46 protein-coding genes and 1 tRNA gene (2 of these 47 cut by a window edge) are annotated in these 57,671 nt (G+C 58.4%); 29 read left to right on the forward strand and 18 right to left on the reverse strand.

Annotated features, from left to right (window positions below):
* A protein-coding gene (locus ASF77_RS20840) for a bifunctional diguanylate cyclase/phosphodiesterase (RefSeq protein ID WP_229445521.1) crosses the window boundary here: on the forward strand, positions 1–345 show its 3' portion. It extends 1,809 nt beyond the left edge of the window; the window shows 345 of its 2,154 coding nt (coding positions 1,810–2,154); the start codon falls outside the window, past its left edge; it ends in the stop codon at positions 343–345.
* Here ASF77_RS20840 and ASF77_RS20845 read toward each other — a convergent pair.
* On the reverse strand, positions 326–1,300 hold the full coding sequence (locus tag ASF77_RS20845; protein WP_056343931.1) for an endonuclease/exonuclease/phosphatase family protein: 975 nt from the start codon (positions 1,298–1,300) through the stop codon (positions 326–328). The genes ASF77_RS20840 and ASF77_RS20845 overlap by 20 nt on opposite strands.
* Positions 1,301–1,338: 38 nt before the next feature.
* On the opposite strand from ASF77_RS20845, the gene ybaK reads away from it, so the two are divergent.
* The 3 genes from ybaK (at position 1,339) to ASF77_RS20860 (ending at position 3,366) form a co-directional block, all read left to right on the forward strand.
* The gene (gene ybaK, locus ASF77_RS20850) at positions 1,339–1,830 is read left to right on the forward strand and encodes a Cys-tRNA(Pro) deacylase (RefSeq protein ID WP_056343934.1); all 492 of its coding nucleotides are present in this window, start codon (positions 1,339–1,341) and stop codon (positions 1,828–1,830) included.
* 84 nt (positions 1,831–1,914) lie between these two features.
* Positions 1,915–2,535 carry a glycerol-3-phosphate 1-O-acyltransferase PlsY gene (gene plsY, locus ASF77_RS20855; protein ID WP_056343937.1) on the forward strand — a complete coding sequence of 207 codons (621 nt, stop codon included), beginning with the start codon at positions 1,915–1,917 and terminating at the stop codon, positions 2,533–2,535.
* A gap of 168 nt (positions 2,536–2,703) precedes the next feature.
* The gene (locus ASF77_RS20860) at positions 2,704–3,366 is read left to right on the forward strand and encodes a DsbA family oxidoreductase (RefSeq protein ID WP_056343940.1); all 663 of its coding nucleotides are present in this window, start codon (positions 2,704–2,706) and stop codon (positions 3,364–3,366) included.
* Positions 3,367–3,552: 186 nt separating this feature from the next.
* Here ASF77_RS20860 and ASF77_RS20865 read toward each other — a convergent pair whose 3' ends face one another.
* From ASF77_RS20865 to ASF77_RS20875, 3 genes are all read right to left on the reverse strand, one after another.
* Positions 3,553–4,407: an endonuclease/exonuclease/phosphatase family protein gene (locus tag ASF77_RS20865; RefSeq protein ID WP_056343943.1), complete on the reverse strand. Its 855-nt coding sequence runs from the start codon at positions 4,405–4,407 to the stop codon at positions 3,553–3,555.
* Positions 4,408–4,515: 108 nt separating this feature from the next.
* Positions 4,516–5,556 (reverse strand): tRNA (adenosine(37)-N6)-threonylcarbamoyltransferase complex transferase subunit TsaD, encoded by a 1,041-nt coding sequence (gene tsaD / locus ASF77_RS20870; RefSeq protein ID WP_056343945.1) that lies wholly within the window; start codon positions 5,554–5,556, stop codon positions 4,516–4,518.
* Between the two features lie 136 nt (positions 5,557–5,692).
* Positions 5,693–6,751, reverse strand: a complete 1,059-nt coding sequence (locus tag ASF77_RS20875; protein ID WP_056344247.1) for a 3-deoxy-7-phosphoheptulonate synthase — start codon at positions 6,749–6,751, stop codon at positions 5,693–5,695.
* A gap of 124 nt (positions 6,752–6,875) precedes the next feature.
* On the opposite strand from ASF77_RS20875, the gene ybiB reads away from it, so the two are divergent.
* The 7 genes from ybiB (at position 6,876) to ASF77_RS20910 (ending at position 14,792) form a co-directional block, all read left to right on the forward strand.
* The gene (gene ybiB, locus ASF77_RS20880; RefSeq protein ID WP_229445522.1) at positions 6,876–7,847 is read left to right on the forward strand and encodes a DNA-binding protein YbiB; all 972 of its coding nucleotides are present in this window, start codon (positions 6,876–6,878) and stop codon (positions 7,845–7,847) included.
* 130 nt (positions 7,848–7,977) lie between these two features.
* Positions 7,978–9,186 (forward strand): NAD(P)/FAD-dependent oxidoreductase, encoded by a 1,209-nt coding sequence (locus tag ASF77_RS20885; protein WP_056343951.1) that lies wholly within the window; start codon positions 7,978–7,980, stop codon positions 9,184–9,186.
* Between the two features lie 203 nt (positions 9,187–9,389).
* The gene (gene rpsU / locus ASF77_RS20890; RefSeq protein ID WP_005665410.1) at positions 9,390–9,602 is read left to right on the forward strand and encodes a 30S ribosomal protein S21; all 213 of its coding nucleotides are present in this window, start codon (positions 9,390–9,392) and stop codon (positions 9,600–9,602) included.
* A gap of 130 nt (positions 9,603–9,732) precedes the next feature.
* On the forward strand, positions 9,733–10,182 hold the full coding sequence (locus ASF77_RS20895; protein WP_056343955.1) for a GatB/YqeY domain-containing protein: 450 nt from the start codon (positions 9,733–9,735) through the stop codon (positions 10,180–10,182).
* Between the two features lie 115 nt (positions 10,183–10,297).
* Positions 10,298–12,094: a DNA primase gene (gene dnaG / locus ASF77_RS20900; RefSeq protein WP_056343958.1), complete on the forward strand. Its 1,797-nt coding sequence runs from the start codon at positions 10,298–10,300 to the stop codon at positions 12,092–12,094.
* A gap of 256 nt (positions 12,095–12,350) precedes the next feature.
* Positions 12,351–14,582, forward strand: a complete 2,232-nt coding sequence (gene rpoD, locus ASF77_RS20905; RefSeq protein WP_229445523.1) for an RNA polymerase sigma factor RpoD — start codon at positions 12,351–12,353, stop codon at positions 14,580–14,582.
* 131 nt (positions 14,583–14,713) lie between these two features.
* A tRNA-Ile gene (locus ASF77_RS20910) sits at positions 14,714–14,792 on the forward strand.
* Between the two features lie 163 nt (positions 14,793–14,955).
* On the opposite strand, the gene ASF77_RS20915 is transcribed toward ASF77_RS20910, so the two are convergent.
* Positions 14,956–15,645: a hypothetical protein gene (locus ASF77_RS20915; RefSeq protein ID WP_056343964.1), complete on the reverse strand. Its 690-nt coding sequence runs from the start codon at positions 15,643–15,645 to the stop codon at positions 14,956–14,958.
* Positions 15,646–15,999: 354 nt separating this feature from the next.
* On the opposite strand from ASF77_RS20915, the gene ASF77_RS20920 reads away from it, so the two are divergent.
* On the forward strand, positions 16,000–17,187 hold the full coding sequence (locus tag ASF77_RS20920; RefSeq protein WP_082493936.1) for an HNH endonuclease: 1,188 nt from the start codon (positions 16,000–16,002) through the stop codon (positions 17,185–17,187).
* 3,185 nt (positions 17,188–20,372) lie between these two features.
* On the forward strand, positions 20,373–21,146 hold the full coding sequence (locus ASF77_RS20930) for a hypothetical protein (RefSeq protein WP_056343971.1): 774 nt from the start codon (positions 20,373–20,375) through the stop codon (positions 21,144–21,146).
* 77 nt (positions 21,147–21,223) lie between these two features.
* On the opposite strand, the gene ASF77_RS24445 is transcribed toward ASF77_RS20930, so the two are convergent.
* Positions 21,224–21,436: a hypothetical protein gene (locus ASF77_RS24445; protein ID WP_156648958.1), complete on the reverse strand. Its 213-nt coding sequence runs from the start codon at positions 21,434–21,436 to the stop codon at positions 21,224–21,226.
* 352 nt (positions 21,437–21,788) lie between these two features.
* On the opposite strand from ASF77_RS24445, the gene ASF77_RS20935 reads away from it, so the two are divergent.
* The gene (locus ASF77_RS20935) at positions 21,789–22,655 is read left to right on the forward strand and encodes a hypothetical protein (RefSeq protein WP_156648959.1); all 867 of its coding nucleotides are present in this window, start codon (positions 21,789–21,791) and stop codon (positions 22,653–22,655) included.
* Between the two features lie 231 nt (positions 22,656–22,886).
* On the opposite strand, the gene ASF77_RS23830 is transcribed toward ASF77_RS20935, so the two are convergent.
* The 5 genes from ASF77_RS23830 to ASF77_RS20955 all read right to left on the reverse strand — a co-directional run bounded on the left by ASF77_RS23830 (position 22,887) and on the right by ASF77_RS20955 (position 30,028).
* Positions 22,887–23,270 (reverse strand): response regulator, encoded by a 384-nt coding sequence (locus ASF77_RS23830; RefSeq protein WP_082493937.1) that lies wholly within the window; start codon positions 23,268–23,270, stop codon positions 22,887–22,889.
* Positions 23,271–23,591: 321 nt separating this feature from the next.
* A complete protein-coding gene (locus ASF77_RS20940) occupies positions 23,592–26,726 on the reverse strand; it encodes an efflux RND transporter permease subunit (protein WP_056343977.1) in 3,135 nt (1,044 codons plus the stop codon).
* A complete protein-coding gene (locus ASF77_RS20945; RefSeq protein WP_056343980.1) occupies positions 26,723–28,342 on the reverse strand; it encodes an efflux RND transporter periplasmic adaptor subunit in 1,620 nt (539 codons plus the stop codon). Before ASF77_RS20945 ends, ASF77_RS20940 begins: the two co-directional genes overlap by 4 nt.
* A complete protein-coding gene (locus ASF77_RS20950; RefSeq protein WP_056343983.1) occupies positions 28,339–29,655 on the reverse strand; it encodes a TolC family protein in 1,317 nt (438 codons plus the stop codon). Before ASF77_RS20950 ends, ASF77_RS20945 begins: the two co-directional genes overlap by 4 nt.
* Positions 29,656–29,725: 70 nt before the next feature.
* Positions 29,726–30,028: a hypothetical protein gene (locus tag ASF77_RS20955; protein ID WP_229445524.1), complete on the reverse strand. Its 303-nt coding sequence runs from the start codon at positions 30,026–30,028 to the stop codon at positions 29,726–29,728.
* 242 nt (positions 30,029–30,270) lie between these two features.
* Between ASF77_RS20955 and ASF77_RS20960 the strand changes: the two genes are divergently transcribed.
* Together ASF77_RS20960 and cueR are read left to right on the forward strand one after the other, a co-directional pair.
* Complete coding sequence (locus tag ASF77_RS20960) at positions 30,271–32,694, forward strand: heavy metal translocating P-type ATPase (RefSeq protein WP_056343991.1); 2,424 nt, start codon at positions 30,271–30,273, stop codon at positions 32,692–32,694.
* Positions 32,694–33,095, forward strand: a complete 402-nt coding sequence (gene cueR, locus ASF77_RS20965; protein ID WP_056343996.1) for a Cu(I)-responsive transcriptional regulator — start codon at positions 32,694–32,696, stop codon at positions 33,093–33,095. The genes ASF77_RS20960 and cueR overlap by 1 nt, the downstream gene beginning before the upstream one ends.
* Before the next feature lie 143 nt (positions 33,096–33,238).
* On the opposite strand, the gene ASF77_RS23835 is transcribed toward cueR, so the two are convergent.
* The gene (locus ASF77_RS23835; RefSeq protein WP_082493938.1) at positions 33,239–33,445 is read right to left on the reverse strand and encodes a heavy-metal-associated domain-containing protein; all 207 of its coding nucleotides are present in this window, start codon (positions 33,443–33,445) and stop codon (positions 33,239–33,241) included.
* Between the two features lie 1,378 nt (positions 33,446–34,823).
* Here ASF77_RS23835 and ASF77_RS24450 point away from each other — a divergent pair.
* From ASF77_RS24450 to ASF77_RS21010, 11 genes are all read left to right on the forward strand, one after another.
* Complete coding sequence (locus ASF77_RS24450; protein ID WP_156648960.1) at positions 34,824–35,261, forward strand: hypothetical protein; 438 nt, start codon at positions 34,824–34,826, stop codon at positions 35,259–35,261.
* An 828-nt stretch (positions 35,262–36,089) separates the two neighbouring features.
* Positions 36,090–37,508: a TolC family protein gene (locus tag ASF77_RS20970; RefSeq protein ID WP_056343999.1), complete on the forward strand. Its 1,419-nt coding sequence runs from the start codon at positions 36,090–36,092 to the stop codon at positions 37,506–37,508.
* Between the two features lie 13 nt (positions 37,509–37,521).
* Positions 37,522–38,913, forward strand: a complete 1,392-nt coding sequence (locus ASF77_RS20975; RefSeq protein WP_056344003.1) for a multicopper oxidase family protein — start codon at positions 37,522–37,524, stop codon at positions 38,911–38,913.
* A gap of 87 nt (positions 38,914–39,000) precedes the next feature.
* Complete coding sequence (locus ASF77_RS20980) at positions 39,001–39,351, forward strand: copper-binding protein (RefSeq protein WP_056344013.1); 351 nt, start codon at positions 39,001–39,003, stop codon at positions 39,349–39,351.
* A gap of 93 nt (positions 39,352–39,444) precedes the next feature.
* On the forward strand, positions 39,445–40,065 hold the full coding sequence (locus ASF77_RS20985) for a DUF305 domain-containing protein (RefSeq protein WP_056344016.1): 621 nt from the start codon (positions 39,445–39,447) through the stop codon (positions 40,063–40,065).
* A gap of 92 nt (positions 40,066–40,157) precedes the next feature.
* Complete coding sequence (locus tag ASF77_RS20990; protein WP_056344019.1) at positions 40,158–40,586, forward strand: DUF4440 domain-containing protein; 429 nt, start codon at positions 40,158–40,160, stop codon at positions 40,584–40,586.
* A 24-nt stretch (positions 40,587–40,610) separates the two neighbouring features.
* The gene (gene copC, locus ASF77_RS20995) at positions 40,611–40,979 is read left to right on the forward strand and encodes a copper homeostasis periplasmic binding protein CopC (RefSeq protein ID WP_056344022.1); all 369 of its coding nucleotides are present in this window, start codon (positions 40,611–40,613) and stop codon (positions 40,977–40,979) included.
* Entirely contained in the window at positions 40,980–41,879 is a 900-nt protein-coding gene (locus ASF77_RS23840; protein ID WP_082493940.1) for a CopD family protein, read from the forward strand.
* Positions 41,880–42,570: 691 nt separating this feature from the next.
* The gene (locus ASF77_RS23845; protein ID WP_082493941.1) at positions 42,571–43,287 is read left to right on the forward strand and encodes a DUF305 domain-containing protein; all 717 of its coding nucleotides are present in this window, start codon (positions 42,571–42,573) and stop codon (positions 43,285–43,287) included.
* A gap of 651 nt (positions 43,288–43,938) precedes the next feature.
* Complete coding sequence (locus ASF77_RS21005; RefSeq protein WP_082493943.1) at positions 43,939–46,284, forward strand: heavy metal translocating P-type ATPase; 2,346 nt, start codon at positions 43,939–43,941, stop codon at positions 46,282–46,284.
* Between the two features lie 7 nt (positions 46,285–46,291).
* Positions 46,292–47,686 carry a hypothetical protein gene (locus ASF77_RS21010; protein ID WP_082493944.1) on the forward strand — a complete coding sequence of 465 codons (1,395 nt, stop codon included), beginning with the start codon at positions 46,292–46,294 and terminating at the stop codon, positions 47,684–47,686.
* Positions 47,687–47,744: 58 nt separating this feature from the next.
* Here ASF77_RS21010 and ASF77_RS23855 read toward each other — a convergent pair whose 3' ends face one another.
* The 6 genes from ASF77_RS23855 to ASF77_RS21030 all read right to left on the reverse strand — a co-directional run bounded on the left by ASF77_RS23855 (position 47,745) and on the right by ASF77_RS21030 (position 56,643).
* Positions 47,745–48,038 carry an H-NS family nucleoid-associated regulatory protein gene (locus ASF77_RS23855; RefSeq protein ID WP_082493945.1) on the reverse strand — a complete coding sequence of 98 codons (294 nt, stop codon included), beginning with the start codon at positions 48,036–48,038 and terminating at the stop codon, positions 47,745–47,747.
* A 276-nt stretch (positions 48,039–48,314) separates the two neighbouring features.
* Positions 48,315–51,485: an efflux RND transporter permease subunit gene (locus tag ASF77_RS21015; protein ID WP_056344032.1), complete on the reverse strand. Its 3,171-nt coding sequence runs from the start codon at positions 51,483–51,485 to the stop codon at positions 48,315–48,317.
* 14 nt (positions 51,486–51,499) lie between these two features.
* A complete protein-coding gene (locus tag ASF77_RS21020; protein ID WP_056344035.1) occupies positions 51,500–52,741 on the reverse strand; it encodes an efflux RND transporter periplasmic adaptor subunit in 1,242 nt (413 codons plus the stop codon).
* A gap of 9 nt (positions 52,742–52,750) precedes the next feature.
* Positions 52,751–54,046, reverse strand: a complete 1,296-nt coding sequence (locus tag ASF77_RS21025) for a TolC family protein (protein ID WP_056344038.1) — start codon at positions 54,044–54,046, stop codon at positions 52,751–52,753.
* A 73-nt stretch (positions 54,047–54,119) separates the two neighbouring features.
* Positions 54,120–54,464: a cation efflux protein, CzcI family gene (gene czcI, locus ASF77_RS23860; RefSeq protein ID WP_082493946.1), complete on the reverse strand. Its 345-nt coding sequence runs from the start codon at positions 54,462–54,464 to the stop codon at positions 54,120–54,122.
* A gap of 61 nt (positions 54,465–54,525) precedes the next feature.
* A complete protein-coding gene (locus tag ASF77_RS21030) occupies positions 54,526–56,643 on the reverse strand; it encodes a cation-translocating P-type ATPase (RefSeq protein ID WP_229445525.1) in 2,118 nt (705 codons plus the stop codon).
* A 383-nt stretch (positions 56,644–57,026) separates the two neighbouring features.
* Between ASF77_RS21030 and cadR the strand changes: the two genes are divergently transcribed.
* Both cadR and ASF77_RS21040 read left to right on the forward strand, forming a co-directional pair.
* Positions 57,027–57,467 carry a Cd(II)/Pb(II)-responsive transcriptional regulator gene (gene cadR / locus ASF77_RS21035; RefSeq protein ID WP_056344043.1) on the forward strand — a complete coding sequence of 147 codons (441 nt, stop codon included), beginning with the start codon at positions 57,027–57,029 and terminating at the stop codon, positions 57,465–57,467.
* A gap of 11 nt (positions 57,468–57,478) precedes the next feature.
* Positions 57,479–57,671, forward strand: the 5' end (the start) of a protein-coding gene (locus ASF77_RS21040) for a toll/interleukin-1 receptor domain-containing protein (RefSeq protein WP_056344046.1). The gene runs 833 nt beyond the window's last position; the window shows 193 of its 1,026 coding nt (coding positions 1–193); it begins with the start codon at positions 57,479–57,481; the stop codon falls past the right edge of the window.

Raw genomic sequence — 57,671 nt, forward strand, 5'->3', positions numbered from 1 at the left:
TTCGGCACCGGCTTTTCCAGCCTCGCCAGCCTGCGCCGCTTCCCGCTGTCGAAACTCAAAATCGACCGCAGCTTCATCGAGGACATCGTCGGCGAGCCCGATGGCGCGGCCATGATACCCGCCATCATCGCCCTGGCGCGCAGCCTCCGGCTGAAGGTGATCGCGGAAGGGGTGGAAACCGCCGAGCAGCTGCACTACCTGCGCCAGCACGGCTGCGACGAATACCAGGGGTTTTATGCGGGCGACGGCGCCGGCGCCGGCGACGCCACGGGCACGCCGCCCGGCCTGGCGCCGTCCGACCCGGTACCGCCCGCGTTGCCGCCCCCTATACGCCCGCCTCCATGAGGCCGTGACTCAGGTCGTAGAGGCGGATGCGCGCCAGCACCTGGCCATGGTCGGAGGCTTCTGGCAGTTCGAGATCGAGGTGATCGTTCAGGTAGAGCACGTCGACCACCTCGCCGATCGCATTGGGCAGGGCGCCGTTGAATTCCTCCGACACCAGGATGTGGTCGATGGTCGAATAGTGGCCCTCGTGCACGCTCGAAAAGCCGAGGTGGCGCGCATGATCGGCGCGGCGTTGCACCTGGCTGGCGTCATACAGGCGGTCGCCCAGCGGCGTGCCGGCGCCCAGCACGATGCTGGTCGTGACCGAATCGGCCACGTCGTTGAAGTCGCCCAGCACCACGCGCGGGCGGCGGTTGGCGCGGCCCATTTCGGTCAACAGCACGCGCAGCGCCGCCGCCTCGGTGCCGCGCCGGATCAGCGAGCGCAGGCAGGCCAGCGCGTACAGGGCCGGGTCTTCGCCGGTGTCGCCGGTACGGTAGTCGGGCCGGCGCGACTTCAAATGCACCACCACCACGTCCACCAGCACGTCGGGCGAGACCGTGACCACCGCGTGCAGCGGCGCGCGGGTGAAGCGGGCGGCATCGCGGCTGCCTACCGGCAGTTCGATCCCGCGCGGGAAGTCGACCATTGGCTGGGCGGCGCCGCTCAGGGGCAGGCGCGACACCAGGGCCACGCTCGGCGTCAGGCGCAGCGCGGCCGGATCGGGGTCGAAGCCGAGGTGATAGGCTTCGCGGTAACGCTTCGTCCGCGCCAGCACTTCCTTCAGCGTCGCCTGCGAAAAAATTTCCTGGAAGCCGATGACGTCGGCATCGAGCAGGTCGAGCTGATGGGCCGTCCAGTTCAGCTTGGCCTCGTATTCCTGGGGCGTGGTGGGCAGCAAGTTGTCGTAGAGCTTCACACTTGGCGGCGCCAGGTTGCATACGTTAAACGTGGCAAAGCGTATTTCTTGCTGCATAATAGAAACCCTTTATTCCAGTGTTTAGCGTATCACGCATGGCCAAGAAAGAGCACGTGTCCGAGACACCCGCCACCGGGTTCCTGCGCAAGCATGCGGTGAGTTTTACCGAGCATCCCTATGCCTATGAAGAACACGGCGGCACCGCGGTGTCCGCGCGCGCCCTCGGCGTCCCCGAGCACGACGTCGTCAAGACCCTGGTGATGCAGGATGAGGCGGCGCGCCCGCTGATCGTGCTGATGCACGGCGACTGCAAGGTCTCGACCAAGAACCTGGCGCGCGCGATCGGCTGCAAGTCGGTCGAGCCATGCAAACCTGAGGTGGCCCAGCGCCATTCGGGCTACCTGGTCGGCGGCACCTCTCCCTTCGGCACGCGCAAGGCGATGCCGGTCTACGTCGAGGAATCGATCCTCGGGCTGGAAAAGATTTATATCAACGGCGGCCGCCGCGGCTACCTGGTCGGCATCGCCCCCGGCGTGCTGACCGACGTGCTCGGCGCCAAACCGGTGCAGTGCGCACTGGCCGACTGACCCGCCGACTGACTACCGCCGCCCGCCCGGCTGGTGTATATTCACGAGCCCGCCGGAGGGACATAACAGAGAGACAACATCATCATGAATACCCTGATTGCCACCATTGCCGCCTACCTGATCGGTTCGATTTCGTTTGCCGTCGTGATGAGCCGCGTCTTCGGCCTGTCCGACCCGCGCACCTACGGCTCGAAAAACCCCGGCGCGACCAATGTGCTGCGCAGCGGCAGCAAGAAAGCGGCGATCGCCACCCTGATCGGCGACGGCGCCAAGGGCTGGCTGGCCGTCTTCCTGGCGGTCAAGCTCGGCCCTGACTACGGCATCGACGACGCCGGCATCGCGCTGGTCGCCATCGCCGTCTTCCTTGGCCACCTGTTCCCGGTCTTCTTCCGCTTCGTCGGCGGCAAGGGCGTCGCCACTGCGCTGGGCGTGCTGCTCGGCCTGAACGTCTGGCTGGGCCTGGCCACCCTGGTGACCTGGCTGGTGGTCGCCTACACCTTCCGCTATTCCTCGCTGGCCGCCCTGATCGCCGCCGTCTTCGCGCCGTTCTACTACGGCCTGCTGTTCGGCGTGAACGAGATCCTGTTCGCCGTTGTGGCCATGAGCTCGCTGCTGCTGTGGCGCCACAGCACCAACATCGGCAACCTTATCGCCGGCAAGGAATCGCGCATCGGCAGCAAGGCCGCCGGCGCGAAGAAGAGGTAAGCTGTAGGGTGGGCGGGGGAGATCAGTCCAGTGGACTGATTTCCCGCTCACGCGTTCAACCGGCGTACGAATAGCCGTTCACCCCCGTTGATTCCTTCATAAGCATCCCCACATACCGCCAAAGCTGGCGCACTCTGCGCCGGCACCTAATCAGGAAGGCGGTGCAGCGTGAGCAAGCAATTGAGGATTGATTTCGTGTCGGACGTGTCGTGCCCCTGGTGCGCGATCGGCCTCAAGTCACTCGAACAGGCCCTGGAAAAAGTCGCCCCCGAGGTCACCGCCGAGCTGCACTTCCAGCCCTTCGAACTCAATCCCGACATGGGCCCCGAAGGCCAGGACATCGTCGAGCACATCACCGAAAAATACGGCGCTCCGCTCGAGCAGCAGATCCAGTCCCGCGAACAGATCCGCCAGCGCGGCGAAGCCGTCGGCTTCACCTTCGACATGGCGCGCCGCGGCCGCATCTACAACACCTTCGACGCGCACCGCCTGCTGCACTGGGCCGAAGAGCAGGGCCGTCAGCATGCCTTGAAACTGGCGCTGTTCGAAGCCTATTTCACCCACTGCGAGGACCCGAGTTCGCGCGAGCTGCTGGTGCGCGTGGCCGGCCAGGTCGGCCTCGACACGACCGAGGCGGCGCGCATCCTCGAGACCGGCGAATACGCCGACGAAGTGCGCGAGACCGAGTTGTTCTTCCAGCGCGCGGGTATCCGCTCGGTGCCGGCCATCGTCATCAACCAGCGCCACCTGATCTCGGGCGGGCAGCCGCCGGAAGTGTTCGAGCGGGCGTTGCGGGAGATTGCGGCGCAGGCGGATGCGCCGCTGGTTTAAGCTGCCGCCCTGCTGCGCCGAATTCGTAGGCGGTAGGGTGGGCGCTCCGTGCCCACCAGGAAGGCGAGTCAACGCGGCGCGGGTGCTCGGTGGGCACGGGGCGCCCACCCTACGGAAATGTAGGGTGGCCGGCTCCACCCGGATGCGTATAAAGCGTTTGCGCGTGCGCCGTCCACGCCTTCAAACTCAACCCCCCGGAATCAGCTCCAGCACCACCGGCTGGTGATCCGACGCCGCCGTCTCCGACTGCACCTCCACACTGGCCACGCGCCGCGCCAGATCCTCGGTCACGAAGAAATAATCGTAGCAATCCGGCTTGTCCGGCCACGGATAGCCGTGCAGGCCCGTGGTCGGCGCGCGCGCGTGATCCGAATGGCGCGCGGCCCAGGCGTCGACCAGGCTGGACGCGCCGTCGAGGCGGGGCGCGAGCAGGGCCTGGTAGTCGGCGTCGCCGGGCGCCATGTTGAAGTCGCCGCAGTAGATGGCCGCGGCCGGGCGTTCGCCCAACTGATACGGCGCGTCCATTTCCGGATGCGCTGCGAAGATGCGGGCGCGGGCGCAGGCCTCGGCGTGCAGTTCGCGCAGGCGGTGTACCTGGGCCATGCGCTGCAGCGGCGAATGGTATTCGAGGTGGGTCGTGACCAGGCGCAGCTTCGAACCCGGCGTGTCGAGCACGACTTCGGTAGCGCCGCGCGGCATGCCGGGCGCATGCCCGGGATCGGCGGGCCAGGGCAGCAGGTGGCGCTGGGCCTGGGTAATGCGGTATTTGGAGAGGATCAGGTTGCCGAACAGGCGGGGGACGTTGTTGCGGTAGATTTCACTGGGCGCATGCTCGATTGCATGGAAGCCGCCGAAGGCGCCGGCCAGCTGCTTGAACTGGTTGGCGGTGGCGCTGCCTTCGAGCTCGGGGTGGTTGGCGGCGACTTCCTGGAGGCAGATGATGTCGGGATTGAGTTTGCGCAGCACATCGATGATCGCGTGGATACGGATGCGCCCGTCCTTCCCGCAACCCCAGTGAATGTTCCAGCTTACAACGCGCATGTAGTACCTCCCAAAACTGAACCGCCAGAGTTTGCCACCGTTCGGTGCAGGGCGGTCACACGGTAGGATCGTTGTCAGCGTTGCAAGTTCACTCGCGCAAGCCTAGGATCAGGCGGCTTCCAGCTCGTCTAAGGGCCAGCGTGGGCGCACGTTGAAAGCGTACTCGCGCGTGGCCAGCGCCGGGTTGCGCTCCAGGCGCAGGGCCCCGGCAAAGGCGATCATCGCGCCGTTATCGGTGCAGAATTCGAGCTCCGGATAGTACACGCGGAACTTGCGCTTCTCGGCGGCGGCATTCAGGGAGGCGCGCAGCTGCGCGTTCGCGCCGACGCCGCCGGCGATCACCAGGCGCTTGAGGCCCGTGTGGCGCAGCGCGTTCACACATTTCGCGGTCAGCACGTCGACGATCGCATCGACGAAGCCACGCGCGATGTTGGCCTTGTCCTGCTCGCAGATATTCGCGACGAGCTTCTCTTCATGGTTCTTCACCACGGTCAGCACGGCGGTCTTCAGGCCCGAGAAGCTGAAATTGAAATCCTTCGAGTGCAGCATCGGGCGCGGCAGCGTGTAGGCGGCCGGGTCGCCGAATTCGGCCAGGCGCGAGATCGCGGGGCCGCCCGGATAACCGAGGCCGAGCAGCTTGGCCGATTTGTCGAAGGCTTCGCCGGCCGCGTCGTCCAGGGTCTCGCCGAGCAGCGTATAGCGCCCGACGCCGTCGACCCGCATCAGCTGCGTGTGCCCGCCCGAGACCAGCAGGGCGATGAAGGGAAATGCCGGCCGGTCGCTCGCCAGCAGCGGCGACAGCAGGTGGCCCTCGAGGTGGTGCACGCCGAGCACGGGCTTGTCCAGCGCCAGCGCCAGGCTGCAGGCGACCGAGGAGCCGACCAGCAGCGCGCCGGCCAGGCCCGGGCCCTGGGTGTAGGCGATGGCGTCGATATCGCCCTTGGCGATGCCGGCCTTGTCGAGCGTCTGTTCGAGCAGGGGCAGGGCGCGCCGGATATGGTCGCGCGAAGCCAGTTCCGGCACCACGCCACCGTACTCCTCGTGCATGGCGACCTGCGAATGCAGGGCATGGGACAGCAGCCCGCGCTCGGTATCGTACAGAGCCAGGCCGGTTTCATCGCAGGAGGATTCGACGCCGAGAACAATCATGGGAAAAGCCGGAAGGGGAAAGCGGAAGGCAGCATTGTAAATCACATGGGCGATAGACGCCGGACAGCGGCAGATGCGCACCGTAGGGTGGGCACCCCGTGCCCACGCGTACGTGCCTGCGCATACCACCACCGCATCACGGACGCTGCATCAACTCCTTGTGCGCATTCCTCAGCATCGTCACCGTATCGTCCCAGCCGATGCAGCCATCCGTCACCGAGCAGCCATACTTCAACTGGCTCAAGTCCGACGGAATCGGCTGGTTTCCCGCCACGATATTCGATTCGATCATCACGCCCACCAGCGACCGATTACCGTGCCTGATCTGCTGGATCACGTCCGACATCACCAGCGGCTGCAGTTCCGGCTTCTTGTAGCTGTTCGCGTGCGAGCAGTCGACCACGAGATTGGCCGGCAGTCCCGCCTTTTTCAGGGCCTGCTCGGCAATCGTGACCGACACCGAATCGTAGTTCGGGCGGTCGCCGCCGCCGCGCAGCACGACGTGGCCGTACGCGTTGCCGCGGGTGCGCACGATCGAGACCGCGCCCTTGTCGTTGATACCCAGGAAGGCATGCGGATTGGCCGAGGACAGCACCGCGTTGATGGCGATGCCCACGTCGCCGTCGGTGCCGTTCTTGAAGCCGACCGGGGTGGAAAGGCCCGAGGACATCTCGCGGTGGGTCTGCGATTCGGTGGTGCGCGCGCCGATTGCCGTCCAGGCGATCAGGTCGCCCAGGTACTGCGGCGAAATCGGATCGAGCGCCTCGGTGGCCGTCGGCAGGCCCAGTTCGCAGACGTCGATCAGGAACTGGCGTGCGCGTTCCATGCCGACGTCGACCTGGAACGAGTCGTCCATGAACGGATCGTTGATATAGCCCTTCCAGCCGGTGGTCGTGCGCGGCTTCTCGAAGTAGACGCGCATCACCAGCAGCATGGTCTCGCTGACCTCGTCCTGCAAGGCTTTCAGGCGGCGCGCATAGTCCAGGCCCGCTTCCGGATCGTGGATCGAGCAGGGGCCGACCACGACGAACAGGCGCCTGTCCTTGCGGTCGAGGATGTCGCGCAGCGCGGCGCGGCCGTTCATGACGGTGGTAAAGGCGCGCTCGGACAGCGGCAGCTTGGCATGCAGCTCGGTCGGGGTCGGCATGCGTCCGAACGAGGTAACGTTGGTATTTTCGATATCTGGAGTGATCAGCATGATGCGGCCCATTGGACAAAGTCGGATCGACGAGTGTAGCGCCAAAAATGCTTGTGTGCAGCAGACAAGTCAAATGCAGGGCAAACCCGCGACGGTGTAAGCTGGCGCCATGGACACCAAAATGCATACCGACCCATTCCCCGCCGCCCACTTCATCAAGGAGATCGGCCGCGGCGTGAAAGGCGCGCGCAGCATGACGCGCGTCGATGCCGCAGCGCTCTACAAGGCCATGCTGGACGGCCGCGTCTCCGACCTCGAACTGGGCGCCATCCTGCTCGCCATGCGCATCAAGGGCGAGTCGGTGGACGAGCTGGCCGGCTTCATGGACGCCGCAGAAGAGGCCTTCGCGCCGCTGCCGGCGCCCGCCGGCGAGTTCGCGCCCGTGCTCATCCCAAGTTACAACGGCGCGCGCAAACTCGCCAACCTGACGCCGCTCCTGGCGCTGCTGCTCGCGCGCGAAGGCGTGCCGACCCTGGTGCATGGCGTGCGCAGCGATCCGGGCCGCGTCACCACGGCCGAGATCCTGGCGGAACTCGGCCTGGCCGAAGCGGCCACCAGCGCCACCGTGCACGACGCCTTCGAAGCGGGCCGTCCGGCCTTCATGCCGATCGAGACGCTGGCGCCGGCTTTGTCCCACATGCTGTCGCTGCGCCGTATCCTCGGCGTGCGCAACTCGACCCACACCATCGTCAAGATCCTGCAGCCCTTCGAGGGCGCTGCGCTGCGCCTGGTCTCCTACACCCACCCCGAATACCTGCAGACCCTGGGCGAGTATTTTCTGAGCGCCGCGCCGCACGCGCGCGGCGACGCCTTCCTGATGCGTGGCACCGAAGGGGAGACCGTCGCCAATCCGCACCGCGCCCAGCAGATCGACTGGTTCCACGAAGGCCAGCGCGAGCTGCTGGTCGAACGCGATCCGCCGGCCGACACCTTGTCGGCCGTGCCCGAGGCGCGCGACGCGGCCGCCACTGCGGCCTGGATCCGCGCCGCCTTGGCCGGCGAAGCGCCGGTGCCCGTCTCGATCGCGAATCAGGTGGCGCGCGTGACGGCTGCCGCGCGCGAGGTACGCCGGCGCCATCCGCTCGCCGTCTAGCCGCCGTCTGGCTGCTTTCGCAACAAGCCAACCGTAAAACCACAGTGGCTGCATCGGCCGTGCGGCCGGTGCAGCCAGCGTTTACAATGGCGGGTTTGGAATTTGGCGGCGGCAGTTCGTTGCAACAATCATGGCAAAACAATTCGATGTAGCGATTATCGGCGCGGGCGCGGCCGGAATGATGTGCGCGGCGATCGCCGGCGCACGCGGCAAGCGCGTGGTGCTGATCGACCACGCGGAAAAACTGGCCGAGAAAATCCGTATCTCCGGCGGGGGACGCTGCAACTTCACCAACATCAACGCGGGGCCGGCCAATTTCCTGTCCGAGAATCCGCACTTTTGCAAGAGCGCGCTGTCGCGCTACACGGCCCAGGACTTCCTGGCGCTGGTCAAAAAGCACCGCATCGGCTACCACGAGAAGCACCGCGGCCAGCTGTTCTGTAACGACTCGGCCGAGCAGATCATCGCCATGCTGAAGGCCGAGTGCAGCGCGGCCGAGGTCAACTGGCGCATGCCATGCAAGGTGCATGGCGTGACGAAAGAGGCGGACGGCTACGTCGTTGCCACCGACCATGGTGACATTGGCGCCGACAGCGTCGTGATCGCCACCGGTGGCCTGTCGATTCCGAAGATCGGCGCGACCGATCTGGGCTATCGCATCGCCACCCAGTTCGGCTTGCCATTGGTCGAGCCGCGTCCGGGCCTGGTGCCGCTGACCTTCGATGGCCCGAGCTGGGCCGCTTTCGCTCCGCTGGCCGGCATCGCGCTCGAGGTCGAGGTGTCCACGGGCTCCGGCAAGGGGAAAAATGCCAAGCGTGGCCTGTTCCGCGAAGACCTGCTGTTTACCCACCGCGGCCTGTCCGGCCCGGCGATCCTGCAGATTTCCAGCTACTGGGAACCGGGCACGCCGATCGTCGTGAACCTGCTGCCGGAAATGGACGTGGCCGACGAACTGATCGGTTCGAAAACGACGGTCAAGAAGCAGCTCGGCAACGTGCTGACCCAGTGGCTGCCGGCGCGCCTGGTCGAAGGCTTGCTGCTGGCCAATGGCCTCGCGCCGGACGCCCGCCCGGCCGACATGCCAGATGCCAAGCTGCGCAAACTGGGCGACGCCATCAACCGCTGGGCCATCGTCCCGACCGGTTCCGAAGGCTACCGCAAGGCCGAGGTCACCCTCGGCGGCGTCGACACCCGCGCGCTGTCGCAGCAGACGATGATGGCCAAGGATGTGCCGGGCCTGTATTTCATCGGCGAAACGGTGGACGTGACCGGCTGGCTCGGCGGCTACAACTTCCAGTGGGCCTGGGCTTCCGGCTACGTGGCAGGGCAGAGCGTCTGAGGGCGCCTGACAACACCTTCATGGCAGCGTTGCATCGTCTCGCCGTACTAGCGTACTGTCTTCGACGATGCGCCTTGCCCTGAAGGCGTTGTCAGACGCTCCGCAGGCTGTATCAAATTCATCACACCCATGTAATCTCTTCCACTAGCCGCTAAAACCTGCTAAACTTTCGTTCTTTCTAAATCCAACGGTTTCATTTTTACATGACCACTATCCGCCTTAAAGAAAACGAGCCGTTCGAAGTCGCAATGCGTCGCTTCAAGCGCACCATCGAAAAAACCGGTCTGCTGACCGAACTGCGCGCACGCGAGTTCTACGAGAAGCCAACTGCAGAGCGTAAGCGCAAGCTTGCCGCTGCCGTGAAGCGCCACTACAAGCGCATCCGCAGCCAGCAACTGCCTAAGAAACTGTACTAAGACTGTCCTGCCGGTTGATCCGGTGACGTAGCAGTAGGCTCGTCCCGGCAGCTGCGAGAAGTCCTGCGAACCCGCCCTGGTTGTATCCCGGCGGGTTTTGTTGTTTGTCCCTATTCATTTCGGAGAATCCATGAGCTTGAAAGAACAAATCACCAACGACATGAAAGCGGCGATGCGCGCCAAGGAAGCCGGCAAGCTCAACACCATCCGCCTGCTGCTGGCCGAAATCAAGCGCAAGGAAGTCGACGAGCAGATCGAGGTGAACGACCAGCAAACCGTGGCCATCGTCGAAAAGATGATCAAGCAGCGCAAGGATTCGATCACCCAGTTCGAAGCCGGCAACCGCGCCGACCTGGCCGAGATCGAAAAGGCCGAGCTCGAGGTGCTGGTCGCCTACATGCCGGCCGGCCTGTCGGACGAGGAGATCGCCGCCGAAGTCGCCGCCGCCGTGGCTGCCTCGGGCGCCGCCGGCCCGCAGGACATGGGCAAGGTCATGGCCATCGTCAAGCCAAAGCTGGCAGGACGTGCCGACATGACGGTCGTCTCGACCCTGGTCAAGAAAGCGCTGACTGGCGCCTGAAGTAACACAAAGTGAGCACAAACGGGTCGGTCTTGCCCGGGCTTGTTGTAAATCAATTTACTGCGAGCGCTGCGGTATAGTCTGACCTTAGACAAATACGGTGTAAGCCTCCCACGTGATTCCGCAATCCTTCATTACCGATCTGCTCAACCGCGTCGACATCGTCGATGTGGTTGGGCGCTACGTCCAGCTCAAAAAGGGCGGCGCCAATTACATGGGGCTGTGTCCTTTCCATAGCGAAAAGTCCCCCAGTTTCACGGTCAGCCCGACCAAACAGTTCTATCACTGCTTCGGTTGCGGCGCCCATGGCACCTCGATCGGCTTCCTGATCGAATACTCGGGCATGGGCTTCGTCGATGCCGTCAAGGATCTGGCCCAGAACGTGGGCATGGTCGTGCCCGAAGCCGACGACAAGATTCCGCCCTTGCAGCGCGCCGCCCAGCAGGCGCAATCGCTGGCCATGACCGACGCCCTCAGCCAGGCCTGCGACTATTACCGCGCCCAATTGCGCGGCGCGCCGAACGCGATCAGCTACCTGAAAAACCGCGGCCTGACGGGAGAGATCGCCGCCCGCTTCGGCATGGGCTATGCCCCTTCCGGCTGGGACAACCTGCGCAGCGTCTTCTCCGATTACGAGGCCCTGGCCCTGGTCGAATCCGGTCTCGTCATCGACAAGGTCGACGAGGACGGCGGCAACAAGAAACGCTACGACCGCTTCCGCGAACGCATCATGTTCCCGATTCGCAATACCAAAGGGCAGGTGATCGGCTTCGGCGGCCGCGTGCTCGACGGCGGCGAGCCGAAATACCTGAACTCGCCGGAAACGCCGCTGTTCCAGAAGGGGCTGGAGCTGTATGGCTTGTTCGAGGCGAGGCAAAGCATCCGCGATGCCGGCTATGTGCTGGTAACGGAAGGCTATATGGACGTCGTCGCGCTGGCCCAGCTCGGCTTCCCGCAAGCGGTCGCCACCCTCGGCACCGCCTGCACCAGTACCCACGTGCAAAAGCTGCTGCGCCAGACCGACAACGTCATCTTCAGTTTCGATGGCGACAAGGCCGGCCGCCGCGCTGCCCGCCGCGCACTGGAAGCCTGCTTGCCGCAAGTGTCGGACAACAAGACCATCCAGTTCCTGTTCTTGCCGGAAAAGCATGACCCGGACAGCTTCGTGCGCGAATTCGGCGCCGATGCCTTCGCCCAGGAAATCAACGACGCCATGCCGCTGTCGCAATTCCTGCTGCGCGAAGTGACGGGCGACCACGACTTGTCGACGCCGGAAGGGCGGGCCGCCACCCAGTACGATGCCAAACCCTTGCTGCAGGCCATGACGCCATCTTCGCTGCGCCTGCAGATCGTGCGCGGCCTGGCCAGCCTGACGGAATCGAGCCCGGCCGAGATCGAAAGCCTGTTCGAATTGTCGAAGCCGGTGTCGGTGGCGAAAAAGGCGCCGCCGCGCCAGGGACGGCCGGAACCGGTCGGCCTGGAACTGCAGATCGTGCGCATCCTGGTCGCACACCCGGCGCTGTCGCTTGGTCTGGACGAAGACGCGCTGCAGGCTTTCGATCACTTCGGCCCGGAGTCGAGCGAGGCTCTGCGCTACCTGATCGGCACCGCCCAGGCCCTGGGCGAATACGGTAACTTCGCGGCCCTGTCCGAGCAGCTGAAGGAGGGCGGCAACGGCTACGACCGCATCATCGCCGAGATCGCCTCGGAGCCGGAATCCGACCCCGAGGCCGACCGCGTCTGGCTCGCTAGTGCCGTGAGGCAAATCAAGAAAGACGCGCTGAAACAGGAGACAAACCAGTTGTTTTCCAAGGGGCTGACCCCAGATCAGGTGAGCACTCGCTATCGCGAAATCACAGCCCAGCTGCAGCTTCTGGAGCGTGAAGACCTTGCCCAGATGAGTCCGCGATGAGAGGGTGTTGCAAACTCGGTCAAGGGCTCCCATGCACCTTGGAAAAAGAGGGGTGCGTGCTATAATAAAACGCTAACTATTGCAACCTTTGAAACGACTTTCGTGTCAAAAGGGGCGTGGAGTTTCAGTTAGCGCAGCAGTGTTGTACGCTGTTTGCCGCGTGATGTAAGGTAACAAAACTTTATCTTTAACCATCGTAAAGTTAGTCGTTGTGACATCGAAAGCGCCTGTGCCAACCAAGAAACCCGAACCCAACGTGGCTGCCAAAACCACCAGAACGTCCGCAAAGGCGGACAATGCACAAGACAAGGCGGAAGTTCGCACGACGGGCGCCGCGCCTGTCGTTAGCCAGACCACCGATGCCGCGGCCCTGGCCGCCATCGACACGTCGGGCTACGTGCTGCCATCCGTGAAAGTCCCGGGACGCCGCGGTCGCAAACCAAAAGAATTCACGCCCGAAAACGACGAAGTCGCCGCGCTCAATGCGGTCGAACGCGCCGAGCTGAAGGCCGTCGACAAGGCCAAGGCCAAGGATCGCAAGGCCAAAGAAAAAGCCCTGCTGAAAGACGCGTTCTCGTCCGATACCGAAGCGAGCGAAGAAGAGATCGAACTGCGCCGCCAGAAGCTCAAGGCGCTGATCAAGAACGGCAAGGAACGCGGTTTCCTCACCTACGCGGAAATCAACGATCACCTGCCTGATAACATCGTCGATCCGGAAGCGATCGAAGGCATCATCGGCACCTTCAACGACATGGGCATCGCCGTGTACGAACACGCGCCCGATGCCGAATCGCTGCTGCTGTCCGACAATGTCGCCACCGTCACCAGCGACGATGAAGCCGAGGCTGCCGCCGAGGCGGCGCTCTCCACCGTCGACTCCGACTTCGGCCGCACCACCGACCCGGTACGCATGTACATGCGCGAAATGGGTTCGGTCGAGCTGCTGACCCGCGAAGGCGAAATCGAAATCGCCAAGCGCATCGAAGACGGCCTGCGCGACATGATCCAGGCGATCTCCGCCTGCCCGGTCACGATCGCCGAGATCATCTCGGCCGCCCAGCGCATCGAAGCCGACGAAATCAAGATCGACGAAATCGTCGACGGCATGGTCGATCCGGAAGATCCGGAAGAAACCTCGCCGTCCGCCGTCGGCCCGAGCGCGGGCGAGAGCGACGAAGACGAGGAAGAAGAAGCCGAGGACGAGGAAGAGGGTGAGGAAGAAGAAGCCGCCGCCAGCACCGGCGCGGCCGGCTATTCCGCCGAGCAGCTCGAAGCGCTGAAGCAATCCGCCCTGCAAAAGTTCGGCACCATCGAGCAGCAGTTCGACAAGATGCGCAAGGCCTACGAGAAGGATGGCTACAACTCGAAAGCCTACGTCAAGGCGCAGGAAGCCATCTCCGACGAACTGCTGGGCATCCGCTTCACGGCGAAAGTCGTCGAAAAGCTGTGCGACACCCTGCGCGGTCAGGTCGACGAAGTGCGCCATATCGAGAAGCAGATCCTGGACGTGGCCGTAAACCGTTGCGGCATGCCGCGCGCCCATTTCATCAAGGTCTTCCCGGGCAATGAAACGAACCTGGAATGGGTCGACGGCGAAGTCAACGCCGGCCACGCCTACAGCGCCATCCTGGGCCGCAACATCCCGACGATCAAGGAACTGCAGCAACGCCTGATCGACCTGCAGGCACGCGTCGTGCTGCCGCTGCCGGATCTGCGCAACATCAACCGCCAGATGGCGGCAGGTGAGATGAAAGCGCGCAAGGCCAAGCGCGAAATGACCGAGGCCAACCTGCGCCTGGTGATCTCGATTGCCAAGAAATACACGAATCGCGGCCTGCAATTCCTGGATCTGATCCAGGAAGGCAATATCGGCCTGATGAAGGCGGTGGACAAGTTCGAATACCGCCGCGGCTACAAATTCTCGACCTATGCGACGTGGTGGATCCGCCAGGCCATCACCCGCTCGATCGCCGACCAGGCGCGCACCATCCGTATTCCGGTGCACATGATCGAGACCATCAACAAGATGAACCGCATCTCGCGCCAGATCCTGCAAGAGACGGGCGCTGAGCCGGATCCGGCCACCCTCGCGGTCAAGATGGAAATGCCGGAAGACAAAATCCGGAAGATCATGAAGATCGCGAAAGAGCCGATTTCGATGGAAACGCCGATCGGCGACGACGACGATTCGCATCTGGGCGATTTTATCGAGGACAACAACACGCTGGCGCCGTCGGACGCGGCCCTGCATGCCTCGATGCGCGGCGTGGTGAAAGACGTGCTGGACTCGCTGACCCCGCGCGAAGCCAAGGTGCTGCGCATGCGCTTCGGCATCGAGATGTCGACCGACCACACGCTGGAAGAGGTCGGCAAGCAGTTCGACGTCACCCGCGAGCGCATCCGCCAGATCGAAGCCAAGGCCCTGCGCAAGCTGCGCCACCCGTCGCGCTCCGACAAGCTCAAGAGTTTCCTGGAAGGCAGCAGCTGATTGTTGCTGCTGAGTTCAGCTAAGGCTTGACGGCTCGACACTAAACGCAATATCCTCTCGCCACTCTGCTTCACGGTACCGCGCCGTCGAAGCCGGTGGCGAGATCTTTTCTAGCCAATGTCCCGATTTCTGGGCCTCTAGCTCATGCCTGGTTAGAGCAGCGGACTCATAATCCGTTGGTGCGGGGTTCGACTCCCCGGAGGCCTACCAATCAAATCAAGCACTTAAGCGCAATCTTATGTCGCCTTGATGAGCTTGAGTGGAACACGTTTTCCACCTTTTACACACTTTTAAAACTCAGCGATAAACGCGCTGTAGCGGAAAACTGTGGAGCTCTCTGCGTTTTTACGGCTCAAATCCGCCAGAATGCGTCTCAGCGCGGCTTCGCGCCTTTCATCACGTCAGCAAACGACTGGCTTGGGTCGTGGCGTGGTGCAGCCTTAGGCGGCCAAGCCTCTCCGCCGAGGACCTCGACAATCGACGGCACTCGTGGCGGAGCATCAGCCGTAGCCCCCAGTGCAGCCGTTATAACGTCATCGAGCCGGCCAGCGCGGAGGGCGTCAAGCGGCGTTTCGCCAAGGGACGTCCTGACTGTTGTATAAAACAGATATTGCGAACGTGGGTGAAGGACGGCGAGGGTACGCGTGACTCGCTCGACGTGCTCACGATGGATAGCCGGGTCTGCATAGAACGCGGGATAGTAGGCCCGGCCGCTAGGGCCGGTAATTGCGAAGACTCGGTATTCTTCTAGCGCGTCGTCAAGCCAATCGACATCGACTTCGAGCACTTCGCAAAACTCATCAGCAGTTAGCAGCTCTTTGCTCTCAATTTGTCGCTTCACCATTTCTGCAGCGCGAAGGTGGGCCTCTGCCATAAACGCGTCTCCCGCAGCGATTGACTCAGGTGTGACCGTTGGGTGGCGGCGAGGCTTCGCCATTTCGGTAAAGGCTTTCTCAGCGATGCGCTCTTCTTCCTGAGCGACGAGCCACTCATCTAGGGTCGGAATCTCGGCATAGTCGGGCCAATCTGCTGGCAAATAATCTGGCAGTGCGCGCTTTGTCATAGAGCCTCCTTTGTGGCTTCAAGTATAACGCCGGCACGTCGCCGGCGCAGGCTTACGCTACCCTGTTGGCGGCCAAGTCCAGCCCACGACGGCAAGAAGCTCGGGGGTTTTGTTTAAGATTTTCGCGGGCGCAGGCTCGACCACTGGCGAAAGGTGTCGCATGCGTTGGCTCTGTCGGCAATTGAGTCGAACGCCCTCCGCGGGTTTGTCCTCACCGAACTACTCCGTGACGGTGCAGCGCTGAAGAAAAATAGTTCAGAGCGCTTAGCGAGTAAAAGTAGAAGCTAGCGAGTCGGTAGCACGTCCGTATATCGTCAGGCTACAATCCTATATTGTCGAAAAAGGGATGGCGGTATGGCAAAGGTAATCAGTCAGTTCTTCTCAGATTTAGGGTATCCCCTGCGGAACACACGTTGGTCGTGGGGTGCGCGTAACGGAAACTCTCTATTGCTGCGTACCTGGAACGACGAATATGCATTCAAAGAGCGGAAGCTGAGAGTCTTAGATATTGAGGACGCCGACCAACGGTTCGATTCGTTTGGCCTGGACGAGCGTATCGTTCAACTTAAGGCCCTATGGGATGGAAACGTCGCCGGATACACCGTTATTGCAACGGCAAAGGACAAGAACGCTCGTCCGCGCGAAATAATTGCGTACCGGGACGATGGTGTATTCGCACTCTCCCGGCTTGAGCAAAATTCCAACGGGGATATCGTTGCAATCGTCGGTGACATTGTTCCCCTCTCCGGATTAGCACTGCACGCACAGACGCACCGGACCGCGCGGGCGCAAGGCGACTTCCCCATAGGCGACGAGCAGCGCTCAGGGCTGTCCACTGACTCGTACAAGGAGAAGATTCCCGCTATCCGCGCCTGGCTCATTGAAATTTGCCACGCTCGAGGGACCGTAACGTATTCGGACGTCATGAACCGCTTTGCGCTGACGTTCTACCCTTTGCGCAATGCAATGAGTCGTCTCGGTCACGAATGCAAGGACGCCAAGGAACCTATTATCACGGCGCTCATCGTCGATAAGGATACCCGGCGCTGCTCCCAAGGGCTATTCGACGAGTTCCAGATTGATGACGATGTATTGGAGCGGGACCGGTGCTACGCTCACTGGGCGCCCACAGTCGCAGACGCATCGCCCGCTATAGTTGCCCCATTACTGAGCAGCCATCTGGGCCGACCCAACGATGAGTTTGAACAGCGCGCGGCACGATTCACAGAGGTGCAAACGCGCCCAGAGCAAAGTGTTTTCCGAGATGCGGTGTTCCGAGCTTGTGGAGGCCAGTGTGTTGTTAGCGGATGCACCGTCCCGGAGGCTTTGGAAGCTGCTCACAGACTTGGTCGCGATTGGCGTCAGGGGCACAATCGCGCGGCTGATGGCATCTTGCTTCGTCGGGACCTACACAACTTGTACGACCGTGGGCTGTTACGGATAAGTGGTACAGGCCAGGTCGAGTTGTCAGATGCGCTGCTTGCTTACTACGGCGAGTTCAACGGAGTGATGGTGACCCTAGACGCCTGGGACAACCTGTGACCAGGGAACGCGTCGAAACGTAGAAGTTGGTGCGTGAGGCATCACATTATTCCAGAGCTAAGTTTAACTTTCCGCCTCCGCGATACTCCAAGAGGGCTAAATAGGCAGACGGAGCAGGCGCTGCAGCCTACTACTCATACCTTCCGGTTTCTGCCCAAGCGCAGGCACGTTAGAGCCTGCGGCCAAAGTTGTAGGCTACAGAACTTGCTCGTAGCTGAGTACGTCGTAATAGGAATCGCATCGGTAGCCGTTCAGGTTTCCCTTCAGCGCCCCGGTCGAGAGACCTCTGTGGTTGCGGCACCGGCCGTCATCACAGGGTCCCAGTAGGCGTTGCCCTCTCGGTTCTTAGCACAGTCGCGGGGGCTAAAGATTTTGGTGTTTCGTCTGCCATCACCCCCTCATTGGCGGCTTGCAGGGAATTTGGAATCTGCGTCTAGCACCCTGCACTCAGCACTCAGCACTCAGCACTCAGCACTCAGCACTCAGCACGCAGCTCTAGGGTGAAGAACGCAGATTCGGGGTGAAACCGCAGGGGCGAGTAGTAGAGGGAGGCCAAGCGTTACGAGGGCCTCCCGGTACGAATAAAGGCACGCAGATTTCGGCAGAAGTTGCGCCGATTTAGGTTGAAGTACAGATGGGCATGGCGAAAGGCAACCGAGGAGTAAAGGAGCGCCATACGTTGCGGGGCCGCCAGCGATGAATATTGCCACGCAGATTTAGGGTGAAGTTGCGCAGATTAAGGGTGAAGTACAGGTTGGCCATGGCGAAAGGCTACCGAGGAGTAGAGGGGCGCCATACTTATGAGGCTACCGGTCACGAATACAGGCACGCAGATTCAGCTGCAGTACATGTTAGCCAAAGCGAAGGGCAATCCAGAAGCAGAGGGGCGTCAAACGTAGGAGGGTTGCTGGCCGCGAATCGGACACGCAGATTTAGGGTGAAGTTGCGCAGATTTAGGGTGGAGTACAGGTTAGCCATGGCGAAAGGCTACCGGAGAGTAGAGGGCCCCATACTTATGAGGCCCACCGGGCAGGAATTGGGCACGCAGATTTAGGGTGTGTAGTACAGGGTGGTCAAGGTGAAGGGCAATCCAGACGTAGAGGGGCGTCAAACGTAGGAGGGTTGCTTGCCAAGAATCGGACACACAGATTTAGGGTGAAGTTGTGCAGATTTAGGGTGGAGTACAGGTTAGCCATGGCGAAAGGCTACCGGGGAGTAGAGGGGCGCCATACTTATGAGGCCCACCGGGCAGGAATTGAGCACGCAGATTTAGGGCGATGTACAGGTTGGCTAAGGTGAAGGGCAATCCAGACGTAGAGGGGCGTCAAACATTATGAGGGTTGCCGGCCACGAATCGGCCGCGCAGATTTAGGGTGAAGTTGCGCAGATTCAGGGTGACGTACAGGTTGGCAACTTAACGTAGCGTCGGGCCCCCATCGAGCGACATCTTGTAACGGGTGTATTTACGTCGGACAGGGGCTGGGCGCTGTATCTCCTCGAAATTGGACTCTGCACGAATAAGCGCCAATTTATACGTTTTGAGGATTTGATAAAAAGTTCGCCGGATGGGTGCCGGCTTTGCCCATGCCATGAGTGACCGGCCGGTATGCTGCGTGGCCTGGACTCTTGCGCCGGCGCAAAACTCTTAGCAGCGCCAACCCTGCCTTTCACTCAATACCGCACCGTAGCGCCCGCGTCCGGGCGAGACGTCTTTAGGCTGTTGAGCTATTGAGCTTAGCCTACATACCCTTACGCCGACGCAAGGGGCCTCCAGCGCCACCAAAACCCCTTTTGATTACAAAGCCCCTCTGCCGCTCTGCGGCAGTTCCATCCGACCAAGCTGCGCCCCGGAGGGCGCGACGTTGAGCGCGCAGCGTGGGACGGGTACGACAGGCCAAAATCCCGCAGCATAAATGGGGAAACTCCCCGGCGATGGTTTGTAGTGTCTTCGGTATTCATGCGGGCGGAGCACGCACGAAAACAAGGAGGCGATGCGAAGCAGCGCCACCGACGTGCTGCACCCTCTCGGGAACCTGAATGCGCGTTCTTCGGTAAGACGATTTCGCGCAATGGCCGTACACGCCCTTTGCCAACAACGGCTTTCGAGCGGGCGTAGCGATGCGGGTAGTACAGCACCCCGGCCTTCGGCCGGGCGCAGAACTCCCTTTTGTTGTCAACGCTCTATCGCTGTCGCTTCGGGAAGTGCTCGGGCGACATCGGCTCTAGCACTCTCGATTGCAGCTGCCTCGGACTCTGCCGCTCGCGTGAAATCGAGGCACAACTGCCCGGGACGGCCGAGGCCTACGAGTGCATCTGTGCACCCCGCCGCGGCCAAGCGCTCTAGCGCGTCATCGACATTGCTCTCAACGCTGTATCTCAGTGTGAACTCGTACTCCATCACATCCTCCAGTAGTCCTGCCCCCTCAAAGCGTACCTCGCCTTGTAGCCCCGCGAACCATAAGCCATAAAAATCCGCTGCCCAAGACTCTCGCCGATGTGCAGCGCTAGCATTGAAGCAAGAGGGAGTCCCGTCACCTTGCGCCGGCGCAAGAACGCACGCACTCCACTTTGAAAGCAAAGGAGTGTCAACCCGACATGCAACACCAGGAGTTCTGCCGGAGAGGCAGCACCAGACATTGAAAACAAAGAGCGCTTCCGCCGATACGTAGCACCAGACCGCGGCCTTGCGCCGGCGCAAGGGTCTAGGAACCACCGCATTGAAAACAATAGGAAGCTCGGCCAAGGGGCAGCAGTCCGGGCCCGCGGCTCTAGTGAGGGAAGGCCATAGCATTGCAAACAAGGCGTTGTCGCGAGGCTTGCGCCGGCGCAAGGTGATGCTCGAGTTACGAGAGAGTCGGAGTTTAAATTGAAAACAAAGGGGGTAGTGCGGCTCGGGAGGGCTTGTAGGTAGGTATTGCAGGTCTGAGAGGCATACCGAGCGTAGCGAGGGGTCTTATTCGCCGCCAGCAGTCCTGACTGCCGTTCACGTTAGCCGTCCTGTTGTGGGCTGCATTGGTTTTCAAGCACCGACACTCGGGACCGGTGCTAGCCTGAAAGCCGCACCAGTGCTGGCTTTTGCTCCCTTTCAGGGGTTGGAACTTTAAGGGAAAACGCGTTGTAGCTATACACGAAGAACCCTGTTGCAGATTCAACAGGGGTATCAACCCACCTACACGGAAACTACAATGAAAAGCCTCACCCCTCAGCAACTCCACATTCTGACGCTGCTCGGAACGTTCGGCTACCTCTCGACTCGTGACGTGTCCAAGCTCGCCTGGCCGAACAGCGAATCGCACAGTGCACATGTAATGGCCCAGGCCTCCCTCTCCCGGCTCGCTGACCTCGGGCTTGTCCTGGCCCGCGATTTGCGCGAACGGCCGGCGGCAAAGCGTGAGGCGCCCCCACCGAAAACTGGCATCGCCAAAGGCTATGTACTAACCAAGCGGGGTGCCGAAGAACTGAACAATCACTGGATGCCGGAGTACTCGGTGTACGACTTGCCCGAGGACGGGAATGCCTCCCTCTGGTTTGCCGACGGCTATAACTTGAGCTTGAAGGACCACGTCGTACGCGCGCCGGTCATCGAGCTTTGCCACCAGATGACGCGGCAATGGAGCCCGCTCGATGACACTGACCCTACCGAGCAGACTTTCTTGAGTATCCTGCCGGTGGGGCCGAGGGGCGCTAGCCGAAACTTTTTAGGTCTGAAGGCTTACTCGCACTTTGACGCCGTGCTTGTGAATAACCGTTTCGAGTTCGTGGCTGGCGTCTACCTTGCTGACCCGCTTACCTCCACGGCTACCGCTAAGGTCTCGAAACTCAGCAAGCAAGGCGACCCGTTCCTTATCGCCGTCGACCGTCCACCACGACTGCTGACGCTAGTGAAATGGCGTGAGCGGATAGCCCCAGCCCTTGCCGCGGCGGTAGAGAAAGAGCTTCCTCCGGGTCTGGAGGCGTAGCGTGGCACGGGTACGCAGGTAAAAGAATAAGGGGGCGAAAGCCCCCTTTGAATTCAATGCAATACGCAGTTACGCAGTTACGCAGTTACGCACTTTTCCTTGGCAGCCCGGAGCTCACGGTGATTAGCCAGCAGCGCTTCACCAACAGTGACGATGATTCGCTCCATTTGGTTAAGGGTCAGCACTGGCATTGGTTCGCCACGGCGTACTGCGTTCGCGATATGAGATAGGAACATCATCAGGTTGGTGAGCTCGCTAGCTCGGTTTTCGAGGAAGTTCTTGTTAGTCATGGTGTCCTTTTAGAGCGGGGCTGAAACGTATAGGCACCGGTTTCACTCACCTACGCGACGTAGTTCCATCCGGCCGAGCTGATACCTACATGCGGCAGCCCTGCGCCGCAGCCTTGCGCCGGCGTAAGCGCGCACGGTTACCGCCGCCAGCTAAGGTGTCAGGTCCCATCCAATGAAATTGATAGGCAGCCCCGTCGATGTGCAAGACCGACGCGTGGCCCACAAGGGCGTCGAGTTTCAGCTCGCACTAATCCGAGCTTGTTGGCGACGATGTCGAATACTCGACTTGCGAAATGCGGCCACTCGGAAATCGAAGCTTCACTCTTCGGAAGCGCTCCTCGCACAGTTCTGTATGGGAAAACCAGTAGTCGCCGACTGCGAAACGACGGTTGCTACACATTGCAAACATCCTGGTTCACATCATTGCAACTACTCGAAAATGAACAGCACAACAATTGAAGAACAGAACGGTAAAGGCGGGAGCATCGCAGTCTATCAACGTCTCCTGCCTGGTAGACGGCCGGCCAAGGTCGAGGTAATTCGGGCAACCTACGAGACCATCCGAGCCTCTAATGGCAAGACTTTTGGGCGGACGAACAACACAGTATTGCTGCGCATCCCTTCTGGCACTACTTTGCTGAGCAGCAAGGATTACACGAAGCTCCGGGAAGTCGGCCTCAACGAAAAGCAAATAGTCTACGTCAATGGTCGATTGAACAGTTTGGCGGGGCCGGCGCAAGCGCGTACTCATGAGATGGATATTGTGGATGCCCAAGCGAAGCTCACGTCTTTCGCTTCCCTCTTGGAGTTGACCCCCTCCTTGGCAAAGGACCTGCGCGCAGTACTCGTCGGTGCCTTGCGGGATATTGACGAGCGTATCGAAGTAGATGGGGGGCCGGCTGGCTCCGGTGAGGAATCGCCGACAGAATTGTTGAAAAACACTCTAGCTCTTCTCAATCAAACATGTGTCCGCGCCCAAGCGTTGTATAAGCAGTTACCGAAGGGAGAGCTTCCGTATGACGTCGTCTTGGAGTTTCAACGTTCATGGTTCCTACATGCAGACATGGTCAGCACCTTCAGGAATCGAAAATGCTTCTCGCGTCCCGCGGGCTGGACCGGGCTTCGAACGCAAGTACTCGACGGGCGCATCTACAAGTGCGGTGACCCGGTCTCAGAAGGGCTGCGGTCATCGGGTTCGGGCGCTGCGCAGATTTCATAGTCAAGAGCACGCCTAAATTCGCGCGAGAAATCTGCGTGCGCGGGGCAGCGTCGGGTATCTTGCAGTCGTCGTCCCAGTCCAGCGGCCAATACTGTATCGGGCGGTTATCAGTTCGAGAGACCTGTTGCAGACCGCGTAATCCAGGCTCTGCGCGTCCTTGACGGCAATCGCAGAACATCAACGCCTGGGCCAACGCGTAACATGAGACGTCGGCACTCTCCCCGGTCAAAGTCAGCGTTCACCATTTGGTAAAGCCAGCACACCCATTAATTTCTCGATGCTCGCCGGCTTGACGAAGTGGTGATGAAACCCTGCTGCCTTTGATTTTCTTCTATCTTCCTCAGAGCCATAACCGGTCAGGGCAATAAACAGTGCAGTTGCGCACTCTGGGCGCGTTAGTAATTTCCGTGCGAGTTCATGCCCATCCATGTCAGGAAGTCCGATGTCCAGCACGAATACATCAAACAGTTCACTCTGCGCTCGAGTTAGGGCTTTTATAGGGTGGTACTCGGTAGCGACTTGATAGCCCAAAGCCTTTAGGACGAGGCCCAGCAGGTCTGCCGCGTCGGCGTTGTCATCGACTACAAGCGCCCGTTGCATGGATGCTGTACCCATTATTTTGAAATCCAGTTGAGTTTCTTGATGCCTCGCCCGGCGAGGCCTCCAATTCTAATTCGGTGTTCGCATGTCATCCGTAGTCTCTCAACTATCTCGCACTATCCTGGTATGCCTGACGACGCTAAACTTCGAAAGACAGCTTGTTTTCGCATATTTAACAATCCCCGTCTACTAAGACACGTTTGATTGCCAAAAAAAAGTCACTTTATTGAGGATGTAGCCCATTGGGTGCGTCGCTAGAGGTTCTTCGGCCCGTTTGAGGTCCATTTCGAGGGCTAAGGCCGTACCTTAGCCCTATTAATAACGGATTGTGACGCTCTAACGGCTCAGAATCGCACGCTCCTGCAGCAAACGCCAAGCAGCTGGGATGACGAACAGCGACAGAAGCGGTGCCGTCACCATTCCCCCCACCATCGGTGCAGCAATTCGCTGCATTACCTCGGACCCTGCGCCACCCCCAAACATAATTGGCAACAAACCCGCGAGGATGACGGCGACTGTCATCGCTTTGGGGCGAACCCTCAGTAAGGCGCCTTCGCGGATGGCATCCAAGACCAACTCACGTGTTAGAGGGTGTCCCGCATCTAGTCGACTCTGAAGGGCATTGCGTAGGTACACCTGCATGACAACGCCGAACTCTGCCGCGAGGCCCGCAAGCGCAATGAACCCTATCGCAGTGGCGACTGATACCGCATGCCCGAGGAACCAGATGAACCAAAATCCCCCAACCAGAGCGAAGGGCACGGTTAGCATTAGTAACGCCGCTTCCGCGGCTGAGCGAAAGGCGAGGTAGAGCAGCATGAATATGACCAACAAGGTGAGCGGCACAACGGTCTTGAGCCTAGCGGACGCGCGTTCCATGTACTCGAATTGTCCGGACCAACCTATGGCGTACCCAGGCGGCAGCTTCACTTTGTCGTTCACCTGTGTCTGCATCGCACGAACGGCTGTCGAGAGGTCGACGCCCCGGACATCCACATACACCCATCCTGACAGCCTGGCGTTCTCGCTACGAATCATAGGAGGACCGTCGGTGATTGACAGGGACGTGACGTCGCCGAGGCGAATCTGGCCTCCACGTCCGGTAACGATGGGAAGCTCCCGCAGGGACTGAACAGAGTTCCGATAGTCCTGCGGGTAACGCACGTTTATTGGGAAACGTTGGCGCCCATCGACAACTTCTCCAACGTTCTCACCACCGATTGCCGACGACACGATGGTCTGTATGTCCGCGACGCTCATGCCGTACCTTGCTGCGCGAAGCCTGTCGATGTCGATGTCGATATACCGGCCGCCGCTTAGCCGCTCAGCAAGGGCAGAGGTGACACCTGGGACTGTCTTTACTGCCGCCTCAACTGCGGTAGTAATCTTGTCGATTTGAGCCAGGTCGGGGCCTGATACTTTGACACCGACTGGGGTTTTAATGCCGGTGGAGAGCATGTCAATGCGATTGCGAATCGGCGGCACCCAGACATTCGAGAGCCCGGGAACCTTCACAACTTTGTCGAGCTCCTCTACGAGCTTCTCTGGCGTCATGCCCGGACGCCACTGGTCTCGTGGTTTGAACTGAACCGTCGTTTCGAACATTTCCATCGGAGCTGGGTCGGTCGCGGACTCTGCGCGACCAGCTTTGCCGAATACAGTGGCCACCTCGGGAACGGTTTTGATGAGGCGGTCTGTTTGCTGGAGCAGCTCGCTGGCCTTCGCTGCAGAAAGCCCTGGAAGCGCTGAGGGCATGTACAGCAGGTCCCCCTCATTCAATGGGGGAAGGAATTCTCCTCCCAGTTTCGAAATAGGGATAGCCGTCAGCAGTAGTGCAATCAAAGCCATGCCGAGCGTTGTCCAAGGATGTTTCAAAGTTGCTTCCAGAAGTGGCCGGTAGCCTTTGATAAGCAGCCGATTTACTGGATTGGACTCCTCGCTGGGTATGCGTCCCCTGATGAGGTAACCTATCAGCACTGGTACCAGCGTAATTGAAAGTGCAGCTGCCGCGGCAAGCGTATACGTCTTTGTGAAGGCGAGAGGTGCAAACAGTTTGCCTTCTTGCGCCTCGAGGCCGAACACAGGAATAAACGAAAGCGTGACGATGAGAAGCGAGAAGAAGAGTGCAGGACCGACTTCCACGGACGACTTCGCGATGATGTCCCAGCGGGTACGAGCGTCGAGGCTCGTTTTCGGATGGGCGTGCGCATGCGCTTCCAGGTGCTTGTGCGCGTTCTCGATAAGCACCAAGGCAGCGTCGGTCGCAGCCCCGACCGCAATAGCGATACCTCCGAGCGACATGATGTTTGCATTCACACCTTGGTATCGCATCACAATGAAGGCCGCGAGTACTGCTAGTGGAAGTGTCACGACAGCGACCAGCGCGCTCCTGATGTGGAAAAGGAAGACAGCGCATACGATTGCGACGACCACGAACTCTTCGATGAGCTTGTCACGCAAGTTCGCAACCGACGCTGAAATCAGTTTCGAACGGTCGTAAGTGGTCACGACTTCGACACCTTTTGGAAGGGACGCTTGAAGTGTCGCTAGCTTGGCTTTCACTGCTTCGATGGTGTCGAGCGCGTTTTTCCCCGAGCGCATAATGACAACGCCGCCTGCTACCTCTCCTTCCCCGTTCAGCTCCGCTATCCCGCGGCGCATCTCTGGTCCCAGGCGGACCGAGGCCACGTCGCGAAGCAGGACTGGCGTGCCCGCATCGCTCGCATTAAGAACGATATTTCGGAAGTCCTCCAACGAGCGCAAATAACCGTGGGAGCGCACCATGTACTCAGTTTCGGCCATCTCGATGACAGAACCGCCTGACTCTTCGTTTGCATCTTGGACTGCTTCGAGTACCTGGGCGTGCGACATGCCAAACACCCGGAGCTTGTCCGGGTCGAGCACAATCTGATACTGACGGACCATCCCACCAATGCTCGCTACCTCGGCAACGTCCTGCACGGTCTTGAGTTCGAATTTCAGGAACCAGTCGTTGATAGCGCGAAGCTGGCTAAGGTCGTTCTTCCCACTTCGGTCGACTAAGGCGTACTCAAACACCCAGCCAACACCGGTGCCGTCAGGTCCTAGTTCTGCTCGCACGCCGGCGGGCAAGCGATTCTGCACCTGGTTGACGTACTCAGTAACACGTGAGCGCGCCCAGTACAGGTCAGTATCGTCATCGAACAAGACGTAGACGAATGAGTCTCCGAAGAACGAGTAGCCGCGAACGGTCTTCGCTCCCGGCACCGAGAGGAGAGCCGTCGTTAATGGATAGGTGACCTGGTCTTCGACTAGCTGCGGCGCCTTGCCGGGATACTGGGCTCGGATAATGACCTGAGTGTCTGAAAGGTCGGGAAGGGCGTCGAGGGACGTTGCGCGCAATGAGTAGACGCCCCAGACCGCTACCAACACGGCCGCAATGAGAACCCAGACACGCCCTGCGATTGACGCCCGTATGATGCGGGCAATCATGGCTTACCTCCGGCCGCGGCCACAACGCTTTTGAGCTCATAACCGTCTTCTCTTTCGACAAATGAGAACTGGACGGTCTGGCCAACCTTGATTTCCTTGAACGAATCAGGCTTCGGCTTCTTAAAGTCCATCGTCATTGCAGGCCACTGCAGAGTGGCGATAGGGCCATGCGACAGCGTTATCGCTTCGCCAGTTACCTGTTCGACTTTGCCAGTTCCTTGGTGGGATGGTGACGATGGTTGGACAGGTTTCTTCGTATCTGTCGTCTTAGGGGACATCGACATCTGTGGCATTGGACTTGGTTGTGCGTCCGGTGCCGGTGCGCTTGGACTGACGTCTGTAGGGGGCATCGGGGCGTCGGTCACAAGCTTCGGCAGTATCGACTTCAGATTCGCTTCCGAATCAATCAAGAATTGACCAGACGCTACTACGCGCTGGCCTTCGCTCAGCCCACTGAGAATCTCAGTTTCGTCGCCGATTTCTCGTCCTGAAGAGACAATCACTGGGCGCATGCTGTTCTTCTCGTCAGCAACAAAAACGATGGAGCGTTTACCCGACGCGATGATGGCCTCGGATGGAACAAGGAGACGGGATTCAGGTTTCGCAGCGCTGAGCCTGACTCGCATAAGCATTCCCGGAATCAAGCTCCCATCCTTATTGTCCAATTCCAGTCGAGCTTGGGCTGTCCGGGTGGTGGTACTTACGCCTGGCAGAATCTCACGTACTTTGCCCTGGTAAGTGCGCTGTGGGTCTCCGGCGAAGGTTGCGGTTACCTGCATACCAGGACGCGCTGAACCGATAACTGCCTCTGGCACTTCAGCAAGCAGCCAAATCGTGTTCATACCGACGACTTTTGCAATCGTCATCCCAGGCGTAACCTGCGCCCCTTCTCGGACCGCTAGTTCGGTGACGACGCCGGAAACTGGAGAGGAGAGCGATAGGTGGCTTTGTGGTCGACCTGTACGGTCCATGGCCGCCACCATCGAGTCTGGGATAGATAGGGCACGCATCCTTTGGCGAGCTGCAGCCGTCAAGGTGGTGTCGCCGCTGCGCTTCAGCATCAGATACTCCTCCTGCGGAGCCAGCCAGTCTGGGACATAGATAGACGCAAAAGCTTGTCCGCGCTTCACTTGCTGTTGTGGTGCGCGTACATGTAGCTTATCGACGAAGCCTGCCACGCGGCTCTGTACAACTTCGGCTTTGCTTTCATCGAACTGGGTACTGCCTACAAGTTCAAGAGAAGCCGCTTGCTCGGCGCGCCGGACGGTCGCAAATCGAACGCCGAGGTTTTGTTGAAGTGACGGTGAAATTTTTACGCCGGCCGCTTCACCACCTTCCTCTGCGTACACAGGGACGAGCTGCATATCCATGAAAGGGCTCTTGCCTGATTTGTCGAAGCGCTTGCCTGGGACCATAGGGTCATGCCAGTACAGGACTCGTTTGCCTGTGGCTGGGTCGACGTTAGACGCTGGCGAGGCCGTTAATGGCGCAGTACCGCGCGTGCTAGTACCGGTTCCCGATGCAGTCGCTCTCGTGCCCGCCCAGTAGCCGCCATAGGCAAGAAGGGAACCTGCGACGATGAGGACTGCAACTCGTGATTTGTTGACCTTGTTCATTGTGCTGCCCTCGATTGCGTTGCGATGTCATGCGGGATTAGGTGTAACTCCAAGCTCGCCCAGATAAGGGCGGCTTCCTCTTCTAGTGCATTCACTTGCAAACGCTTTTCGAGCAAAGCACGCTTGGCCCTGAAAACCGCAGTCAACGTGCCTGTGCCAGCGCGGTAGTCAGCAAGTGCCAAGTCACCCTGTTGATTGACAGTTGGGAGCAGTTCCGAATTGAGCTGCGCAATACGGCGCTTGCGGCTTTCGAGTTGAGCCGACTGCACCTGTATCGTCGACTGCATGTCGACCAGCGCTTCTTCATATTCCAGTCTGGCTTTCGTTCCGAGCTCGGACTTCTCCGCGATGTCACGGTCCTGTCGCTGGGCTCGGTTGAGGGTGAGCGGAATGCTCACGCCGAACGACACCATGTTCGAGTACTGGCTGCTACGTTGGGCAAAGCCGGCTTCAAACGACCAATCAGGATTACGCTCACGGACGGCCACCGCTTTGTCAGCGTCAGCGAGGCTAACTGCACGGCGCGCGTTGAGAACGGTAGGGTGATAGCGTTCAAGGTCCGAGGCCGGCAGAGTCGGAACGTGTGTTGTGAGTTCAGGGGGCGTGTCTGCCACCCCGACAATGTCCGTGCGCGTCCATCTGCGCAGGTTAATTCGCGCAGTTTCCAGCTCCTGCTCCGCCGCGTGTATCGAGTCGAGACTCAAGATTAGTTCCGTCTTCGCCTGCAGCACATCGCTAGCCGAAGCCTTGGCGCCGCGATGTGCCGCCTGAAGGGCTGCGAGGTCCTGTTCCATCTCGCGTGCAACGGACCGTGATAGCACTACTTCCCGCTGTCTGTACAGAACAGTTAGCCAAGCTTTGCCGGCTTCTTCGCGTACAGTCGCGACCTTTTCGAGGTATGCACCTTCAGCGCTCTCCGTCGCGCGTTGAGCGCGTTCTGACCGCGCTTGGCGTTTGTCTCGGGAGACCCATTGCTGTTCGATGCCAATCCGACGCATTGTCATGAAGTCGGCATTGGGACGGAATTTGTCGGGACCCGACACAGGCAGATTGTCGAGGCCCAGCTTAAGCATCGGGTCCGGTAGTTGGTCGGCTCTTGCTGCCGCCTGAGAACTTGCCGCGACCGAAGCACGAGAGGCCTTGGCAGAGGCGGAGGCAGCTGCCGCTAGACGTAGCGCCTCGTCTAACGTGAGCAGCGTTGGGCTGGCGTTAGCTAGGCTCGAGGTAAGAAGCAGTACAGCCGCGAGCAGGGTGTGGCGTTTCCGTGCAGTGGCGCATAGCACGGATGTATACAACGTGAAAATAGAAAGCATAAATCCTCCGCGAATGAAAACGAGCGCCGGCGGCAATAGCTAGCCGGGCGTTAAGCAGGCGGGGAGGAAATTAGATTCGGATTCTGAGCGTACGGAGGTATGGCGGGTCGACGCCAGGCTCGGGAATCTCGCCAGACCACGGCGTGGGCGACGCCATCTGCAGCAGGGGTACAAGGATTCGCACTAACGCCGGATTCGAGAGCGGTGCCAAACCTGGAGGTCCGCTGTGGTGCTCCAGCGATGCTTTGGTGTCTGCAGAAAGTTCAGCGCAATGCACCGGTTTTTCGATATCCATGCCAGCACATGGCATGCCGTCCATCATCTGCGAGTCCATCACTTTCGTCGTCAGCTCTGGACAGACGTACGAAGCCATGGCGATTCCCGTGTTGAAGACGGTAAGCACCAACAACAGAGCAACATAGCGGAACAGTGACGGGAAAGAACGCCGCATTGGATGGAATTAATCTAAACAGTAATCTTGCCGGCACCAATTCTATCCCAGTCTCATGTCGAGTTCAGAGCTTTTCTCGACCCTAAGTTCGACTGCAACAAGTGCTTGACCTTACCATCGCTGGAAGGTCTATCCTTCTTTTAATCGAAGACCGGAGAACCAAAATGCATGCAGTCATTAAACCTGCCGCAGCAGCGGCGGCCTTCACCTTCCCAGTAGGCGGCATGACATGCGCCTCCTGTGTCGGCCGTGTTGAGAAGGCCTTGAAAGCCGTTGCTGGTGTAGAGCGCGTTGCTGTCAATTTGGCCACAGAAAGGGCGACCGTTCACGTTGCCTCAGGGGTGAGCCCCAGTACGCTCTATACCGCTGTCGAAAAGGCTGGTTATGAGGTGCATAGTGAAACGTTCTCCCTCTCAGTTTCTGGAATGACGTGCGCATCCTGTGTGGGGCGTGTCGAGAAGGCACTCAAGAACGTGCCTGGCGTAACCGATTCGTCGGTGAATCTCGCGACCGAGAAGGCACGTGTCACCGCTGTCGGCGTGACAGTTGAGCAGTTGATTGGAGTTGTTGAAAAGGCCGGCTATCACGCTGTCGCCGCAACTGACGCCTCTGCTCAACAGGACACTCCGCAGAGCGGTATCCCAACTTGGTGGCCGGTCGCGGCGGCAGCGCTACTAAGTCTGCCGCTCGTGTTGCCGATGCTGCTTATGCCGTTCGGCTTAGACCTGGCTCTACCTGGCTGGCTGCAACTGGCGCTGGCAACGCCAGTCCAGTTTTGGCTGGGCGCCCGATTCTATAAGGCTGGCTGGAAAGCTCTCCTTGCGCGTACAGGGAATATGGACCTCTTGGTCGCTCTCGGGACCACCTCGGCTTACGGGCTGTCGGTGTATCTGCTCCTCACACAAGGCAACCATGAGGGGATGTCGCATCTTTACTTCGAGACCTCCGCCGTCGTCATTACGTTGGTTCTTCTCGGCAAATGGTTAGAGGCACGAGCGAAACATCAAACTGTCGCCGCACTGCGTGCCCTGGAGTCGCTACGTGCCACAGTCGCACGCGTGCGACGAGGTGTCCATGATGCCGAGATTCCAGTTGGGCAGGTCGTCGTTGGTGACCTGGTCATTGTCCGGCCAGGCGACCGTGTACCGGTCGATGGCAAGGTCGTCGAAGGTACCAGTCATCTTGATGAGTCGCTGCTTACCGGCGAAAGCCTGCCAGTCGCGAAAAACGTCGGCGACCTGGTCACCGGTGGTGCAGTGAATGCCGAGGGCATGCTTGTCCTGCAGGCCACTGCGGTTGGCGGCGACACTATGCTGTCCAATATCATCAGGCTCGTCGAAGACGCGCAAGCGGTCAAGGCACCAATTCAGCGTTTAGTCGACAAGGTCAGCGCCGTGTTTGTACCGGTTGTTCTCCTCATTTCAGTTGTGACCTTTTTCGGGGGGGGCCTGCTGACGGGCGACTGGCAGCAAGCGCTACTCAACGCCGTAGCAGTGCAAGTTATCGCTTGTCCTTGTGCACTCGGTCTTGCGACTCCCACTTCGATAATGGCAGGAACTGGCGTCGCAGCACGTTACGGGATTCTCATCAAAGACGCGGAGGCGCTTGAGACAGCGCACGCAGTGAACGTGGTGGCTTTCGATAAGACCGGCACCCTGACTGAGGGCAAGCCAGCTGTGGTTGCTACCGAAGGAATTGGAAGAACCGAAAACGAGGTTCTCTCCCTAGCGAAGGCTGTCCAGCAATATAGTGACCACCCCCTTGCGAAGGCGGTTGAAGCAGAAGCTCAGAAGAGCGGAGTTAGGAGGCTTCCAGCCACGAATGCACAGGCACTTCCCGGTCGAGGCGTTCGCGCCGACGTCCAAGGGGCGACGGTTTTTCTGGGAAACCGTAGGCTGTTGGAGGAGATAGGCGTCGTGCTCAGCGATATTGACGCGTCGGCAGCGCGCCATGAAGCCGCCGGCCGAACGGTCTCCTGGCTTGCTGTGCAACAGAATGGCAAAGTCGAGCTGGCTGGATTGCTCGCGTTTGGGGATACGTTGAAGCCATCGGCCAAGGCTGCAGTGAGTCGTTTGAGAGATATCGGCGTGGCCTCAGTCATGCTTACCGGGGACAACGCTGGTAGCGCTCGAAGTGTAGCCATCGCTGTAGGTATAGACGATTTTCGTGCCCAGGTGCTCCCCTCTGACAAGGCCGATGTAGTAGCCGCGCTAAAGAGCGGTGGCAAGGTCGTCGCAATGGTAGGCGATGGCATCAACGACGCGCCGGCTCTTGCGTCTGCAGACGTTGGGATTGCTATGTCTACCGGCACGGACGTAGCGATGCATACCGCAGGGATTACGTTGATGCGGGGAGACCCGAGGCTGGTTGCGGATGCTATCGACATATCGAAGAAGACGTACCGGAAGATTCAGCAAAATTTAGGCTGGGCCTTCGTGTACAACATTGTAGGCATACCACTTGCTGCCCTGGGCTACCTCAACCCAATCATTGCAGGAGCTGCAATGGCTCTCTCAAGCGTGTGCGTAGTATCGAACGCGCTGCTTCTCCGCCGGTGGAAGCCGGCCTTTGCTATCGGAGGTAAATGATGAACATCGGACAAGCTGCCGACGCCTCAGGCGTTACCGCCAAGATGATTCGGTACTATGAAAGCATAGACCTGATTACGGCTGCGAATCGCACTGACTCTGGTTACCGTCAATACACTACGAATGACGTGCAAACCTTACGCTTCATCAAACGCTCTCGCGACCTGGGATTCTCAATTGAGCGCATCAAAACCTTGCTAAGCCTCTGGCAGGACCGCGGCCGACATAGCGCAGACGTGAAAGAGTTAGCCCAGAGATACATCGCTGAGCTCGATGAGGACATTGCGAAACTTCAGTCTATTCGGGCTCAGTTATACCACGTGGCCAACAACTGCCATGGCGACAGTCATCCAGATTGTCCGATTCTTGATGAGTTAGCGAAGCCGCACGCCTGCGCTTAGCTCGGGCGCTCGCTGGAGGTGAGGTATTTGGGTTGGGAACTTTTGCGAAGCAGGATGCCGGCTGGGGACACTTGGTCAGGCGCATGCCAAGTGAGTAGTTGCGAAAGCGAGGCAGAGCGGGTTGCCCGCTCTGCCTGGTGGCATTAGGAGCCAGAGGCTTCTGTCACCGGGTAACCAGCATTGATGATTGCCGACTTGACGGCATCGAAGTCCATATCTGTAGCTACGCGTACTTTCTTACTTGCGAGGTCGACCTCGACACGAGCAGCGCCGTCGAGAGCTTGCACCGCCTGTGTAACACCGCGGACGCATCCTCCACAGTTCATTTTTAGGACATTCAGTTCATACATAACAGCTCCTTGGAAGGGTGGGATTCCAAGATAGTGGTTGCTACGATGGGAAGGTCAAGACCAAATTTCGAGAGGAAAGTTTGGTCGCGCCATGTCAATAATTGATGGGCTACTTGCTGCGATAATGTCCGCGAACGTAAGTGCCGTCACGTCGGGTGTACCCGCTTACATGTGTTGTCTTAGGCCGCATAGTGGCCGAGCTAATGTCTCCGTAGCAGGACCCATTCTCAGCGCAAGAAGGTCCGCTTGGCGCGGGCAACGGAGCTGACTCAGCTGCCCCCGAAACTAGAGCCGTAGTTGGTGCATGGGGCTTGATGGACGCGCTGTAAGGCCTCTCGTACGCAGGCTGTTTACCACCTGTACTATTGGATTCGGCGCGCGCATGCGACGCGTTCGCAGTGCGCCCTGACGCCGGAGGTAGTGTGGCTGACGCCCTTGCTGTGTAGATACAACTGCTGTACCCCTTCTGGCAGTTGTACGAATTCCGACGATATGCAGACTGTTCAACCGTGGTGCGCTGGATGTCTGTGAGAAGACTGGTATCGCAGGTAGAGTATCCGCTGTTGCAGTTTCGGAAGTTGCGAGTAAGGCCGGATACCTCGGCTTGCTTGCGCTGCGCTGCTGTCAGCAGAGCCGTATCGCACGCCGAATAACCTTTGTCGCAGTTCGTGAAATTTCGGTCCAAGGCCGAGACTGCAACTTTTCCCTGCTGTTGCTGGGTCAGCAAAGTCGGGTCGCAGGATGAATAGCCGCTGTCGCAGTTGCGGAAATTTCGCTTTAGATGCGATTCGCTGACTTGAACTTGCTGGGACGGTGTCAATAGGGATTGGTCGCAACTGCTGTAACCGCTATCACAGTTACGGAGGTTGCGTGCCAGGGCCGAGCCATGAACCTGTGCTCGCTGACGTTCTGTCAGCAGACCCAAATCGCAACTAGAATACCCGCTGTCGCAATACCGAAAATTTCGCGTCAGGGCGGACTGGCGTACTTGCTCAAGCTGCGACGCGTTTAAGAGGGATACGTCACAGCTTGAGTAGCCAGCTTCACAGAAGCGATAGTTTTGGCTGAGTTTCGCATCCTGGGCGCCTGCGTGTGCGGACACGAGAAGCAACAGTGAAAGCAGAAGGCGGACGAGGTTCATTAGTTGGATGAGGGCGGTGAAGTTGTAATTAATTGCAAGGACAGAATACATTGTTGCTCAGCATAGGTACTAATCTTTTTGCAATAATGACAACTGCCATCCGGCGCGCGGCGGGGCATACATCGTTTTTCTTTTCGGGGAGTCTACGATTTCGCTTGACCTTCCCATTGTGGGAAGCTGTATCGTTCAATTTGCGTCGCCTTGACGATATAAACGACCGTGCTACACTCTCGACCAATGAATCGCACCCTGAAAACCTATTTGCTATGGCTGCTAATTGCCGTGATGCCCTTCCAGGCATTCGCGGCAAATGTGCTGCGCACTTGCAATTCTGGCCATCAGGGTATGACCATGGTCGCAGCCACCTCGATGGACCACGGTGACGCGTCGGCAAGTTCACACGATGCCGTTATGGACCAGCAGTCAGGTGATGAGGAAGAGTGCTCAGAAATGGCGTCCTCAGACGACCAAGATAACGACACTTCCAAATCGCTCAAACATGGGTCATGCAGTGCTTGTGCTGCGTGCTTTGTTTGTGCCGTTGCACCACCGCAATTGTTGACCTTCAAACCTTCCTTCAATAGCGCTGAGGTCTATGTGACCTTTGGCTCTACTCTCGTCGCCGGTTTCATTCCCGACAGTCTCGAACGTCCCCCTCGGCTTCTCGCCGCTTAATCGTTTTCGGTAGCAACGACGCGCGTACTCGCTCGTATTCCGTTGTGCTTTTGTCGCGCATTACTGCTGCGCGTCTACTTTCGATTATGGGACGACTATGTTCTCCAAACGTTTTGTTGCCGCCAGTGCGGTAGCCGTAACATCGTTCGCGTCCGTCGCGGGCGAGCCACCAGCTTCACTCAAAGCGGCCGACCCGGCTGCGCAGGTTTCACAAACGACGTACACATCCGCTTTCTCTACTTACATACCGGCTGCTACGGATAACGTCTCGCCTGACAAAGTTTGGAAAGAGGCTAACGCTACTGTCGCGAATGAGGGTATGCACGGTGGCGCTCACGCGGGCCACGCGCCAGCAGCGCAAGGTGCAGGGAGCCACAGTGGCCACACGATGCCGACTCAAGGCGCGACTTCGGGCGCCCACGCCGGCCAAGGAACACCAGCCGAACCGGCTGGCCAGACCCCACATGCGGGTCATCAGATGCCAGCTCAAGCTATCGCTCCAGCGGCCCCGACTGGCCAACGTTCGCCGGCAGCGCATACAGGCCATCAAATGGCACCGGCGGTAAAGCAGGACCCCCACGCAGGGCACCAGATGGCACCAATGACTAAGCCGGAGCCACACGCGGGTCATCAAATGGCGCCGGTGACAAAGCCTGACCCACACGCCGGGCACCAGATGGCGCCGGTGCCAAAGCCCGACCCGCATGCAGGACACCAGATGGGCCAGGAAAAAATGCAGGCCAATGCTACTCGCCCAGCCCCTGCAAAGGGTGCGGCGAATGAGGCGTCGCATGAACAGCATCAGCAACAAGGAAAAGAGGCGAAGAAATGAAGCCTATCGTTTTCACGCCATTACTCAAGACTTCCAGTCTCTTGCTTGCCGTATCGGTTTTAGCTGGATGTTCGACGTTGTCCAATGACGGCGGGGCGAGCGACGTCTCGAAGTTGACGCAGCCCCGTATCGGCTTTGGAGTGACCGGCGAAAGAACCGACAGCGACGCGCAGGCTAGCTCTGCCCAAGTCTCAAAGCTCCTGGCAGCGCCGTTGACGCCTGACTCTGCGGTGCAGATTGCATTGCTCAACAACCGCGGCCTTCAAGCTTCGCTCGCTGAGCTCGGTGTATCCGAAGCCGACTTTGTCCAAGCCGGCCGTATGCGTAACCCGGGCTTTTCATTCAGCCGGATGCGTGGCGGCGACGAAGTCGAAATCGAACGTAGCGTGATGTTTGACCTTATTGGTCTGCTGACTATTCCACTGCGAAGCACTATTGAGCAGGGCCGATTCGAGCAAGCAAAGATAACGGCTGCATCAGAAGCAGTTCGTCTGGCTGGCGAAACACGTCGTGCGTACTTCAGCGCTGTTGCAGCTGCTCAGACAGAGAAATTTATGAGCCAGGTAGTGACTTCAGCCGAGGCTGGAGCCCAGCTCGCACAGGAGCAAGCCAAGGTTGGCAACTGGAGCAAACTGGACAGGGCACGTGAGCAGGCTTTCTACGCGGAGGCGACGACGCAGTATGCCCGCGCCCGGCACGCTGCTACGGCAACGCGAGAGCAACTTGTCCGCTTACTAGGCCTCTGGGGTTCGAACGTCAACTACAAGATTCCCGACCGTCTGCCAGACATCCCCCAAAAGCCGAATGAGCCGGGAGCGCTCGAGGCTCTTGCGATGGAGCAGCGACTCGACATCCAGATTGCGAAGCGGGACGTTGACGCTACCGCTCGGTCACTGGGCCTGACGAACGCTACAGGCTTTATCAATGTTCTGGACGCTGGATACGCCAACAAAAGCACTACCGGCGCGCCTCGTGAGAACGGCTACGAAATATCGCTTGAGCTACCTATCTTCGACTGGGGTGGGGCTCGACGTGCTCGTGCGAAGGCAACGTACATGCTCTCGGTCAATCGCACCGCCGACGCTGCTGTTCGCGCGCGCTCGGAAGTGCGAGAAGCGTACTCGGCGTACCGCACGACCTATGACGTCGCCAAGCACTATCGCGACGAGGTGGTCCCGCTAAGAAAGCAGATTTCGGAAGAGGTCCTCCTTCGGTACAACGGGATGCTCGCCAGTGTTTTCGAATTGCTGGCTGACTCGCGCGACCAAATCACGAGCGTCAACGGCGCCATTGAAGCGCAACGAGATTTCTGGATTGCAGAGACCGAGCTGCAAGCGGCCATAAACGGCAGTGGCGGGGCCGTTTCACAGCCAACCGTTGCAGCGTCGAGTTCCGCGCCAGCGGCTGAACATTAATTGGAGAGTTGAGATGGTTTCACGTAGAGATTTGTTCACCGGTGCCGCGGCACTGGTTGGGGCCGGGGTGGTCAGCCGAGTCGGCGCAGCATCCCTCCCAGAAGCAGTAATCATGCAGAGCGCTGCGACGCAGGTTCCACAACCGCCACCGAACGGTCGTCCTTACAACCCGGTTGTGACGCTCAACGGGTGGTCGCTCCCATGGCGCATGAAAAACGGTGTCAAGGAGTTCCATCTAGTTGCTGAGCCGGTTGTGCGTGAGTTTGCGCCTGGCATGAAAGCAAACCTGTGGGGGTATAACGGCGCCTCACCGGGGCCGACCATCGAAGTGGTTGAAGGTGACCGTGTTCGTATTTTCGTGACCAACCGACTGCCGGAGCACACCAGCATCCACTGGCATGGTCAACCACTGCCAAATGGTATGGATGGCGTTACTGGTTTGACGCAAAAAGGCATCCAGCCTGGCAAGACGATGGTGTACGAGTTCGAGGCTAAGCGGCCCGGCACGTTCATGTACCACCCACATGCCGACGAAATGGTGCAGATGGCCATGGGGATGATGGGCTTCTGGGTGACCCACCCGAAGAATCCCAACTTCATGAAAGTCGACCGCGACTACGTATTCCTGCTTGGTAGCTACGACATCGAGCCAGGAAGCTTCGTCCCGAAGACCTCGACAATGCTGGACTTTAATCTGTTCACGTTCAACAGTCGCGTCTTCCCTGGTATCGACACGATGGTCGCGCGACAAGGTGAGCGTGTGCGTATTCGCTTCGGCAATTTGACGATGACCAATCACCCGATTCACCTGCACGGGCACGAATTCGAAGTGACTGGCACGGACGGGGGCTGGACCCGGCCTGAATCGCGTTGGCCAGAAGTCACCGTTGACGTTGGCGTGGGCCAGATGCGCGCCATCGAGTTTGTCGCAAATAACCCTGGGGACTGGGCATTCCACTGCCATAAGTCTCATCACACCATGAACGCCATGGGCCACGACGTCCCAACCATGATTGGCGTTTCCCAGCGCGACGCTGCGAAGAAGATTAGTTCAATCATTCCGGACTACATGGCAATGGGCTCTACGGGCGGCTCAATGGGTGAGATGGAGATGCCGCTGCCGGAAAACACTCTTCCGATGATGGGTGGCCAGGGCCCCTTCGGCGGCGTCGAAATGGGCGGCATGTTCACCGTGATGAAGGTCCGTAAGGACCAGAAGCGCGGCGATTACAGTGACCCGGGTTGGTACAAGCACCCAGCCGGAACTCTAGCCTACGAATGGAATGGCGCGCCGCCTGAAGCGGTTAGGAGTACGTCGGCCGGCGGGCAGTCCATGCCGGCGCCGAAGCCCGCGCAGAACGTAGAGTTTAACGTCCGCAAACCGTCAGGCCACTCCGGGCACTGACAGGAAATAGGGTTGCTGAGTAACCGAATCGAACGTGCAACTGGCGGTTAGAAACGACCGCTACCTAACTTGAAAGAAGAGATACCAATGAAAATCGCAAAAATCGTCACCCACTTCGCCGCGGCTACGTTTGCGCTTACCGCCGTCAATGGCGCCATGGCCCAATCGCATGACCACGGAAATCACGCACCTACTGCCATCGCCGGCCAGGAGACGACCATGTCCGACGGCGAAGTCAAGAAAGTAGACAAAGACACCGGCCGCCTCACCATCAAACATGGTCCACTCGAAAATCTGGGCATGCCTGGGATGACGATGGTGTTTGGGGTAAAGGATGCGTCGGCGCTTGATGCCCTTAAAGCGGGCGACAAAATCAAGTTTGTCGCCGAAAAGCTCGAGGGACGATACGTCGTCACGCAGCTCGCAGTTCAGAAGTAAGTAGCCAGCTAGTACAAGGCGTCGTCGTCCTAACTCACCGTCGACGCTAGTCGCAAGGGGATGAGTATGTTTGCAACCAACCAAGGAGTAAATATGAAAATCTCGAAAATCGCACTCGCATCGTTCATGTTCATCGCTATGTCAGCAAGTGCTATGCCACAGCATCAAAGCGGCTCGCACGGCGGCGCCGGACACGAGATGGCGAATATGCACTCGATGCACAAGAGCTCACCGAACGCCGCAAAAGCGCCCTACGAACAGCAGTTTTTGGACACGATGGCAATGCATCATCAGATGGCGATGCATATGGCCAGCTTGGTAGACAGTCGTACTGACAGCCAGCATCTCAAAGACATGGCTAAGAAGATGATGGCCGAGCAGGAAAAAGAGATTGCCCAGCTCAAGGGATGGAAAGAGCAGTGGTATGCCGGCAAGCCGGAGGCGATGAACATGAAGATGCCAGGGATGCCGGAGTCGATGAAAGGGATGTCAAGCGAAAAGCTGACTTCCGCCAAGGGTGAACAGTTCGACCGGCAGTTCGTGGACATGATGACCCAGCACCACAAGGGCGCCATCAAAATGGCCCAAACTGCAGCGCCAAAACTCCAGCATGCCGAAGTTAAGGAGTTTGCGAACAAGCTCGTCGAAATGCAGAAGAAGGAAGTAGCGCACATGGCTGAGATGAAAAAATCTTGGGCAGCGCCGAAGAAGTAAGAAGTTCGAGAGCAGTTAAGAGCACGACAAGTCTAGTAATCGAAAATCGGCTTGTCGTGCTGTCCCCAACCATTACAAACATATAAAAATCTATGCGCCAAACACTTTTTGCCATCGCGCTCTCTGCCGCGTCCCTCCAGGCATTCGCTGCGACTCCACTCGAAACCGTCTCTGCGTTTCATGACGCGCTGTCAGCGGGGAAGGCTGATGCGGCTACCGTCTTCCTCTCCTCGACTATCCAGATTTTCGAGTCGGGTTACGTTGAGCGTTCACGCGACGAATATGCTGGCCACCATCTGCCAAGTGACATGGCCTTTGCCAAAGCGACGAGCCAGACGGTCATTCGCCAGAACGAGCGAATTGAGGGGAATATCGCCATCGTCACACGCGAAACGGAGACAAAGGGCAAGTTCAAAGGAACGAACGTTCACTCGTTTGGGACAGAGACTGCCGTACTGGAAAAGCAAGGTGACAAGTGGCTCATAACGCATGTTCACTGGTCTTCCCGTAAAGCTAAGTAACCAAAACCTACATAGAGGTCAAACATGAAAACCGTTCAAAAAATCGTAACCGCATGCGTCTTTGCGGTAGCTACCCTCGCAGCCCCGCTCGCGATGGCGCACGCAAAGCTTACAGCTTCGAACCCGACGCCAGGAGCTGTATTGGAAACGGCGCCGGCCGAAATTTCTCTGACCTTCAACGAGAAAGTTGAGCAAGCGTTTAGCACCGTGACGTTGACTTATACCGACGGCAAGGTCGTTGAGACCGATAAGGCGAAGGTCGATACCGCCAACCCAGCAATTGTGCGTCTCCAAACCAAAGGTCTGTCTACTGGCACTTATACCGTTAAATGGGCCGTCGCTGGTCACGACGGTCACCGCCGCACGGGCACGTTCTCATTCTCGGTGAAATAAGTGGATAGCGTCCTGGGCCTTCAAGTTGGGTCAGTCGTCGCCTTGAACGCCGCGTTCGCGTGGCTTGTCGGCTCATGGCTGGCGCGCCGTTGGCTTGTGGCGTCAGGTGTCTCACGTACCGACGCTGAAGCCCTGCTACGCTCAGGCGACATCGCCGCAGCTACACTCGGCGTACTCGGGACGGGCGCTATGTTGTGGGCATCCGCCGCCGTAATGGGCGGTGTTGGCTTACAAGAAGCCAAGGACGTAGTCTGGCAGATGTTGACCATGACAAGCATTGGGCGGGCCGGCTATATCTCATTTTTCGCGATTACCCTAGTACTGGTCATTCGAGCACTTCGTTCGACTGCAGTGTGGCGTGAGTGGACAGTGCTGGCAGGTCTAGGCCTCTTCGCGTTTGTACGCGCGTCAATGGGGCATGCCGGCGAAAACGGTTACTGGACTCTGCCTTTCGCAGCGGAGGTAGTCCATCTGACTGCGATGGGCGCATGGACGGGCTTAGTAGCTGTCTCAGCGTGGAAAGCGATGGACAACGGCGCAGGGCAACCTGACTTGAACCGAAAAGCTCACTATCTGGAATCGATGTCTGCAGCAGCTGTGGTCGCAGTCGTAGCAGTATTCGCAACGGGCTTGTTCAATGCATGGAACAGGGTTGGAACCGTGGACAACCTGTTTGCCAGTAGTCTCTACACGACGGCACTCTTAGTGAAGCTTTGCTTTGTAAGCGTGGCACTTGTCCTCGGTGGATATAACAAGGTGTTCGGACTTGCACGTGCACGGCACTCTACGCCCGGGCTGGAGTCTGTAAGAGTTGTTTTGATTGTTGAGAGCGTTGTTCTACTAGCCGCATTAGTTGCGGCCGCTGTCCTGACCTCACAGCAGCCACCAGCAGCCATGTGACGTTAGACGGCAGCAGGCTGCTTGGCGGGCGAGCGCATACTCCACAGTAAGCGATGAGTACTTGCGAAGTAGTTGCCTGGCGCCAGTCTACCCTCGGAGGCCAGCGTAGGGTTTTCATACCTACGTTTTCCTGCCGGTACGGTGTGCTCCGGGTTTTTTCTCGCTGTTAGACTGCCAACATGAAACGAGGTCTTGCCCGCGTGTGCATGCTCTGGCTCCTATTGGTGGCGGTCCCTCTACAGGGACTAGCTGCTGTGGTAGGAGGGTGCTGCGTACGGGCACAGACACAGTCGATGATTTTGGCCCCTGGCGGCGGTGAAGCGAGAGTAAATTCGAAGATGCCGTGCGAAGACCCAGGCAGTATGCAGATGGTTGAGGATGACTCAACCGGCGAACCGTCCCAACTGCATCCAAAGAAAACCGGCTCATGCAAACCTTGCGCAGCATGCGGTCTAGGAGCAGGTGCTCCCCCTTCAGTGCACTCGGCCAAAATTCAGTCCTTCAAAAGCGACTCCCCTATAGTAACGCCCCTTAGCATATTCGCAAGCCACATCTCAGCTGGCTTAGAGCGACCGCCCAAATATCTCTCCGTAATCCTGTAAGCATTCCAGCTTGTCCCTGTCTGCCGGTTCGTTACGGCGGCCGTCGACTTGCACGCAAGTTATCGTTTTCATTACGTTAAGAGGAAATCATGAATTCCAAACTCTCCGCAAATACCGGAAGGGCAGGTCGCGCCCATCGTTCAGGCTGGAGTCACGCGGCTATTGCTGTCGCGGCTGCCGGCACTGTTCTTCTCTCGTCCGCGGCATCAGCTGAAGGTCCAGGCGACAGAAGAACCGCACGATTCGAAAAGAACTATTTGACCTTCATCATTGACCATCATTACTCGGCCTTACGCATGACTGAACTTGCGGCCGGTAGTGACCGTGTCCGCGACCCGGCCATCATTAATCCTGATGAAGGTACAACACCTACGCCGGGTTACGCAGAAAGCATCCCTAAGGCAGCGGCCGAAGAAATTCGGTCCATGTCACGTCAAGCGAACCGCGGTCAGCGAGAGGAAATCGCGAAGGCGCAGCGAATGCTGCGTGAATGGTACGGCATCTCATATGTGCCTAAGCTCGCCCCCTCCGGGATGCAGATGATTCAAATGCTTGAGCGAACCCCTGCTGGACGCCAGTTCGATGAACAATTTCTCAAGGTGTTTAGCAGCCACCACTTTGCTGCGCTAAGCCCTAGCATCGAATGTCAGGTCAAAAGCGACCTGTCTCACGATGGTCTTCGCCGGTACTGCGACAACATCGTAACGATGCAGAAGAACTCAATTAACGACATGAGGGAAATGCTGTGCAAGCAGTTCCGTGACTGTGACTTCGTACCGGTTGCAAACGTACGCAGACTAGATTAATCGTCACGCCGCTTGGGTCGCCTCAAAAGCGACCCAATTTCGTACTACGAGTAACTTGACCTTCACATTTGGAGAACGACATGGACATGAATTCTTTTCAAAGCTGTATCGATGCATGCAACGCCTGCGCCAACGCTTGCGACAACTGTGCAGCAATGTGTTTGAAGGAGGAACACGTGGCAGCGATGGCAAAGTGCATCGCTTTGGATATGGACTGTGCACAGGCCTGCCGCTTTGCTGCAGCACTGGTGGCGCGCGGGAGCGAACACGCCGCAGCGGCTTGCCGTATGTGCGCAGAAATCTGCAAAGCCTGCGCCGATGAGTGCGGACAGCATCAAATGGACCATTGCCAAAAGTGTGCAGAAGCCTGTCGGCAGTGCGCGGCTGAGTGCCAGCGAATGGCAGCGCAAAGCTAAACCTCGGCAGAAGTAGGAAGTTCAGATACCGCATCTTCAAGCGGTATCTGAATCGTCAAAGAACTGCTTGACCTTCCAACTGTGGGAGGGTCTACAGTGAGTCATCACGCTTTGGTTCAATGAGCTAACTGCAAGTCTTTAGGAGCTACGTATGACGACCGAAACGCATGGCGACCACAAAGCGCATAAGCACTCTGGAGTGCAACTCACAGGTCATGTTCACGTAGGAGACAGCATGCCTTCTTCTAACCAACCGACAGACGCGAAACCGTTCACTGACCCAGTGTGTGGGATGAAGGTCGGACCAAACCCTGAGCGAGAAATTACGTTCGGGGGCGAGGTCTATCACTTCTGCAGCCCAAAGTGCATGGAGAAATTCAGAGCCGCGCCGGAGAGTTATTTGGCTGTCGCGAAACCGGCAGAAATTCGTCCAACGGACGCTCCAGCAGGGACTACGTACACCTGTCCGATGCACCCCGAGATTCGACAGGCCATGCCAGGTAACTGCCCAATTTGTGGCATGGCATTGGAGCCCGAACTTCCTTCCTTGGATGACGAAGAAAACCCCGAGCTAGTGGACTTCCGTCGGCGCTTCTGGTGGACGCTACCTCTGACAGTAGTTGTATTTGCGTTGGCAATGTTCGGCCATATGCTTTTCCCAGCAGGCTTACCTGGGCAGAACTGGATTGAGTTAGCGCTGAGCACACCGGTCGTTATCTGGGCCGCCTGGCCATTCTTCGTGCGATGGTTCCAGTCCCTCATGCGCAGGAGCCCGAATATGTGGACGCTCATTGGCTCAGGGGTCATGGCTGCGTATGGCTATAGCGTCGTTGCCACTTTAGCGCCAAACGCTTTCCCGGTCACTTTCGCGAGCCATGGTCGCATCGGTGTCTACTTCGAGGCGGCGGCAGTAATCGTTTCGCTGACGCTGCTCGGTCAAATCCTCGAGCTCCGTGCGCGCTCGCAAACCTCTGCTGCTATCAAATCGTTGCTGGGTCTGGCTCCCAAGACCGCACGCCGCATCGCTTCCGACGGGAGCGAAGAAGATGTTCCCCTGACCCATGTACACGTCGGAGATTCCCTCAGAGTTCGCCCAGGCGAAAAGGTCCCGGTAGACGGACTGGTGTCGGAAGGGGAAAGCGCAGTTGACGAGTCGATGCTTACAGGCGAGCCCGTGCCCGTCACAAAACGACCTGGCGACCGGCTCATAGGCGCGACCATCAACACAAGCGGCAGCCTCGTAATGACTGCAGAGAAAGTCGGCTCAGAAACCATGCTGTCACAAATTGTTCAGATGGTTTCGCAGGCCCAGCGTTCGCGCGCGCCAATGCAGCGTCTGGCTGACTCGGTAGCAGGCTATTTTGTCGTCGTCGTCGCGGTCATCGCTGTTCTTACGTTTGTCGTTTGGGGCCTCTTCGGACCCGAGCCAAGTTGGGTCTTTGGCTTTGTGAATGCAGTGTCTGTTCTCATAATCGCTTGCCCATGTGCCTTGGGTTTGGCGACGCCGATGTCCATCATGGCGGCAACAGGAAGGGCCGCAACACAGGGAGTGCTGTTCCGCGATGCGGCTGCTATCGAGGACCTTCGAAAGGTGAACACCATCATTGTGGACAAGACGGGCACGCTAACGGAAGGAAAGCCGGCGTTCAACACCGTTGTCGCGGCGCCAGGGTACGACGACGAGTACGTCCTTGAGCTCGCCGCCAGCCTTGACCAGGGCAGCGAGCACCCGCTGGCTCACGCAATCGTAGCTGAGGCAAAGAGCAGAGGGATTTTGCTATCAAAGCCTGAAAGCTTCGAGTCTGCCAGCGGTATTGGGGTGACGGGTACCGTCGACGGAAAGCGGGTTGCACTCGGAAATACCGCGCTGATGGAGTCTATGGATGTCGACTGGCACGCCCTCACGGGACCTGCTGAGAGCTTGAGAGCCGAGGGTGCCAGCGTAATGTACCTTGCCGAGGGGGGCGTGCTAGTAGGCCTCCTGGCAGTATCTGACCCTATCAAAGCCACGACAGTAGAGGCGCTGACGAACCTCCGTAACGATGGGATAACTGTTGTGATGGCTACCGGGGATGGAATCACGACGGCGCGCTCTGTTGCCTCAAAACTTGGAATAGACGAGTTCTACGGCGAAGTGAAGCCCCAGGACAAGCTCGCATTGGTCGACAAGCTGCAAAAAGAAGGGCGCATCGTTGCAATGGCCGGCGACGGTATCAATGACGCGCCGGCGCTCGCTAAATCAAATGTGGGCATCGCCATGGGTACCGGGACGGACGTGGCCATCAATAGTGCCCACATCACCCTCGTGAAGGGGGACTTACGCGGCATTGCGGTCGCTCGCTCCATCTCTGTACAGACGGTACGGAATATGTGGCAAAACCTCGGCTTTGCCTTCGTCTACAACGCGCTCGGGATTCCATTGGCTGCAGGAGTGCTGTATCCCTTCACCGGACAGCTGTTGTCACCCATGGTTGCCGCGCTCGCCATGAGCCTCAGCTCGGTCTCTGTAATTACTAACGCGTTACGCCTTCGCGGGCATGCGGCGCCGAGCACCCGAGCCATGAGCTCGCACCCAGGATAGGGACCATATGCGAAATTCCGACATCGTTGCCGACAACCAGACAAGCGAATACGACTCGACGAGGTTGCCAGCAGAACAGCTCAACAGTTCCTGCTTTTGCAGCAGCTTGGATAAGTCTGCTTTGAAGTCGGCGTTGTCCTGCGAACTGCACGACAACATGCTTTTCGAGCTGATAGAGGAGCGATGCCCTTACCTGTTCTCGGCACGGCCCGTTTTTATCTCCAGGACTCAGGCGGACAGAATCGAGGAGGTAGTGCGTGCCCTTGAGTCTGTCATTGAGTTGCCCGCGTACCAGGAGCTTGTACTGGCTGATGCGCCCGACATTGCCAAGAGAGGGGCAAACGGCGCACGAGGAGTGTTTTTCGGATACGACTTCCATCCGGACGGCGCGAACCTCGGCCTCATCGAAATAAACACAAATGCTGGAGGTGCGATGCTCAACGCTGCTATGGCAAAGGCGCATCGAACCTGCTGCCTAGACGATACGCAGCTGGCACAAGCTGTCCTTTCCGGCGCAATGTTCGAGGACGAGATAGTGCAGATGTTCCAGGCCGAATGGGCCTGCGCAAAGCGAGCTTCGCCTTTGCGAACCATTGCGATAGTCGACACTCAACCTCAGCAACAATACCTCTACCCGGAATTTATTCTGTTTCAGCGGCTGTTCGCCAAAAACGATATCAATGCAGTCATTACAGACCCGAGTGAACTTGTTTTCAGAGACGGCGCGCTGTGGTTTGGTGAGCTGATGATTGACTTGGTCTACAACCGGCTGACTGATTTCATGCTTGAGGCGCCGGAGTCGCGTGCTTTGCATGACGCGTACTGTGACGATGCGGTTGTACTCACCCCGCATCCTCAAGCTCATGCCCTCTACGCGAACAAGCGCAATCTCACCATACTGAGTGACGCCACAACGCTCGAAGGGCTGGGAGTGCCCCAAGATACTATCGACATATTAGTTGCCAACGTGCCTTTCACCGAGAGCGTCACGACCAATAACGCGGAACGATTGTGGAACGAGCGACGCAATCTGTTCTTCAAGCCTGTCGCTGGATACGGAGGGAGAGCGGCCTACCGGGGCGATAAGGTAACGAAGCGGGTTTGGCAGGAAATCTTGTCGGGCGAATACATCGCTCAGCGAGTTGTCGCTCCTGGCGTTCGGGCTGCCGGTACGGCTGACAGTCCCGAGACTTTGAAGTTCGACTTGCGCAGCTACGTGTACAACAGCCGAGTCCAGTGGACAGCCGCGCGTGTCTATCAGGGCCAGACCACGAACTTCAGGACTCCAGGCGGCGGATTCGCACCCGTGTACAGCCTGGGCGATGAAGAAGTGAATGCGGAGCTGAAGGCCATCAGTGAGGCAGCAGGCAGCAGGAGCTGCTGCGCTAATGACTGCAAATGACTGAGCGTACCGCCGTTAAACCGACAGCCATTTCAATTTATCAGGATGGAACTACCTGTTATTTGATAAGGAATTTCTCTTTGTCTCGACCGTTGAGCCAACGTGGTGCCCGGCCGCGGCCCGTCCAAGTTGCTCCGGAGTCCGGGTCGCGATACTTAGCCTGAACCGTGCCTTTTTTCTCTGACTGCTTTGCCTTCTTGTTTGGCTCAGCAAAGTCGGATGGCGATAGCTTGTGCGCATCCATGAGCTCACGAACTTTTCGACGGGCATCATTAAGCTCATCTTGGCGTGCTTGCTCGGCAAGAATCTGCAACTTTGCAATTTGTTCCTGGTATTCCTGATAGGTTGGCATAGCTTATCTTTTCTGATATGTGGAGTCAGCAATTTATCACGACAACGCTTGAATCGACTGATACAGCAAATTCCACGCGTGTTTAGAACATCGGTTGGTATTGCTTATTAAGTAGTTCTTCCGTGCCGGCGCGCGGGCGTTAATGAAACTGCTAAGATTCTTTATTGCCTGTGCGAAGAGGGGGCCAACAACGCTTACCTTTGCAAATAATGCCAATGCGTAGGTGCATTTAATCCGCAGCGGCCGAGCTATTCCCTCAGCCGCTGCTGGAACCGGTTAAGAGATAATTTCCTGCTTCATGCCAGCCACCATGACACCATTTCTGCGGCGATAGGCGAACCGGTACAAGATTGGCAGAACAAGCAGCGTCAGCGCCGTAGAGGAAAGAATGCCGCCAATGACGACCGTTGCCAGCGGCCTCTGGACCTCGGCGCCAGTCCCAGTTGCGATGGCCATTGGGATAAACCCGACTGAAGCCACGAGAGCGGTCATGAGCACTGGTCGCAGACGGGTCAACGCCCCATCGTGGATGGCGTCATGAAGTGGCCTTCCTTCTTCCTGCAGGCGTTTGATAAACGAGACCATTACCAGTCCGTTTAGCACCGCAACACCTGATAGCGCAATGAAGCCGACAGCGGCTGAGATTGAGAGCGGAATCCCACGGAGCCATAGTGCGAGCACTCCACCGGTAAGCGCGAACGGAATCCCGGAAAACACAATCAACCCATCTCGAAGGTTCCCGAACATCGCGAAGAGCAGAGTGAACACTAGAAGCAGAGCCAGCGGGACTACAACTTTTAGCCGGCCGGTCGCTGACTCTAACTGCTCAAACTGGCCACCCCACACTGTCCAGTACCCTGCAGGTACCGACACGGACTTTTCAATCGACGCCCGGGCTTCGTTCACAAAAGAACCGATGTCTCGCCCGCGAACGTTCGCTGACACGACAACGCGCCGCTTTCCGCTTTCTCGACTAATCTGGTTAGGCCCAGGGCCAACCTCCAGAGTAGCAACCTCACGCAACGGAATGAATCGCGGGCCAGAGGTCGATTGCTCGGAGCGGGGGAGCGCAATTGGCAGGCGTCCCATCGAATCCAAATCGTTCCTAGTGCCCTCCGGAAGCCGGACTACGATGCCGAATTGACGGTCTCCTTCGAATACCGTTCCCGCTTCCGTACCCCCTACAGCAGTAGCGACAGCGTTCTGGACATCGCTTATGTCCAGGCCATATCTCGATGCTTTGTTTCTATCGATATTTATCGTTAGCGTCGGCAAGCCGGTTGCCTGCTCAACTTTCACATCAGTCGCGCCAGCGACTTTCGCCAAGGCCTTGGACAGTCGCTCAGCAGTTTCGGTGAGCACCTCCATATCGTCACCGAACACTTTGACAGCAACGTCGCTACGGACCCCAGAGATGAGTTCGTTAAACCGGAGCTGGATTGGCTGAGAGAACTCGTAGGCGTTACCAGGCAGAGTTGCTGCAGTTGCTTGAATCGCCTCGAGCAACTCGTCGCGGGACTTTTTCGGCTTCGGCCACTGTGCTTCTGGCTTGAGCATCACGTAACCATCAGACATCGTTGGCGGCATCGGGTCAGAGGCTACCTCAGACGTTCCTGTGCGGGCAAACACCCGTTCAATTTCCGGGTGCTTGGCTTTCAGCTCACGTTCGAGCTGAGCTTGCATAGCTACTGTTTGGGACAAGCTTGTACCCGGGATGCGGTTTGCGTTGATGGCAAAGTCTCCCTCGTTCAGGCTTGGCGCAAATTCGCTGCCAAGACGCGTCGCTAGGAGGCCCGACAGTAAGATGCTGACCACGGCGAACGTAATGACGACAGGACCGTTAGCCATGACCTTGCGAAGGAGCGGCTCGTAGAGCCGCTTGGCTTGGTGCATCAATCTGCTTTCCTTTTCCGCCACCGACTTACCGATGAACAGCGCTACGGCGGCAGGAACGAAAGTAATCGAAAGAATCATGGCTCCGAGCAGGGCGATGACGACGGTTATCGCCATCGGATGGAACATCCGGCCTTCAACCCCAGAGAGGGCGAAGATGGGCAGGTAAACCACCATGATGATGAGCTGGCCGAAGAGTAGCGGCCGGCGCGCCTCGCGCGACGCTGCGAACACTTCTTCAAAGCGTTCCGTTCGAGTCAGCGGGCGCCCGAGACGTCCCTGCGCTTCTGCAAGCTTTCGCACACAGTTTTCGACGATAACCACGGCCCCGTCGATGATGATGCCGAAGTCTAGGGCCCCCAAGCTAAGCAGGTTAGCGCTGACCTTGTAAGTGACCATGCCTGTAAAGGTGAAGAGCATCGAAAGCGGTATGACCATTGCAGCGATGATTGCAGCGCGGATGTTTCCCAGGAAGAGAAACAGCACTGCAACGACGAGCAACGCGCCCTCTACCAGGTTCTTCTTAACGGTATTGATAGCCTTGTCGACCAGCACCGTTCGGTCATAGACCGTTATTGCATGCACGCCTTTCGGAAGGGTTCGATTAATCTCCTTCATCTTCAGGTCGACCGCCTGGGAGACGGCACGGCTGTTCTGACCGATAAGCATGAAGACCGTTCCGAGCACCACCTCGCGTCCGTTGTCAGTCGCGGCGCCAGTACGAAGCTCTTGGCCAATACTTACTTCAGCCACATCGCGAACGCGAATAGGGATTCCCTGAGCGGTTCTCAAGGTGATACTCGCAATCTCATCAAGCGACCGTACCTGTCCCGGTGCGCGAACCAGAAGCTGTTCGCCCCGACGCTCGATATACCCGGCGCCCGCAGTGCTGTTGTTACGGTCAATCGCCTCGACGATGTCTTTCATCGTGAAGCCGTATGCGGCCAGGCGCTGCGGATTGGGTGCGACGTGGTACTCCTTCACGTATCCACCAATGGAATTGACCTCAGTGACACCGGGCACAACGCGAAGCTGCGGCTTGATAATCCAATCTTGAACTTCCCGAAGGTCCGTTGGCGTGTACGGTGTCCCATCGGGCTTGCGTGCGTTCTCATCCGCCTCTACTGTCCAGAGGTAGATTTCTCCGAGACCCGTCGAAATGGGGCCCATTTCCGGGGTGACGCCCGCAGGTAAGCGCTCCTTTGCCTCCTGCAGCTTTTCGTTCACGAGCTGCCGGGCAAAGTAGATGTCGGTCCCGTCTTTGAACGTCACCGTCACTTGCGAAAGTCCGTAACGAGAAATGGACCTTGTCTGCTCAAGATTCGGCAGACCGGCCATTACGTTCTCGATAGGATACGTTACCCGTTGCTCCGACTCGAGCGGCGAGAACCCGGGCGCCGCAGTGTTAATTTGGACCTGAACATTCGTGATGTCCGGGACCGCGTCGATGGGGAGACGTTGATAGTTGTAGACTCCAATCGCCGCCATACCGATGACGATTAGAAGGACCAGCCATCGGTGCGCGATGGCAAAGCGGATTAGACGTTCGAACATGAGTGCGCTCCGCCTTAGTGAGAATCTTCGTCGCTGGATTTACCCAGCTCCGCTTTGATTACAAAGCTGTTGCCGGCAGCGTACTCGGTGCCTGGGGCGAGCCCCTTCGTCACCTCGACCGTCGCAGTATCTCTACGGCCAAGAGTCACGTGCTCCGCTCGGAAGCCTCCAGGCATACGGACAAATACCGTTGGCTTCTCTTCAACAGTTTGAATCGCGGCCGCTGCAACCGTGACCGGGGCTTCCCGCTGATTCGACTGGAGCTGTACCTCGACGTTGACGAACAGTCCCGGACGCCAGGAAAGGGCGGGATTGGGGAGGACAATGCGGGCGGTGGCAGTGCGAGTTTCAGCACCGAGCAGCGAGCCGACGTATGCAATCTTCCCGACGGCTTCAGTTTCAAGCGCGCTCGCTCTAACCGTGACCTGCTCCCCAACACGCATGTTACCGAGGTCACCGGCCGGCACCGCGACATCCGCCCAGACGGTGGAGAGGTCGGCAACGGTAAAGAGCGACGAGTCCTCTTTGACTGACTGACCCAGAGAGACCGCCTTTTCTACGACTACACCGTTGAAGGGAGCCCGGAGCTCATAGCTGTTCAACCCGCCTTTGGAATGGGCGCTAGAGCCAAGAGCGCGTAGCTTTTGCTCCGCGTTGCGATAGTCGATTTCTGCTTCTTGCATGGCCTGGCGGGCCTGCAGATAGTCCTGCTCTGCCGAGATTTTTTCTTCCCACAGTTTCTTCTCGCGCGCGAGGGTCGTTTTAGCAAGCGATAGCCGCTTCTCGGCAGTGAGCAGTTGGCTACGCAGGTCAGAGAGTTCCACGCTTGCGATAACGGCTAGCACTTGCCCCTTCTTCACTGATTGACCTATGTCCGCGTGTACTGCCTGTACGGTTCCCTCCAGGAGTGGGACAACCTGTGCCGTCCTGTCCTGGTTGAACTTAATCTCTCCCGGAAGAGTGAGCGTAGAACGAATCGTAGCTGGCCCGGCCTTTAATACCTTGATTCCTGAAGCTGAGATTTGAGCGTCCGTGAGCTTGACGCTGTCGGAATGCGCCTCTTCGGCTTCATGGGAGTCTTCACCAGCTTCGCCTTCCGCCTTACTCGCAACCTGTTCCTCCGCATGCTCTGACTCACCTGCCTCGGCGGCCGGGGCCCGTGGCTTAGTCAACATGATAAGGAGCGCCAGGACGACGCCTACGGCTAGGATGCCGACGATGTACGCCAGCTGTTTCTTTGAAATTTTGCTGTCCATTTTCGTCTCTTAGTGTTCGATGTTCGGCATGTCTACGCCGGTAATACGTGTGATGTCCGCGGCGGCACGATGCGATTCAGAGAACGCACGCAGGTAATCCGCTTTCGATTGGATAAGAGTGCGCTGGGCATCTAGCACATCGAAATATGCGAACTTGCCGAACTCAAATCCTTTAACGGCTGCGTCATATGCGCTTTGGGCACCTGGAAGAATTTCGGCGGCGAGTACCTGAGCCTCATGACGAGACACGCGCAGCCGTTCGTACGCTTGGGCAAGGTCGTTGTAGGTCTTGGTCTCAGCAACTTCGAACTCATCCTTTGCAACATCTGTTCGACGCAGTGCTTCAAGGACGTTTCCACGGTTCCTATCGAAGAGAGGTAGAGGCACCGAGAGGCCAAAGACCGCCTGATTTCGACCCAGCTCAGCCGACCGCTTTATGCCGGCCGTAATGGCGACGTCGGGAGTACGGCGGCTCTGTTCAACTGCGACGAGGGCCTCACGACGAGCCACTTCTGCATGAGCGCGCACTACTGCAGGCAATGACGAGAACTTAGCAGCTAGCACTTCCCACCTTGGAAGCTCGGGGAGAGTGGATGCCGTGCCAACGGCATGCTGGAATTGCGGAGAGACGTTTTTCCACGTAGAGGCCAAAGCAAGCCGAGCGTTGTTTAGTTCACTTTGCGATTTTGACACCTCGAGACGAACATACGATTGCGCGACACGCGCCCGGGTTTCCTCTACAGGCGAGGCTTTTCCTGCTTGCACGCGTTTGGAGACCGCAGTCGTCACTCTGTCGGCGACGTCTTGCGATTCTTGGGAAAGTCGCAAACGCTCCTGTGCTGCTACCGTGTTCATGAATGCCGTGATGACGTCAGCCTGCACCGCAGCTCGCCTGACGCCAAGGTCAGCCCGTGCCGCGTCCTGGGCCCGTTCAGCTGCACTCACACGGCTGGCACGCCTCCCCCCTAATTCAAGCGGTTGGCTGAGCTGAACAGTAGTTTCTCTGGTCTCGCGCCTGGTGTCTTCGACTCCAATCTCAAGAGTCGGGTTCGGTAATGCCCGGGCCTGCATGGTGGCTGCCTCTACGGCCTGGACCTCGTGTTCGGCTGCACGCAGTTCAGGGTTCGCCTGCAGTGCCAAGCGAAGCGCGGCTTGTAGGGACAACGGGCCTGAGGCTTCACGCGTTTGGTTTGCAGCATTTGACGGCATCGGATGCCCGAGCTGCGCAGGCGGACGTGCCGATATTTGGGCAAAAGCTGGACAGCTCAATGCCACCGCAAGAAGCGGAATGATTGGTCGATACATCGAATTCTCCGAAATTTGGATGAAATTCGACGGGACCCCTTGTTAGGCAATAACGGAGGGAGTCTCGTCGCGGCTAGGCGACGAAATGCCAGTCGGGCTTTGAGGGGCCCTCTGGGATATGTGACGAGTAGTTCAGCGTTCTGAGTGCTGCGTGACGACGTGCTTCAGGACTCGGAGACTCGTCGGAGGTACTGGTGAAAAAGGCATGAGAGAAAAGGTGGCAATACTCGCAGTCTGCGTGCACTTTTTCGACTTCTCCGTCGTCGTCGGCCGCGCCGGACTGCGCCTCATGCTCATGCGCATGGTGCCCGAAATGCAGGGAAGCTCTGGTCTCGTGCTGGCAATATGAGGCAGCGGCTGACCAAGAATACTGGGCAGGCAGCACGAACATTAACAGGATGAGGAGAAGTCTTTTCACGGTGCGGACGATAGCATAAGTATGGTTAAGGCCAAGTGTGGGCTCACAATATCGGCGTGGTCTATGACCTAGCTTTGCTAGGTTTCAGCAGGCGAAGTCCGTTGAAGACGACCAGTAGGCTTGCTCCGACGTCAGCGAACACGGCCATCCACAATGTCGCAGAACCAGCTAGCGCAAGAGCAAAGAAGACGGCTTTGATGCCGAGGGCAAGGACTATGTTCTGAATCAGAATCGCATGGGTCGAGCGGCTGAGGGAAACAAACGAAACAAGTTTTGTGAGGTCGTCGTTCATGAGCGCCACGTCCGCAGTCTCGATGGCGGTGTCGCTGCCGGCGGCCCCCATAGCAAAACCGATGTCCGCCTTGGCCAACGCCGGAGCATCGTTGATGCCGTCACCAAGCATGCCGACCATGCCGAATTGCCTTTGAAGTTCTTCAACTTCTTGTAGCTTCCGCTCTGGAAGAAGCTGCGCGAGAACCGTGCTAATTCCCGTTAGCTTTGCAACATGCTGCGCCGTTCGGTCGTTATCGCCAGTGAGCATCACAGTGGTAATGCCCATTTCCTTCAAGCGGCCGATGGCCAGCGCGGCTTCCGGGCGAACCGTATCCGCAACTGCAATCACACCTAATACTGACGTGGCATCGGCCAGAATGACTGTCGTCTTTCCTTGTTCTTCGAGTGCGGCGAGAACTTGCTCTACCGCGGGGGTGATGAGGCCCATCTCCCTTATCAAACGCCGGTTACCTAAGTGGTATGCAACGCCGCCGATGACGCCTCGGACTCCACGTCCTGGCAGCGATTCGAAGGAAGTTACAGGCATAGGTGCGCCACTTGATACGGCGGTAGCGACAATCGCACTCGCCAGAGGATGCGACGAGTTGATGTCCAGACTGCCGGCGATACGCAGAACGTCTTCGTTTGATAGGGGCGACGTCGTTGCTACTTCGGTGACTTTCGGACGGCCAGTCGTTAGGGTACCCGTTTTGTCTACAGCGATAGCCCGAAGTCTGTAGCCGGTTTCAAGGAACTGGCCACCTTTCACCAAAATGCCCATCCTTGTTGCAGCAGTAAGGCCGCTCACGATAGTCACCGGCGTGGAGATGACCAGGGCACAAGGGCAGGCGATGACCAAGAGGACTAGGGCCTTGTAGAGCCATGGGGCAAATTCTCCGCCAAATACCAACGGCGGGACTAGCGCGACCGACAACGCCAGGAGGACCACAGCAGGAGTGTAGTAACGTGCGAAGACATCGACAAAACGCTGGGTCGGCGCCTGATTACTTTGCGTTTCCTCGATTACTCGAACAATTTTGGCGAGAGTGCTGTTTCGGCTGTCCGATGTCGCCTTGACTTCCAGGACCCCTCGCTCATTGATGGTGCCGGCAAAAACCTGGTCACCGACTGCTTTGTCGACAGGTACACTTTCGCCTGTAATAGGTGCCTGGTTTACTGAGGACTCGCCGGCCTGGACGACGCCATCGAGCGGGATGCGGTCACCAGGCTTCACTAAAAGGACATCGCCGATTTGTACCGCTTCGACCGGTACTTCGCGCAGTTCACCGTTAGGTGACCGAAGGTTAGCCACGTCAGGCGCGAGCTTGAGGAGACTGTGGACGGCGTTCCTCGCCCTGGTGAGTGATAGGCCTTCGATTAGCTCGGCGACAGCGAAGAGGAAGACGACCATTGCGGCCTCTGGCCACTGACCGATTACAACTGCGCCGATGACCGCGAGGCTCATCAGGAAATTGATATCAAGAGTGAGTGTTCGTAGCGCGATTAGCCCTTTCCTCAAAGTTGGAATGCCGCCGGTGGCGATAGAAATAAGCGCCAGGGCTATCACGAGGGGGGAGGAGTCCGTGTGTGTTGTCCAAGCAAACGCTTCCGCAGCGGCTGCAGTGACTCCAGACACTGCTAACAGGGATTTTTGACTCGTCGTGAGGCCCGCCGACACGCCATCGTTACGCTGAGTCGCTGCAGTTTCGTCGACTAGCTCCGCATTCATTCCGACAGACCGTAGGGCAGCGGAGATGGGGTCTGGACTCATGAGCTCATGGTGGACCGTAAGCATTCGACTCATGAGGTTAAAGTCGAGTCGAAGAACGCCTTTTATCGGCTCGACCTTGTTACGGATGAGCCGCTCCTCGGTGGGGCAGTCCATGTTCGAGATGCGATACCGCACAACTTCCGCTCCTGCGGGTGGCAAGGGCGCGTCCTCAGCGGTCGTTGTGGCTTGTCCCTTCGCCGCGCAACATGAGGCAGCTGCCGGGCTGGCTGAACGATTTTCCGTTCCATCGTCTAAGCTCGAACTCGACGAAAAGCGGCTTAGTGCACGCGGCATCGCATTGTCGTTTGAGCAGCAAGCAGTCGCCAGCGCATCTGTCGAGTCAACCTCCGCAACCCATTGGTCGCGTAGTTCCAAAGTCAGCGCCTGAGGAGCATCAGCAGGAGCTGGTGAACAGCAATCCTTGCTACTTTCGGGGGGCATGTGAGCACTTTCAAATTCGAGTATGCTTACATTAGAAACCCTGTAGTGGCTACAGGGTCAAGCGTTTTGGAGAACTTATGCGTATCGGAGAACTGGCTAGGCAATCGGGGTGCGACGTTGAGACCGTTCGCTACTATGAGAAGGCAGGACTATTGCCGGCGCCGTCTCGCAGCGAATCTGGATATCGGCAGTACATGCCGCCGCACTTAGAGCGGCTTCAGTTCATACGACATTGTCGCTCATTGCAGATGAGCATCCCCGACATACGGATTCTGCTGGAGTTCCAAGCGCAACCGACCAGCGGATGTCAGGGGGTCAATGATTTGCTTGACCACCACATTGAACTCATCCAGGTGCAAATGCACAAGCTCCAGAGCTTAGAACAGCAACTGATGAAGTTGCGCCACCAATGCGAGCAACCTCATCTCGTCCAGGAGTGCGGCATTTTGCAGAACCTAAGCGATGTCGCTTCGAGCACCGACAGCGGCGGCCACACACAACAACATACGACTGCTTAAGAGAATCAACGATGGCCAAACTTTTCTTTTCTTACTGCCATGCCGACGAGGCGCTGCGCGACCGGCTCGAAGTGCACCTCTCGCTCATGAAGAACCAAGGGCTAATTGAGACCTGGCATGACCGAGGTATTACGGCTGGTTCAAACATAGATACAGCGATTGACCAGAATTTGGAAAGCGCTGACGTAATTCTCCTGCTCGTTA

Source organism: Massilia sp. Leaf139 (assembly GCF_001424165.1).
Taxonomy (GTDB): Bacteria; Pseudomonadota; Gammaproteobacteria; order Burkholderiales; family Burkholderiaceae_D; genus Telluria.

Coding starts and splice junctions, on each gene's coding strand:
- plsY (WP_056343937.1), top strand. CDS start 1,915: ATGAATACCCTGATTGCCACCATTGCCGCCTACCTGATCGGTTCGATT.
- ASF77_RS20865 (WP_056343943.1), bottom strand. CDS start 4,407: ATGCGCGTTGTAAGCTGGAACATTCACTGGGGTTGCGGGAAGGACGGG.
- ASF77_RS20975 (WP_056344003.1), top strand. CDS start 37,522: ATGGTTTCACGTAGAGATTTGTTCACCGGTGCCGCGGCACTGGTTGGG.
- rpsU (WP_005665410.1), top strand. CDS start 9,390: ATGACCACTATCCGCCTTAAAGAAAACGAGCCGTTCGAAGTCGCAATG.
- cueR (WP_056343996.1), top strand. CDS start 32,694: ATGAACATCGGACAAGCTGCCGACGCCTCAGGCGTTACCGCCAAGATG.
- ASF77_RS20980 (WP_056344013.1), top strand. CDS start 39,001: ATGAAAATCGCAAAAATCGTCACCCACTTCGCCGCGGCTACGTTTGCG.
- ASF77_RS20940 (WP_056343977.1), bottom strand. CDS start 26,726: ATGATTGCCCGCATCATACGGGCGTCAATCGCAGGGCGTGTCTGGGTT.
- ybaK (WP_056343934.1), top strand. CDS start 1,339: ATGGCCAAGAAAGAGCACGTGTCCGAGACACCCGCCACCGGGTTCCTG.
- ASF77_RS23830 (WP_082493937.1), bottom strand. CDS start 23,270: ATGGGTACAGCATCCATGCAACGGGCGCTTGTAGTCGATGACAACGCC.
- ASF77_RS24450 (WP_156648960.1), top strand. CDS start 34,824: ATGAATCGCACCCTGAAAACCTATTTGCTATGGCTGCTAATTGCCGTG.
- ASF77_RS20960 (WP_056343991.1), top strand. CDS start 30,271: ATGCATGCAGTCATTAAACCTGCCGCAGCAGCGGCGGCCTTCACCTTC.
- ASF77_RS20920 (WP_082493936.1), top strand. CDS start 16,000: ATGGCAAAGGTAATCAGTCAGTTCTTCTCAGATTTAGGGTATCCCCTG.
- ASF77_RS20895 (WP_056343955.1), top strand. CDS start 9,733: ATGAGCTTGAAAGAACAAATCACCAACGACATGAAAGCGGCGATGCGC.
- ASF77_RS20970 (WP_056343999.1), top strand. CDS start 36,090: ATGAAGCCTATCGTTTTCACGCCATTACTCAAGACTTCCAGTCTCTTG.
- ASF77_RS21025 (WP_056344038.1), bottom strand. CDS start 54,046: ATGTATCGACCAATCATTCCGCTTCTTGCGGTGGCATTGAGCTGTCCA.
- ASF77_RS20945 (WP_056343980.1), bottom strand. CDS start 28,342: ATGAACAAGGTCAACAAATCACGAGTTGCAGTCCTCATCGTCGCAGGT.
- ASF77_RS24445 (WP_156648958.1), bottom strand. CDS start 21,436: ATGACTAACAAGAACTTCCTCGAAAACCGAGCTAGCGAGCTCACCAAC.
- ybiB (WP_229445522.1), top strand. CDS start 6,876: ATGCATACCGACCCATTCCCCGCCGCCCACTTCATCAAGGAGATCGGC.
- ASF77_RS23835 (WP_082493938.1), bottom strand. CDS start 33,445: ATGTATGAACTGAATGTCCTAAAAATGAACTGTGGAGGATGCGTCCGC.
- ASF77_RS20885 (WP_056343951.1), top strand. CDS start 7,978: ATGGCAAAACAATTCGATGTAGCGATTATCGGCGCGGGCGCGGCCGGA.
- ASF77_RS20990 (WP_056344019.1), top strand. CDS start 40,158: ATGCGCCAAACACTTTTTGCCATCGCGCTCTCTGCCGCGTCCCTCCAG.
- tsaD (WP_056343945.1), bottom strand. CDS start 5,556: ATGATTGTTCTCGGCGTCGAATCCTCCTGCGATGAAACCGGCCTGGCT.
- ASF77_RS20935 (WP_156648959.1), top strand. CDS start 21,789: ATGGGAAAACCAGTAGTCGCCGACTGCGAAACGACGGTTGCTACACAT.
- ASF77_RS23855 (WP_082493945.1), bottom strand. CDS start 48,038: ATGCCAACCTATCAGGAATACCAGGAACAAATTGCAAAGTTGCAGATT.
- ASF77_RS20845 (WP_056343931.1), bottom strand. CDS start 1,300: ATGCAGCAAGAAATACGCTTTGCCACGTTTAACGTATGCAACCTGGCG.
- ASF77_RS20930 (WP_056343971.1), top strand. CDS start 20,373: ATGAAAAGCCTCACCCCTCAGCAACTCCACATTCTGACGCTGCTCGGA.
- ASF77_RS21020 (WP_056344035.1), bottom strand. CDS start 52,741: ATGGACAGCAAAATTTCAAAGAAACAGCTGGCGTACATCGTCGGCATC.
- ASF77_RS21010 (WP_082493944.1), top strand. CDS start 46,292: ATGCGAAATTCCGACATCGTTGCCGACAACCAGACAAGCGAATACGAC.
- ASF77_RS23845 (WP_082493941.1), top strand. CDS start 42,571: ATGAATTCCAAACTCTCCGCAAATACCGGAAGGGCAGGTCGCGCCCAT.
- cadR (WP_056344043.1), top strand. CDS start 57,027: ATGCGTATCGGAGAACTGGCTAGGCAATCGGGGTGCGACGTTGAGACC.
- ASF77_RS20985 (WP_056344016.1), top strand. CDS start 39,445: ATGAAAATCTCGAAAATCGCACTCGCATCGTTCATGTTCATCGCTATG.
- copC (WP_056344022.1), top strand. CDS start 40,611: ATGAAAACCGTTCAAAAAATCGTAACCGCATGCGTCTTTGCGGTAGCT.
- ASF77_RS20915 (WP_056343964.1), bottom strand. CDS start 15,645: ATGACAAAGCGCGCACTGCCAGATTATTTGCCAGCAGATTGGCCCGAC.
- ASF77_RS21015 (WP_056344032.1), bottom strand. CDS start 51,485: ATGTTCGAACGTCTAATCCGCTTTGCCATCGCGCACCGATGGCTGGTC.
- ASF77_RS21005 (WP_082493943.1), top strand. CDS start 43,939: ATGCCTTCTTCTAACCAACCGACAGACGCGAAACCGTTCACTGACCCA.
- ASF77_RS20955 (WP_229445524.1), bottom strand. CDS start 30,028: ATGGCTTCGTACGTCTGTCCAGAGCTGACGACGAAAGTGATGGACTCG.
- ASF77_RS20950 (WP_056343983.1), bottom strand. CDS start 29,655: ATGCTTTCTATTTTCACGTTGTATACATCCGTGCTATGCGCCACTGCA.